This window comes from Candidatus Tectomicrobia bacterium, from assembly GCA_016192135.1.
Classification (GTDB): Bacteria; UBA8248; UBA8248; order UBA8248; family UBA8248; genus 2-12-FULL-69-37.
The window spans coordinates 108,799-161,371 of record JACPUR010000019.1 but is presented as its reverse complement, the minus strand read 5'-3'; the positions used below and the strand labels follow the sequence as shown (position 1 = coordinate 161,371).

Genomic DNA, 52,573 nt, shown 5'->3' with positions numbered 1-52,573 from the left:
GGCCACCGAGGTGGGGAACCTCCACCCCATGCACAAGGCGGTGCCGGAGAAGACCCTCATCCCCGCCAGCCGCGAGGCGCTCTGCGCCTACATGAAGCAGAACACCCTCGAGAACCTCTACATCTCGCTCCGCGACATGGTCCACGAGATCACCGTCGATCCCGAGCTGGCCCGGCGGGCGCGCCTCCCCATCGAGCGGATGCTCCGGATCGTCTAGCCCGCGCGCGAGGGGAGGCGGCCGCATGGATCTCCGCGCCCAAATCCGCGCCTGGCTCGCCGAGGACCTGGGCCCGGGGCCCTTCCACTTCGAGGCCGCCCGTGACCCCTGGTGCGAGGCCCACGTCAAGGCGAAGTCGGCGGCCCTCCTCTGCGGGGCGCCCTACGTCCTGGCCATCCTCGAGGAGACCCAGAGCCTCCTCGCCCTGGGCCCCGCCAAGCCCCCCGAGGCCGGGTGGGAATATGAAGAGGGCGCCCGCGTCCCGGCCGGGGCCGTCGTCTGCCGGGCGAGGGGCCACGCCCAGACCCTCTTGAAGGCCGAGCGCACCCTGCTCAATTTCCTCTCCCACCTCTCCGAGATCGCCACCCACACCGCGAATGTCCTCAAGGAGATCGGGGACCTCCCCGCCGGCTTCGGGGGCGTCATCGACACCCGCAAGAACACCCCCGGGCTCCGCCACTTCGAGAAGTACGCCGTGCGCACGGGGGGCGCCCGCAACCACCGCCTGGGGTTCTTCGACGGGGACCTGATCAAGGACAACGACATCGCCGTGGCGGGCGGCGTGCGACCCGCCATCGACCGGGTCTGGGGCCTCCGCTACATGACGGAGATCCAGATCGAGGTGCAGGATTTAGCCCAGCTCGACGAGGTGCTCTCGGACGGGCGCGTGCACATGATCCTGCTCGACAACATGGACCTCGCCACCCTGCGGGAGGCCGTCTCCCGCGCCCGCCAGAAGGGGACCGCCTCCCGGACCGGCAAGCCCTACTCCCTCGAGGCCTCGGGGGTCGGGGGCGCCGGCTTCCGCGCCCTCGCCGAGGCGGGCGTGGACTTCATCTCCACCTCCCGCCTCGTCCGCGCCGCCCCGCCCCTGGACTTCAACATGAAGATCGTGAAGGTGGGATAGGGGGCCCCTCAGTCTTTACAGCCCCCGGGGGCTGTGCCAATCTTTTCCGTCTCCGACATCCCGCGCGGTCGGCCCCGCGGGGTAGGGCTTCCGCGGCCAGGGAGGATCCCGCCATGGCGCTCGAGGTGCAAAGCAAGGGGGTGGACTACTACAAGGCCGACGACGGGCGCATCGTGGCGATGCACGTCAAGGCCAACTTCCAGGACTACGACCTCTTCCCGCCCTACCTCGACACCGAGGAGGCGAAGAACCACATCCGCACGGCCTACGCCGGGCAGGACCCCGACGTCGAGCGCCGCACCAAGGCCCACATGACGGCGGACGAGCTGCCGCTCCAGGTCATCCTCCTGAACCGCCCCAAGGGGGCGACGACGAAGGCGCACTACCACGTCGTGGAGGAGCGCCCCTCCGCCAACACCACGCGCCACCAAATCATGATCTGCTTCAAGGGCTCGGCCCGCATCGGCGTTTACACCAAGGAGGGCCAGCACCTGGGCGAGGCCGTCGTGCGGGCGGGCGAGTTCATCCTGATGTGCGAGGGCCACGAGGTCGAGTTCCTCGAGGACGGCACCAAGTTCCTCGAGATCAAGGAGGGGCCCTTCCCCGAGACCGACGAACGCGACAAAGTGGAGTTCTAGCTCCCTCCCCCGCGCGCGAGGCATCCCCATGAAGCTCTGCACCTTCGAGATCAGGACGCCGGTCGGCCCCTTCGAGCGCCTCGGGGCCGTGGCCACGCAGGGGGGCGAGGTGGTGTACGCGGACCTCAACTTCGCCGCTGCCGCCCGCCTCAAGGAGCGGGGCTCGGCCCGTCCCCAGGCCATGGCCGACGCTATCCTGCCCTCCGATATGCTCGCCCTAGCCGCCGCCGGGGCCGCCGGCCTCGACGCCGCCCGGGAGGCGCTGGCTTTCGCCCTCGCCAAGGACGGCCTGCGGGGACCGCGCGGAGAGCAGCTCCTCTACCGGCCCGGCGAGGCCCGCCTGCTCGCCCCCATCCAGCGCCCCCCGCTCATCCGCGGCTTCGCCGGCTTCGAGCGCCACCTCAAGAAGACCTTCGGCATGATGGGCCTCGAGATCCCCCAGACCTGGTACGAGCGGCCCCTCGCCTTCAAGTCGAGCTGCGCCCACATGGCCGGGCCCGGCGAGGAGGTCCCCTGGCCGAGCTACACCGAGAAGATGGACTTCGAGCTCGAGTTCTGCTGCGTCGTGGGCAAGCCGGGGCGCGACATCCCCGAGGAGAGGGCCACCGAGCACATCCTTGGCTACGCCATCCTCAACGACTGGAGCGCCCGCGACGCCCAGACGGGCGAGATGGCCATGGGAACGGGCCCCTACAAGGGCAAGGACTGGTGCTGGAGCCTCGGGCCCTGGATCGCCACGGCGGACGAGGTGGGCGAGGTGAAGAACATCCCCATGGCGGCGCGCGTCAACGGCGAGACCTGGATCGAGACCACTCCCGGCGAGATGTACTGGACCTTCGAGCAGATCGTCTCCTACACCTCCCGCGACGAGAACCTGCTACCGGGCGACCTCCTCGGCTCGGGCACCGTCCCTGGCGGCTGCGGCATGGAGATCGACCGCTGGATCCGACCCGGCGACCTCGTGGAGATCGACATGGGACCCCTCGGCGTCCTGCGCAACACGATCAGCCCCCGGCCTCCGAAGCGCCCCTTCACCTACCGCTAGCCCGACCGCCGGATTTCGACCTCAAGATTGTGCCGGCGAGGTGATTGCAAAGGCCCCGCTTGAGGTAACAATTTGTGACCTCAAAAAGCCGCTGATGTTCGGCTATGATAGGAACGACCGTATGGGAGGACATGCAAAGTGAATCTTTGGATTCTGGTTCACGAGGCCGAAGAAGGCGGCTGCTGGGCCTATGTCCCGGCCATCCCGGGCTGCGCGACCCAGGGTGATGCCTTCGAGGAGCTTCTCCAGAACCTCTACGAGGCGGTGAAGGGTTGCCTCTTGTCACTTGATGCGTAGAAACCTCTCCCTTGCGTTTTTGCTCTTCGCTCTTATCCCCTCCTCCGCCTTTGCCGCTTCCGCCGCCGCGCCGCCCGCGAAGGAATCCGCCACCTGGACCGAGTACCACCGCGCCTACGCCGAGACGCGCGCCTACCGGGTGCTCCGGACGGAGCCGGGCGGGGCGAAGGAGGTCGTGCTCCGGACGGCCTGCCTGAGGGACCTGGAGGAGACCTGGAGCTGCGAGGCGGTGCTGGAGATCTACCGCAAGCTCTCGGTGCTGGCCATGCCGCGCCAGGTGACCTTCAACCTGAAGCCCCCCGGGGGCGGGGAGCGCCCCGCCCCCGCCGAGCGGCTGGGGGGCTACGCGGTGGACTGCGCCGGGGGGCGCTACGCGCCGCTCTCCATCGAGTGGCGGGCGGCGGACGGGAGCCGCATCACCCGCATCGAGTACCCCGAGCGCGGCTGGCGCCCCCTCGAGCGGCTCGAGAAGCTGCCCGCCCAGGTGTGCAGATAGGGAAACGCCCGATTGCCCCGCCGCGCGGATGGGGCAGAATCCCGGGGTGCCGCCCGAATCCTCCGGACGACCATGCCGGCCGAACCCCTCCAGGCCTATGACGCGGTCCTCGTGCTGGGCGCGGCCCTGCGCCGGGACGGCTCGCCGAGCCCGGCCCTCAGGCGGCGGGCCCTGCACGGGGCCTCGCTCGTGAGGGAGGGCCATGCCCCGGTGCTCCTCCTCTCGGGCGGGAGGAGGCGCCCCCCAAGGACCGAGGCCGAGGCGATGCGCGCCCTGGCCCTGGCGGAGGGGGTGCCGCCCGGGCGCATCGTGCTGGAGGACCGCTCGGTCTCGACGCTGGAGAACGCGGTCTTCTCCCACCGGATCCTGGCGCGCGAGGGCTGGAGGCGCGTGCTGGTGGTCTCGGACCCCTATCACCTCTACCGGGGGGTCTGGCTGCTCCGGCGGCTGGGCCTGGAGGCCCACGGCAGCCCCGCCCCCGGAGGCCGGGAGGCCAACCCGGCCTGGCGGTGGGCGTACTACCACCTGCGCGAGGCCGCCGCGCTGCCCTGGCACGCGGCCCAGCTCTACCTGATGAAGCGCAACGGGCGGATGTGACCGCCCGGCCTTCCCCTGCGCCAAACGCTATACTCCCCGCACGACCGTATTTTCCGGGAGCCGGGGGAGCATCCAATGCGGCGGGCCGCGCGGGGATGGGGGCTCGGGCTTGCGGCGGTCTTCTTCGCCTCGGCTCTCGCCTCAAGCGCCCCGGCCCAGGCGCCTGTGGAGTGGCGGGAGTTCCGGCGCGGCGCCGTCCGGACGTGGGAGTACCGGATCCACGCCCGCAAGCCCGGGGGCCGGGTGGAGGTCCTCACCCGCGTCCACTGCCGGCCCAACCTGACGGACACCCCGGGCTGCCTCGAGGCGGTGGGCGTGGCCCGGCTGCGCGACCTCAAGCTCTTGTCCCCTTCCATCACCGTCAACAAGGCTCTGCCGGAAGGCCGGGCGGTCTTCTGGGAGATCGAGGGCCACATCCTCGACTGCGCGGCACGCACCCACCGCCGCGTCTTCCGGGAGTACTACGACGGCGGCGATGAGCTCGTGACGCGGGCCGACTTCAAGGACGAGGGGTGGAAGGCCTGGGAGGGGAACCTGGCGGAGCTGGGCGCGCGGGCGTGCGAGTGAGGCTCACTCCCCGCCGTACACGCTGCTGACCCTGAGCCCGGTGCGCTCGCGGATGACGCGCTCCGCCTCCTCGGCCTCTTCGCGGGAGATGACGCGCAGGGGGCTCACCTTGACGGGGGCCTGGGCGCGGTCGTAGCGGCCCCTCGTCTCGAGGAACCACGCCGAGGGGTAGGCGCGCGTGGGGGTGTTGAGCTGCACCTCGTCGGGGCGGATGCGATTCAGGAGGTCGCAGAGCGCCCCGGCCATGCCCCGGTTGGCGGGCATGAACATGACCTGGGCGTCCAGGTGGCCGCGGTACTCGGCGCGGAAGCGCAGCGCCCCTTCCACCACCCCGGCCAGGGTGACGCCGGGGGCGGGGCGGTTGATCTTCCGGAAGGTTTCTTCGTCCGGAGCGTCGAGCTTGACCGAGACGCGGTCGGCCTCCATGAGATCGCGGCGCACGGCGGGGTCGTTGAGGAGGGTCCCGTTGGTGAGGACGTGGGTGGGGATGCCGGTATAAGCCTTCACCCCGCGCAGGGCCTCGCCGAGGTTCAGGGCCAGGGTGGGCTCCCCGCTCCCGCTGAAGGTGACGAGGCCGGAGCCCCGCCAGTCCGAGGCGCGGAGGTCCTCCAGCACGCGCTCCGCCGTCACGAAGAGCCGCCGCTCCGCCGTCACCACCTGGATGCTCCCGAGCTGACAGTAGACGCAGTTGAAGGAGCAGGTGCTCGCCCGGAGGATGAGGTCCACCCCCAGGGAGCGGCCGAAGCGCCAGGAGTCCACGGGGCCGTACACCGTGGAGGCGCGCGCGGGAGCCTTCTTCGTTTCCATCGCGCCTCCTCGCCCGGCCGGGAGCGGCCGCGCGGGATTATACCCGCATCGCCCGTCACCTTCCCCCGGCGCCCGCGCGGGAGGCGCCTTCACCCGGGGCGCGCGGCGCGCTAGAATGATGGGGCCGTCTCGGAACGCCCCCCGGGGGGCGGAAAGAGAGCCAGCCATGCGGGCCATCCTCCGTCGCATCCGAAGCCGCCTTCCGGCGGGCGCGCGCGCGGCCGCCCTCCTCCTCGCCGCCTTCCTCCTCGGGGCCTGCGCCGCGGCCACGGCGGAGGGGCCGGCCCGGCCTCCCCTGGCTCCGAAGGACCGGGAGCTCATGGCCGGCGCCACCCAGGAGGCGCTCGAGAAGAACCCGGTCGGCCAGGGCGTCAACTGGACCAATCCCGAGACGGGCCGCCGGGGCACCACCACCCCAATCCGCACCTTCCGGACGCAGACCGACGAGCCCTGCCGCGACTACCAGATGACGATGACGCGCGAGAACCAGACGGAGTTCGCCTACTACTCGGCCTGCCGGAACAAGGAGGGCCAGTGGGTCAACCGCGGGCGGCTCGGCCTGGCGGGCAACTACTTCGAGCCGGCGCCGCCCGGCTACGTCTACGGGAGGCCCGACCTCCCGCCGCCGCCCTGGTACGGCCACCCGTACTACTACGATCCGTGGTATGACCCGTGGTACCCGCACCGCTACTACGGCCCGGGGTTCCACGGGCGCTTCCTCTACCGCCGGCGGCTGCTGCACCGGAGGTAGCGCCTTCCCGACGGCGGGCCCTCCGCCCTCGGCCGGAATTCCGTTCGCCCTCTTTCGGCCTTCTTTTCCTTTCGGCGTCTATAGGCCGCCAAACGGCGCAAGGCGCCTTTCGCGAACGAAATATTTCCCTCTTTTTTCATGGAAAATTGCGGTTCTCTCCCGCTATGGAAGCGCCCGCCGGATCGCTACACTTATAAGTAGTGCCGCTTCCGTTTCCCGCTGCAGAGGCGGAGACATCATGGAAGCCCCCTTCACACGTAATTCATGGATAAAAACGTGGTTCCTCGCGCTGGCGGCGGGGTCGCTGCTCAGCGCATGCGCCTCCCCCGCCGCCCTGGACCCGATCTCGCCCGACGTCCTCACGGAGCGGGACCGGCGGCTCATGGAGCGCGCAGCGCAGCGGGCGCTCGAGCGCAACAACACCGGCGAGACCACCAACTGGAGCAACCCCGCCTCCGGCCACAACGGCACCGTAACGCCGACGCGCACCTACCAGACGGAGCTGGGGCGGCCGTGCCGCGACTACCGGATGACGGTCACGACCAACGGCCCCACGAGCGCCGGTCACTCCACCGCGTGCCGCATGCCGGACGGGAGCTGGATGGACCGCCGGCACGCGGGCCCGGCCGGGGCCTTCTTCGAGGGGCCGGCGTACAGCCGCCGCCCGTACGACCCGGACAGGGACCCCTACTACGGCTCCCCGCCCGGCTACCCGCGCCGTCCGCCGGTGTGGCCGTAGGCTCCGGCCGCAGCGGGCCCTCCCGGAACGGCATCCGACCGACCGCCGCCGCAAGCGCCGCCCGGACAGACCGACCATGCGAAAACCAGCCATCCTCCAGATAGCAGGAAGAACGGCCGCCCTCGCCATCGCCGGCGCTTTCCTGGCGTCGTGCGCCGCCGGCGGGCCATACGCCGACCGGCTGACGAGCCGCGACCGGCGGATCATGGAGCGCACGACGCAGGACGCCCTCGACCGGAACCAGGTCGGCCAGAGCGCCAACTGGCAAAACCCCCAGACCGGCCACCTGGGGTCGGTGACCCCGCTGCGCAACCTTCAGGCCGGCATCGGCCAGTCCTGCCGCGAGTACCAGATGACGGTCACCCTCTCTGCCAACCAGACGGAGACCGCCCTCTACTCCGCCTGCAGGCGGCTGAACGGCGCCTGGGTGAACCGCGAATCCTCGCGCGTGGCGGGGAGCCACTTCGAGGGGCTGCCTTCGGCGGCCGGGCCTGCGTTCGCGCGGACCGCCGCGCCTCTCTCGGCCGAGGAGCAGCGCTTGGCGACGCGCGCCGCGCAGATCGCCCTCGAGAACAACCGCTCCGGCCAGGCCGAGATCTGGCGCGACCCGGTGACGGGACGCCAGGGCGCGGTGACGCCCCTCGATTCCCAGCAAGCGGGCATCGGGCAGCCCTGCCGGAACTACGAGATGTCGATCGCGACGGGGGGAACCACCGAGGTCGCCCGCTACGCGGCGTGCCGCCGGTCCGACGGCGCCTGGGTGAACCGCGCCGACTCCACCCTGGCGGGCTCGCGCTTCGACGGCGGCACCTTCGCGCAGCCGGGCCCTCCCTACGCGGAGCCGCCCTACTACGGCTCGCCTCCGGGCATCCCGCCCCGGCCGGTGTGGCCGTGACGAGCCGCTTCAAGAGCGGCGATTCCCAAGCCGGCCGGGGGATTCGGTCTTCTTGAGGCTGCGTCGCCCGCCCCTTGTTCGGTATTTTGGCCGGTTCTCCCGAACGGCGGAGGCACCGGCCATCCGGAAGTGCCGCCTCTGCAGCGCGATACCGCCTCTCCCCATCGTCCATCCCTGAGGCGGAAGGAGGCAAGTCATGCATATCTCATGTTCGAGGGCGTCAAGAGGAAGGGCCGCTTTCCTCGCCCTGGCCGCCGGGATGGTGATGCTCGCCGCGACTTCCGCCGGGGCGCTCACCATCGTGCCGACGGCGCAGGACCAGCGGCTCATGGAGCGCGCGGCGCAGGTCGCGCTCGAGGGCAACCGCATCGGGCAGAGCGAAAGCTGGCGCAATCCGGCGACCGGCCACATGGGCGCCGTGACGCCCCTGCGGAACTACCGGCTGGGCGCGGGCCAGCCCTGCCGCGATTACGAGATGACGCTCACGGCCGCGGGCCGGACGGAAGCCGCCCGCTATTCCGCCTGCCGCCAGCCGGGCGGCAATTGGGTGGACCGCGATACCGCCGTCCTGGCCGGGAGCCAGTTCGCGGGGCGGCCCATCGTGAGCGGGCCGGTCATCGGCGCCGGGGCAACCACTGTGGCCCTGACGGCCCATGATCTGCGGCTCATGGAGCGGGCCGCGCAGAACGCGCTCGAGAACCACCCCGTCGGCCGCTCCGCCGCCTGGAGCAACCCCGAGACCGGCCGCACGGGCGCGGTCACGCCCCTGCGCAACCACCGGGCGGGCCTGGACCCGCCCTGCCGCGACTACGAGATGACGGTCACCTCCATGGGCAGGACCGAAATCGCCCGGCACACGGCCTGCCGCCAGCCGGACGGCGCCTGGGTGAACCGCGAGGACGGGACCCTGGCGGGGAGCCGTTTCGTCGTCGCGCAGCCGGTTGCCCTCGGCCCCGCTCCGGACGAGATTCCCCCCGTTCCGCTGTCAAAGCGGGACAAGGAGATCATGGAGCGCACCACGCAGGAGGCGCTCGAGAGCAACCAGATCGGCCAGACCGCCAACTGGAGCAATTCCGAGACGGGCCACCTGGGCGGGGTGACGCCCACGCGCTCCTATCCGGCGGAGGCGGGCCGCACCTGCCGCGACTTCCGGATGACGGTCACCACGAACGGCCCGACCTGGGTCGATCACTCCACCGCCTGCCGGCAGCTGGATGGAAGCTGGCTGGACAGCCGGCACCTCGGGCCGGCCGGGGCCTTCTTTGAAGGCAAGGCGATGGATCAGGCGGAACTGACCGGGCCCGTTTCTTTCGGTTCTCCCCCGGGCATTCCGCGCCGGCCGGCGGTATGGGAATTCCCGGACGAGCGGTGAGGAAGGCTACTCGACCGGGGACTGGAGCGCGGCGGGCTGGGTCCGGAGGCCCTCCCGCGCGCTCCACCAAAAGAACCACCCGAAGAGGGCGGCCCCGGCGAGGATCTGCCCGCCCGTGATGGACCACCACACCCCGGCGGCCCCGAGCCCAAGCACCACGGCGGCCAGGTAGCCGATCGGGATCTCGACGCCCCACCGCACGAGGCCCTCCACGATCATGGGGGGCTTCGTGTTGGCGGCGCCGTGGAAGGCGCCCGCCAGGACGCGCCGGGCCGACTCGAAGAGCAGGCCCACCGTCAGGATCCGCAGGCACAGCGCGCCCACCTCGGCGCCCTCCCCCGTGAGACCGAAGAAGAGCACCACCTGGGGGGCGAAGTGAAAGAGGCCCAGGGCGGTCGTCCCCATGAAGAACGCGGTGACCCACATGGAGAGCCGCACCGCCTGCACGGCGCGGGCGGGCTGGCCCGCCCCCAGGTTCTGCCCCACCAGGGTGCGCAGGGCGGCCTGCACCCCGAAGGCGGGCATGCGGGAGACGTTGGTGATGCGGTTCGTCACCCCGAAGGCGGCGACGGGCACCGGCCCGAAGAGCGAGAGGATGCGCACCAGGATGAGGTTCGAGCCGCGCTCGAGCAGGTTCTGGGCGGCGGCCGGCCAGCCCAGCACCAGGATGCGCCGGGAGAGCGGCCGGTCGAGCCGCAGGTCGCCCAGGCTCAGCTTGAGCCGGGAGCGGCCGGTGAAGAGGAAACTCATCACGATGGCGGTGCCCACGATGCGCCCGATGCCGACCGCGAAGGGGGCCCCGGCGATGCCCATCCCGGGCACCTGGCCCCAGCCGAAGACGCAGAAGGGCATGATGATCGTGGCGACGCCGGCCGAGGCGACCATCCCCACGAGGGAGTAGCCCGGCTCGCCCGCGCCGCGCAGCACGTGGGCGAGGGTGGCGATGCCGTCGTAGAATACGAAGAAGACGAACGACATGCGGAAGTAGGCCGTCCCCAGCTCGCGCACGAGCGGATCCGTCGTCATCAGGGCTATCATCCAGGGGGAGAGGAGATAACCCAGGACGGCGAAGACTCCCGTGTAGGCGAGGGTGAGCAGGATGGACTGGCCCGCCGCGAGGGCGGCCCCCCGGTCGTCGCCCGCGCCTATCCGCTGCGCGACGAGTGCGCCCCCCGCGATGCGGAAGCCGAGGGGGATGGCCCGCAGGAAGAAGCTCACCATGAAGCACAAGGCGACCGCCGCCAGGTACTCCGGCCCGAGACGCCCCACCCAGTAGAGCTCCACCACGGCGTCGAGGTTCCAGGCGATCTGCTCCCCGCAGGAGGGCAGCGCCAGGCGCGCGAGGCCCCAGCCGAGCGAGCCCCTCGTGTAGTCGAAGCGGACATGGGCCCTCCGGCGGCGCGGGAAAAGGTTCACGGGCGCGAGCTCCCTCCCTCGGCGGGCCGCGCGGCCATGGCCCGGACCCTCCGCTGCCAGGCCGTCACGAACCAGGCGAAGAGCGCGGCCCCGCCCACCGCCTGGCTCCCCGCCACCGCCCACCAGACGCCCGCCTCCCGGGCCCCGAGCGGCGTCGAGAGGAGCCACGCCCCCGGCAGGAGCACCCCCCAGCGCACGACCGCCTCAACCACCATCGGGGGGGCCGGCATGGCGGCCCCCTCGAAGACGCCGGAGAGGGTGCGGCGCGCCGCCTCGAAGGCCATCCCGAGGCTGAGCACCCGCATGCAGAGGACGCCGGCGGGGACCCCCTCCCCCTGCATCCCGAAGAAGCGCACCATCGGCTCCGCCCAGAGGAACACCCCCGCGGCCACAACGGCCATCACCGCAGCCGAGGCCCCGAGGGAGGCCCAGGCCGCGCGCCGCGCCCGCTCGGGCAGGCGGGCCCCGATGTTCTGCCCCACCAGGGTGCGCCCCGAGCCCTGGAAGGAGTAGCCCGGCGTCAGCCCCATGTTGTTCACCCGGTTGCCCACCCCCCAGGCGGCCAGTGCCAGCGGGCCGAAGCGCGAGAGCATGCCCACCAGCACGATGTTGGCGCTGCGCTCGAAGAGCACCTGGGTCCCGGCGGGCCAGGCGAGACGCAGGACCCGCCGCATGAGCTCGGGCGAGGGGAGCAGATGCGCGGGCCACAGCCTCACGCGCGAGAGGCCGCCGAGCAGGGCCGCGGCCATCACCGCGCAGCCGAGGAGCCGCCCCGCGCCCAGCCCCCAGCTGGCCCCCGCCAAGCCGAAGGCGGGAAGGGGGCCCGCCCCCAGGATGAACAGCGGCATGGCGGCGAAGGTCACGACCGAGCTGGCCGCCATGGGCCAGACGGAGATGAGGGACTCCCCCGCCGCCCGGAAGATGGAGGCGAAGGCGAAGATGCCGTCCGTCAGGAGGAGCACCCAGAAGCTCGCGCGCAGGTAGGCCCCTCCGATGCGGACGATCTCGGGGTCCTGGGTGAAGGCGCGCATGATCTCCTCCGAGAGCAGCGCGCCCAGGAGGGAGAGCGGAAGGAAGTAGAGGGCGTGCAGGAGGAGCATCTGCCCCGCGAGCGAGGCCGCGCCCTCCGGGTCCCCGGCGCCGATGCGCTGGGCCACGAGCGCCTGGCCGGCGACGCGGATGCCGAGCCCGCCCGAGCGGACGAACATGGTGACCATGAAGCCCAGGGACATGGCGGCGATGGCCGACTCGCCCAGGCGGCCCACCCAGTAGATCTCGACGATGGTGTCCACGTTCCAGGCGATCTGTTCCATGAAGACGGGGACGGCGAGATAGAGCAGCCCCCGGCCGATGGGTCCCTGAGTGTAGTCGTACCGGAGCCGCCTCACGCCGGGGGCCGCGCCGGGCGGGCGCATATCCCGGGGCGCGCGGATGGGGCGCGCCCGGCGGCGGGCTGTGGGACGGGGGACGCCGGCATCCTTTCCTCCGCGGGCTCCCGGCGGCGGGCCCCGCACAGCGGGGGAGTATCGCGCCGGGGCTCCGGCCAGGCAAGGAGAGGGGGCTGGCGCGGGCCGGGCGCATCGGGTAGGGTCTGGAATCTCTCAGGCCCACGGTCCGTGACATAGAATCCGGGGAGGGGCGCGGTGCTGGCCTTCATCGAGGAGACCCTGCGCGAGGCGGGCGCCCTGGCCCTCTCGCTGGCGGCGGGCGCCAGCGCGGAGCGCAAGGAGGACCGCAGCCTCGTGAGCGAGGCCGACCGCGAGGTGGAGCGCCTCATCCTCGCGCGCCTCGCCCGGCGCTTCCCGGGCGACCCGGTCCTGGCCGAGGAGTCGGGCGGGCTCGCCCCCGGGGCCGCCCTCTCCCCCGCGGGCCGCCTCTGGGCCGTGGACCCCATCGACGGCACCAACCCCTACCTCCACGGGCTGCCCACCTGGGGGGTCGCGGTGGGGGTGATGCGGGAGGGCGCGCCCCTGGCCGGGGGCTTCTTCATGCCGGCGGCGGGGGAGATGTTCCTCGCCGAGCGGGGCCGGGGCGCCACACGAAACGGGCGGCCCCTCGCGCCCCTCGGCCCCCGCGAGGTGGACAACCAGACCCTCTTCTTCGGGCCCGCCTCGCGCAAGCGCTTCTACAAGCTCGACTTCCCGGGCAAGACGGTGGCCTACGGCTGCGCGGCGGCCCACGTGGCCTACGCGGCGGCGGGCGCCGCCTTCTGCTCGGTGGTGGACCGCCCCCGCCTGTGGGACATCCTGGGGCCCATGGCCGTCCTCGCCGAGACGGGCGGCTGGGCCTACCACCCGGACGGGCGGCCCCTCGGCCTCGAGGGGCTGGCCCGGGGCGAGAAGGCGGACGGCCCGGTCTTCTTCGGCCTGCGCGAGAACGCCGAGCGGGTGTTCCCCATGCTGGAGCGCTTCGAGAAGCCCCGCTTCTGAAACAGGCGGCGCCGAAGGTCCGAAATCAGGTCTTTTCCCCCTATCCTGCCGAATTTCCGACTCTTGTGCGGCGCCCCCCCTTGTGCTAGCGTTTTTCCATTCCCCGCAGCAACAGGCTCGCGGGAAAGGCAAACGGGCCGCGCCTCATCGCCCATCAGGGGGCCAGGCAACGCCCAGGTTTCAGGAGAAGCTGCAGTGACGGACGGAACGGTAAAGTGGTTCAACGACGCCAAGGGGTATGGGTTCATCACGCGGGAGGACGGGGAAGACGTCTTCGTCCATTTCTCCGCCATCCAGGGGGACGGATTTAAGTCGCTCCAGGAAGGAGACCGCGTCACCTTCGAGGTCGTCCAGGGGAAGAAGGGTCCCCAGGCCGCGAACGTGAAAAAGGCGGGAGGGCACTAGAACCGCTTCACCGGGCAGGCCGGACACAAACGCGGTTCAAAAAGAGCGGCGGCCGGAATGGCCGCCGCTTCTTTTTGGGGGCACCGCAGAGAATCTCGTAGGGGCGGCCCCCCGTGGCCGCCCCTCTGGGGGCCGGGGCAGGCACAGGGGCCTGCCCCTACGGAGACGGACAAGCACATCCGCAGGGGCGGGTTTCAAACCCGCCCCTACCCACCCATCGCCGTCTGCGGGGGAAAAATCCGGACGCCGAGATTCCTCACCGCCCGGCGGCGGCGATGGGCTGCGACCCCGCGAACTTGTAGCCCTTCGCCCCCATGCACTTCGAAAAATTGTCCTTCAGCACGTCGGAGTCGATGATGTAGCCCGTCTCCAGCTTCCCGTCGGCCGGGGTATTGGGGTTGATCATGTTCTCGGAGGAGGGGTAGACCATGTTCGCCTTGTTGGCGCAGTCCTCGAGGTCCTTCTCCCCCTGCGCCGCCGTGACCCCGGGCTTGGACCACACGATCTGCTGGGTGGCGGCGCAGCCGGACAGGAATGCGAGAATGACGAGGGATGAAACGAGCGTGGCGACCTTCACGGCGCAGCCCTCCACAGGGATGGGGGATCACGGCGGCGTACGCAACGCTTCCGATTATACTCCAGCGCCGCGAAACGAAAAGCCTTCAAAAACTCCAAAAAGCCTGGGGGAAATACCGGAGGGGAAAGGGCGAAAGGGGGAGGACGGCGGCGCCGGGAAAGATGCAGGGGCGACCGGCCGGTCGCCCCTACGGAGCGTGGCTGTCGGGAGCCGTCATTCTGAACGGAGCGAAGCGAAGTGAAGAATCTGCTTCAAAGACAGAAGCAGATCCTTCGCTGCGCTCAGGATGACAGGGGCACATCCACGGCCTCGGCCAGGATGCGCGGGCGCAGGCGCGGCTTGAGCGCGTCGGCCAGGACGAGGTCCACCTTCCGGCCGAAGAGGTCCTCCAGGAAGAACTTCACGTCCATGTAGGCATCGAAGGACTTGGGGTCGAGCTCGACCAGGAAATCCAGGTCGCTCTTCTCTTCTGCGTCTCCCCGGACGGATGAGCCGAAGAGAGCGAGCCGCTTCACCCCCAGGCGGCGCAGCTCCGCCCGGCGGGGTTCGAGGGCTTTCAGGACCGCTTGGCCGTTGCCGGGCACGAAACATCCCTCAATGAGGTTATCTTAAGCGATTCCATGGAGGGAATATGCGATGGGGTTAGAAGCGGTTTCGGCAGTGTCATTCCGAGCGAAGCGGCCTTCAGTTCGCTCTCTGAGGCTTGTCGAATACATAAACATCGGAATTAAAGCTTCCGCCCACAATTAAATATTTATTCGCACGTACTTCTAAGAACAAATTAACGAGATCAAACAAACTATAAACTTCCTCAGCCAACTCGATCAAAGCAGAATCGCCCACAATCCAATCGTCACCCAAATGGCGTTTTGCTTCTTCGATGTCAATAACAAATCCATGATCCTTATATTCATATACAAGCTCATTTGAAATCTTACTGGCAGCATCCTTGAGATTTGGCTTTGTTAAGAGAAGCCGCTCCGCATACTGGGCCGCGGATTCGCTCACGCGCTCGCAGTAGCCAATTTGAGCAATTGTAAGCGTGTTGCGGAGGTACTCCGCAAACATCTCTGAGCATCCCGGATATTGATTAGACAGCTTGGCAATTGCTTCGAGTGCCTGAGTCACTCCCAATGCAGGAATTGGAGGATGGCCCAATTGAGGATCAATGGGCCCTAGCTGTCCTAGTAGACCCATGTGTATCTCATCGGCTCCAATTGCGATCAGTGTCCCCGCAGACTTGGCCTGCCTTGGCACACAGACAATGAATTTCTGTTTCGAGAACGTCTTGCATAGTTTGCTGATTTGATAAGCGGACTCGATTTTTCCGCCTCGACTCAACAAGAAGAGAATCACGTTTTTTTGCTTTGAAGGGTTTTGCGTCTTGAGGGCGTTGTATATTCTATCCAATTCATAATCGTCGATACTTCTTTCCAAATCCATTAGAGCCACAACGCAGGCATCGGCCAATTTAGCTGCATATCTCACGAAAATTTGATTCACTTCTGCAGAAAAGCGATTCTGTATTTCATAATCGGAGGCGTTCTGCACAAACTCATGCCAGGGAATTTGCGTACCTTTTCCCGGGGATGGTTGAGGATCGGCCTTCCCTCCGGGCTCACTTTCTTTGCCAGGGTTACCATTCGGATCGGCTGGCTCGCTAATTGGCGGAGGCAAAACATTTGAAATTTTGTCATCGTTCATAACAATACCTCCTAAAATTAAATTTATTCTACCATAAATAACCTACATTTTCATAGCTACCCCCTCACCCCCACCACCTCCATCACCCGCTTCCGCCCATCCGCCTTGCAGCTGATCATCCTTGGCGCCTCCAGGAAGGCGAGCCTGAAGCCGAGCTTGCGGTAGAGCCTGACGATCCTCTCCGTGGCCTGGTTGGACGCCACCACCGGCCCCTTGTGCCGGGCCAGCCACCCGGCGAGGCGCACCTGGTCGTCCCAGCCGAAGCCCTCCTTGGCGTACTTGGTGAACTCCACGTCGTAGGGGGGGTCGGCGTAGACGAAGTCGCCGCGCTCCAGGGGGATGCGCTCGAAGTCCCCGCTCGTGAAGCGCCAGCCGCGCAGGGCGGCGCGGTAGGGGGTGAAGTCGCGGGCGTAGTTGATCTTGGCGTAGCGGCCGAAGGGCACGTTGAATCCGCCCGAGTTGTTGAAGCGGCAGAGTCCGTTGTAGCCGGTGCGGTTGAGGTAGTAGAAGAGCGCGGCGGCCTCGGCGCCCGTCTCCTTCCCTTCCTTGAGCAGCTCGTTGAAGCGTGCGCGGTGGGCGTAGTAGAGGCCCGAATCGTTCGCCATCTCCAGGTCTTCGGGGATGACGAGGCCCCGCTTGAGCCAGCGGTAGAAGTTGCCGACGTGGGGGTTGATGTCGTTCAAGAGCGCGCGCCGGGGCCTGATCTCCAGCGCCACGGCCAGGCCCCCGCACAGGGGCTCGACGAGGCGGGGCGCATGGCCATGCGCCCCTACATACCCCTCCCAGATGTGCCGAAGGTAGGGGACGAGCCAGCGCTTGCCCCCGGCCCACTTGAGGGGGGGCCTGAGGGCGGGGCGTTCTGCCTGCGGGGCGCGGGTGGGCATCTCGGGTCCGTAGGGGCGGGTTTGAAACCCGCCCCTACATACGGGGTCATCTCGTCCCGGGCGAACGATTGCATCCTGCCACACGCCCCCTCCCCCCGCCAGGGGCGCCCGCCCCGGCGGGGAAAACCCGGAGACCGCCCGGGGAAATGACCGGAGCCGCCTCGAAACGGTGGCCCGGCCGCCCGGCGGCGCGCACATTGGGAATCGAAGACCGCCGCTTGAAGCGAACGAGAGGGATGCCGCGCCATGATGAAGGTGAAAGAGGGCCAGTGCGGGCTGTGCATGCACTTCGCCGAGGGCCACATCAACAGCGAGGTGAAGGAAATCCGGAAGAAGAAGGAGGCGCCCGAGGCGCTCGTGGAGACGTGCGGCCACCCGCAGCTCAGCCCGCTCCGCCTGATGGTCACGCCGGTGAGCGGCTGCAGCGGGTTCGAGCGGGCGGCGTAGCGGAACCGGGCGCCCCGGCACGGACCGCAAGCCGGGGACGGGAGATGCGCTCTTCCGGGCGCGCGGCGGGGGGCCGCGCGCCTTTTTTTCAGGGCCGGGCGATGTGGTGGTCGCGCCAGCGGTCGACGGAGGCGCGCACCTCGGCCACGGCCTCCGAGGCGTCCGCCCAGCCGATGGCCTCGACCGTGACGCCCTCGAGCTGCTTGTAGGTGAGGAAGAAGTGCTCCACCTCGCGGAGGAAGTGCGGGGGCACGCCGCCGAGGCCGTTGATCTCGCTGAAGAGGGGGTCGGTGTGGGGGACGCCGAGCACCTTCCAGTCGTTCTGGCCGCGGTCCCGCATGCGGAAGAGGCCCACGATGCGCGCCTCGATGAGGCAGCCGGTGAAGGTGGGCTCGTTCACCATGACGAGGACGTCGAGGGGGTCGCCGTCCTCGGCCAGGGTCTGGGGGATGAAGCCGTAGTCGCCCGGGTAGTGGCTCGAGGAGTAGAGGTAACGGTCGAGGCGGAAGAGCCCCGTCTCCTTGTCCACCTCGAACTTGTTCCGGCGGCCCTTGGGGATCTCGATGATGGCGTTGGCAACGCGGGGGATTCCGGTGCCGGGGGAGATGTCCATGTAGGAGGCGTGGAAGGGCATGGGGCTCGCGTGGCTCCGGTGAAGGGGGCGGCGGCGCCGGGGCGCTCAGTCCCAGGCGAGCCGGGGAATATACCCCACTTCGGGCACCTCGGCACGGGGCGGCAGGCCCTCGGCGCGCTTGTGGGCCTGGATGGTCCTGAGGTGGACGAAGGCCTCCCAGAGGATGTGGCGGAAGGCGCAGCCGAGGGTCTGGTGGAAGAGCTCGGGGTCCGAGGGGTCGCGCCGGATGCCGTCCGGATTGGCGGGGAGGACGAGGTTCTCCCAGTAGTCCGCCACGCGCTCGCCGTTGGCCCAGCGGCGCTCCCGGGGGACGCGGCGCGGGATCTCGCGCCGGAGGGAGGCGGGGGTCTCGCGGGCGAGGACCTCCCGCGCGAGGGCGCAGCCGTCCGCGAGGGCGGCGATGAGGCCGGGCATGGCGTGGAAGCGGGCGGGGTCGAGCCGGCGGTCGGCGCCCCCGGTGTCCGCGAGGGATTTGTCACGGGTGAGTTTCCCGTCCGGCCAGAGGGCGGGGACGAGGAGGTCCAGGAAAAAAAGGTAGGGGATGTAGGCCGTGTGGCTCACCTGCACCCGGATGCTCCAGGCGCCCCAGCTCTTCTCCGGGCGGACGCGATCGAGAATTTCATCGGGCAATCCTTCCACCTCCCGGGCGAACATGCCCGGCAGGCGCCCATATTCGGGAAAGAGCGCCAGGGCGGATGATTTTCGGGCCTGGGGCACCGGCCGGCTCCCAAAAAAGACTCACGCGGCGACCGGCAATACGATACCCAATCCTCCAAAATGTCAAAAACTCGTATTTGCATAAGGCCCGCCCGCCCAGTAACATTGCGGTATCATTGGGATGGAGAGGGGTCCCCGGCCGGGATGGCCCATCCGGTCTATCTCTCCATTTTCACTAGGAGCGTTTCGATGCCCGAAGGAACGGTGAAGTGGTTCAACGATTCGAAGGGGTACGGGTTCATCTCGCAGGAGGGGGGGCAGGACATCTTCGTCCACTTCTCGGCCATCCAGGGCGAGGGGTTCAAGAGCCTCAAGGAGGGCGAGAAGGTCAGCTTCGAGGTCGTGCAGGGGCCAAAGGGGCTCCAGGCGGGCAACGTCCGCCGGCTGGCGGGGTAGCCGGAGGGCCGGAATTTTCAGTTGCGCCGGGGGTAACCTTATAGTAGCCTTTTTTTACGCCCGATCTTTCATCGGTTGATGCTGTTGAGGAAAGCGGTTGGGTTTGCGAGCGGGGAACGACGGAAAAATGCCCTCTCCCTCACGCCTGAACCAAATCCCCCGAAAAAGGTCGGCCTCCACAATGCCGTTGTTTCGGTCGCGGCAAGCCGCGTCCGCGGGGTGTACCGCGTCGCGCGCCGCATCTGCATCACGTGGGAGATAGGAAGGTGCCAGAAGGAACCGTCAAGTGGTTCAACGACGCCAAGGGCTATGGATTCATCTCTCAGTCCGGAGGGGACGACGTGTTCGTCCACTTCTCCGCCATCCAGGGAGAGGGCTTCAAGACGCTTCAGGAGGGTGAGCGGGTCACATTCGAGATTGTCCAGGGCCCCAAAGGGCTGCAGGCGGCCAACGTGAGAAAGGGCGTGCCCGTCTAGCCCCTCCACACGGCCATACACCCAACGGCGGCCGCTCCGGCGGCCGCCGTTCTTTTTCGCCCTCAGGGCGCCTCGCGCCACTCGCTCCGGCCCGTCCGGGGATCGTGGAGGGAGCGGCCGGCCGGGCCGCTCCGCCCGGCGGAGTCCTTGCGCCAGCGCCGCACCTCCACCTCGACCGCCACCCCCTCCGCCCCCGCCCGCCGGAGCATCCCCGAGGCGAGGCGGCCCAGGGCCTCGGCCCGGCGGCGGCGGTGGCTCGCGCTGACCTCGCTCCAGGGCAGGAAGACCGTGAAGGCCAGGCGCCGCGCCGAGGCCTCCCGGACCTCCACCTCGGCCCGGCTCACGTGGCGGGAGGTGTCGAGATACTCCTTGGCCATCCGCCCCACCCCGGCCGCCGCCCGCTCCGGGGGCTGCCCCCGGAGGGCCTCGGCCCGCCGGAGGAGCTCCGCCTCCGCCCCCGAGCGTTCCAGGAAGAGCGGCTTCGCCAGGAAGAGCGCCCCCGCCGGGACGGCCACGATGGCGAGGAACCCCAGCCAGAAGAGGAGCTGCCGCCGGCCGGGCCCGCTCATGCGGGGGGGCCGTCCAGCACGGAGAGGAGGTCCTCCCCGCGCCGGAAGTCGGCGAAGAGGTGGTCCGGCGCGGCCTCCGCCAGCCCGTGCAGGGTGTCCCCCCCGGTGGCCACCGCGATGACGCGCGCCCCGCAGGCCCGGCCCGCCCGCACGTCGCGCCAGGTGTCCCCCACCACCCAGCGGACCACCTCCGTCCCCGGCCGGGCGCGCTCCTCCCCGCGCCGGAAGCCCGCCTCGAGCAGACGGCCCCGGTCGGAGGAGTCGCAGCCGAACCCCCCGAAGCGGAAGTAGGGGTTCAGCCCGCCGCGCTCGAGCTTGATGCGCGCCCCCCGCTCGAAGTTCCCCGTCCCGAGGCCCAGGAGCACGTCCTCCCGCGCCGCGAGGGCGTCCAGCACTTGAGGGAAGCCGGGCATGATGTGGTAATTCCGCGAGCCGGCCACCCGCGCCGGGAGCATCTCGAGGTAGGCCTCCATCAGTCGGGCCAGCTCTTCTTCGGCGCCCTCGCGCCCGAAGTGGGTCTGGAACATCTCCTGGCAGATGGCGGGGTCCGTCTTCCCGTGCGGGTGCACGCGCGACATCGCGTTCGGCACCCCGTGGAGGGCGAGGAAGGCGTCGTTCAGGGCGAGCGCCCCCGCCCCCCCGCTCAGGAGCAGGGTGCCGTCCACGTCGAAGAGCATGAGGTGAACCCGGCGGGGCATCGGCAATCTCCCGTCCGCGCGCCCCTTCGGCGGCGGCCAGGGGGTTGGTATATCATGGCGCGGCATCCCGGCTCATCCGGAAGGAGACCCCCGTGCCGCCGAAGCCCAAGGTCGCCGCCGTGACGGGCGGGAACAAGGGAGTGGGCCTGGCCCTCTGCCGCCGGCTGGCGCGGGAGGGCTGCGCGGTCGTCCTGGCCGCGCGCGACGGGAAAAAAGGCGGGGCCGCCTGCGCCCGCTTGGAGAAGGAGGGGCTTTCCGTTCGTTTTCACCCGCTGGACGTGAGGGACATCGACTCGGCCCGGGCGCTCGCCGCCTTCATCGAGCGCGAGTTCGGCCGGCTGGACATCCTGGTGAACAACGCGGCCATCCTGATCGACCGCTCGAAGCGCGCGCTGACCATCGATCTCCCCTCCCTCCGCGAGACGCTGGAGACGAACCTCTACGGCCCGCTCCGCCTGGCCCAGGCCCTCGCCCCCCTCATGCGGAAAAGCGGGGGCGGGCGCGTCGTGAACGTGTCGAGCTGGTTCGGGAGCATGGCCGAGATGCAGGGCGGGGGCTATGCGGGCTACCGCGTCTCCAAGGCCTGCCTGAACGCGCTGACGCGCATCCTGGCGGATGAGCTAAAGGGCGCGGGCATCCTGGTCAACGCGGCCTGCCCGGGCTGGGTGCGGACCGACATGGGCGGCGCGGGCGCCCCGCTCTCGCCGGACGAGGGGGCGGACACCCCGGCCTGGCTCGCGCTCCTTCCGGACGGGGGCCCCACGGGAGGCTTCTTCCAGAACCGCAGGGCCTACGCATGGTGAGGGAGCCGGACAGCTTCCAGGAGTTCGTCGAGGACCAGCTCGCCGGGCTCGGGCGGGTGGAGGTCCGCCGCATGTTCGGGGGGGCGGGCGTCTACAAGGACGGCGTCTTCTTCGGCGCCTTGCACAAGGAGCGGCTCTACTTCAAGACGGACGAGGCGAGCCGCGCCGAGTACCTCTCGCGCGGCATGGGGCCCTTCCGGCCCACCCCGAAGCAGATCATCAAGACCTACTACGAGGTGCCGGTCGAGATCGTCGAGGACGCCGACGCCCTCGTCGAGTGGGCCAAGCGGGCGCTCGCCTGCCGGGAGGCTGAGCAGAAGCCCCGGCCACGCAAGACCCCCGCCAAGGGCAAAGAAAAACCCAAGACCAGACCCAAAGCGAAGGGAAGCCGCGCCCGTGGCCGGTGAGCGGGTCGCCGCCGTGACGGGCGGGAACCGGGGCATCGGCCTCGCCATCTGCCGGGGGCTCGCGGCGAGGGGCGTGGGCGTCCTCCTCACCGCCCGCGACGCAGGGAAGGGAGAGGCCGCGGCGGCCGCGCTCCGGAAGGAGGACCTCCCGGTGCGCTTCCATCCCCTGGACGCGAGCGACGAAAAGAGCATCGAGGCGCTGGCGGCCTTCATCGAAAAGGAATATGGAAGGCTGGACATCCTGGTGAACAACGCCGCCATCCGCAACGACTGGGATCACCGCGCGCTGGACGTGCCCGTGGAGGTGCTCCGGGCGGCGATGGAGACGAACGCGCTGGGGCCCCTGCTCCTCTGCCAGCGGCTGGCGCCCTTGCTCCGGAAGAGCCGCGCCGGGCGCGTGGTGAACGTCTCGAGCGGCATGGGCTCCCTCGCCCAGATGGGGGGCGGCTCCCCCGCCTACCGCCTGAGCAAGGTGGCCCTCAACGCCATCACCCGCCAGCTCGCGGACGAGCTCAAGGGGAGCGGGGTGCTCGTGAACGCGTGCCACCCGGGCTGGGTGCGGACGGAGATGGGCGGGGAGGGCGCCTCCCGCACTCCCGAGGAGGGGGCCGACACCGCCGTCTGGCTCGCCCTGCTCCCGGAGGGCGGCCCCACGGGCGGCTTCTTCCGCGACCACCAGCCCATGCCCTGGTGAGGAAAATTTGCTCTCCCCGGTAGGGACGCACGGCCGTGCGCCCCTACGATTCAGCCACAAGGAAGCGTTCCATTGGCCTCATCCGCCCTTGGCCATTCGATGACGAGGCGCTACGGGCCGAAGACCGCCCTCGGCCTCGTCCTCACCGTGCTCTTCCTGTGGCTGGCCTTCCGGAAGACCCCTTGGGGGGAGTTCGCGCGGACGATGGGAGGGGTGGAGCTCCTCCCGGTGGCGGGGGCGGTGGCCTGCCAGATCCTCTCGAACGTGCTGCGGGCCGGGCGCTGGAAGCTCTTCCTCCTGGGCTCCCGCCCCGATCTCCGGACCCATGACGCCTTCGCCGCCCTGATGGTGGGCTACGGGGTGAACGTGGCCCTGCCCCGGGGCGGGGAGGTGGCGCGCGCGGTCTTCCTGCAGCGGGTGGCGGGGGTGCCCCTCGGGGCCGGGCTGAGCACGGTGATCACGGAGCGGCTTCTCGACCTCGTGACCCTGGCGGCGCTCTTCCCGCCCCTCCTGCTGATCTACCGGGGACGGCTCGAACGGGTCTTCCCGGGGATCGGGAACGCGATGCTCCTCACCGCGATCCTCTCCGCCGCGGCCCTCGGGGCCGCTTGGTGGCTCGCCCGAAATCCCGAAGCGTCGGTCCGGCGGATGGGCGGGCTCTCCCGGCGGCTCGCGCCTTCCCTCGCGGAGCGGATCGGCGCCGCGAGCGGCCACTTCCTGAAGGGGCTGGGGGGGATCTTCGAGCGGCAGGCCGCGACGGGAATCGCCCTGCTGACCGGGGCCATCTGGTTCTTCTACGCCGTGGGCTTCTGGCTCCTCTTCCAGGCCTTCGGCTTCGCCCGGACCGCCTCGCCCGGCCTGGGGGACGCCCTGGGCGTGACGCTGGTCATGGCGGTGGCCTACGCCCTGCCCTCCCCGGGCGGGACGGGCACCACTCACTTCTTCGCGAGCCGGTTCCTCACCGGGATGCTCGCGGTGGGCTCCGCCGAGGCCCTCGCCTACGCCACCCTGGCTCACGCCCTGGGGGTCCTGCCCGGCATCCTCATGGGCGGGGTCTACGCCCTCCTGGCCCGCAGCCCGCGGAAATAGCCTAAATACAAGCCCTTCCGGGCCATACCCCGAAGGGCCAAATTTTCCCTTGCAAAACTGACTGTTTTGGTCATATATCTATTTGTATATGGTTCGCGCGAATCCGTACTTTCCGCCGGCATGTCACGCATCAAGCAAGGAGGTCACCGCCCATGGCTACCACCAACTACGCCCATCCGGAGGTCCTCGCCTCCACCGACTGGGTCGCCCAGCACGGCAAGGATCCCAACGTCCGCCTGGTCGAGGTGGACGTCGACACCTCGTCCTACGAGAAGGGCCACATCGAGGGCGCCGTAGGGGTGAGCTGGGACAGCCAGCTCACCGACCAGGTGCGCCGCGATCTCCTCTCGAACCAGGACTGGGAGAAGCTGCTGAGCGACCTCGGCATCTCGAACAACACCACCATCGTGGCCTACGGCGACAACAACAACTGGTTCGCCGCCTGGTTCGTCTGGCAGCTCAAGTACTACGGCCACGGGGACGCCCGCCTCATGGACGGGGGGCGCGTGAAGTGGCTCAAGGAGAACCGCCCCCTCACCACCGGGGCCCCCAAGCATCCCGCCGGGAGCTATAAGGTGGACCCCGCCCGGATGAACAAGAGCTTCCGCGCCTACCGCCGGGACGTGGAGGAGCTGCTCTCCAACGGGAAGTCCTTCGCCCTTGTGGACGTACGCTCCCCGGACGAGTACACCGGGAAGATCCTCGCCCCTCCGGGGCTGAACGAGACCTGCCAGCGGGGCGGCCACATTCCCGGGGCGGCCAACATCCCCTGGGGCCAGGCCGTGAAGGAGGATGGCTCCTTCAAGCCGCGCGAGGAGCTCGAGGCCCTCTACAAGGGCAAGGGCGTCACCCCCGACAAGCCCGTCGTCGCCTACTGCCGCATCGGGGAGCGATCGAGCCACAGCTGGTTCGTGCTCAAGTTCCTCCTCGGCTACGACAACGTCCGCAACTACGACGGCTCCTGGACCGAGTGGGGCAACCTCGTCGGCGCCCCCGTCGCCAAGGGGCCCGAGCCCGGGAAGCCCTGAGAAAAATCCCGAGGGAAACGTTCGGCCCTCCCCGTGAAAGGGGAGGGCCATTTTGCTTGGGCCCAAGGGGAGGGGCTCTCCACCGCTTCCTCCCGCTCCAGCCCGGCCAGGATCGCCCGGGCGCGGGCGAGGGCCTCGTCGATGTTGGCGCAGAAATTCTCCCGGCCGACCTCCTGCATCAGCCCGGAACGCTGGAAGGCGGCGAGGGGCTGTGGATTCACCCCCGAGAAGACGAGGGCCGTCCCCTCCCGGCCGCACCGGTGCCTCAGTTCCCGCAGCGTGTGGATGCCGGTCGCGTCCATCGCCTGGACGTTCCGGATGCGGATGATGAGCACCGGCGTGGGGCACTTCACGTTCCGGACGGCGTTCTTGAAGGTGTCGATCATCCCGAAGAAGAAGGGGCCGTTGACCTCGAACACCTCCACGCCGTGGGGAACTTCCCGCAGGGAGATGGCGCGCAGGTCCTCCCGCCGGTCGCCATCCCCCGCCGCCGGGCTGGTGACCATGCTGACGTTGGTGATCTTCGACATCTGCCGGATGAACAGGAGGGCCGCGAGCGCGATGCCCACCTCCACCGCCAGGGTGAGGTCGAACACCACGGTGAGCACGAAGGTGAGCGCCAGCACGAAGGCGTCGCTCTTCGGCCCCTTCAGGATGGAGCGGAAGTGGTGGAGCTCGCTCATGTTGTAGCTCACCACCACGAGGATGCCGGCCAGCGCGGCGAGCGGGATTTGCTTGGCCAGGGGCGCGAAGAGGAGGAGGAGCGCCATCAGGACGAGGGCGTGGATTATGCCCGCCACCGGCGTCCGGGCGCCGCTCCTCGCGTTAGTCGCCGTGCGGGCGATGGCGCCCGTGGCGGGAATCCCTCCGAAGATGACGCTGCCGATGTTGGCGGCACCCTGGGCGATCAGCTCCGCGTTCGGGCGGTGGTGGCCGCCGATCATCCCGTCTGCCACCGAGGCCGAGAGCAGGGACTCGACCGCGGCCAGGAGCGCGACCGTCATCGCGGGCTTGAGGAGCCCCCCGATGTCCTCCCAGCGGACCTCGGGCAGCGAGGGCGCGGGGAGGACGCGGGGCAGGTCGCCGAACCTGGCGCCTATCGTCTCCACGTCCAGCCCCAGCCATGAAGAGGCGGCGGCGGCGGCGGCCATGCCGATGAGCAGCGCGGGCCACCGGGGGAAGAGCCTGCGGACGAGCAGGATGAGCCCGATGGTGCCTGCGCCGAGCGCGGCCGCCGAGAAGTTCAGGCTGTCCAGATGCGCCAGGTAGGCCTGCCACTGGGGAAGGAACTCGGACGGGACGGCCTCCATGCGCAGGCCGAGCAGCGGCTTGATCTGGGTGGAAAAGATGACCACGGCGATCCCGGTCGTGAAGCCCGTGGTGACCGGGAACGGGATGAACCGGATCAGTCCCCCCAGCCGGAACAGCCCGAAGAGGATGAGGAGCACCCCGGCCATCAGGGTGCACAGCGCCAGCCCGGCGTAGCCGTACTGTCCCACGATGCCGGAGACGATGACCACGAAGGCCCCGGTCGGCCCGCCGATCTGGACCTTGCTCCCACCCAGGGCGGAGATCATGAGCCCCGCCACGATCGCCGTGAACAGGCCGCGCTCGGGCGGGAGGCCGCTGGCGATCGCGAAGGCCATGGCCAGCGGCAGGGCCACCACGCCCACCGTGATCCCCGCGAACAAATCGGAAACCAGTTTCCCTCTGTCGTACCCCTTCAATTCCGTGACAAGCTTTGGCGTATACACGCTCGGCCACGTCCGAACGGCGGCGAAAAAAGTCTCCGGAGCGCACATGAAATTTTTTAGATGGCGGGTTGCGGACCCTATCTAAATCCGTCCCCCCTCATCAACGGACAAAAAAAGACCGTGTGGAGATGCGGCCCCACACGGCCCTTCCTGCGCCCTGGGGCTCGGTGTGTCGCCGGCCCCCTATTCAGTTGCCGGGGATGCCACGGCGCGATCGCCCCCGGAAATGTCATCTGGCCTAGGAACGCTCCGGGTGACGGCTTATTCCTGGCAAAGAGGGGCCGGCTCAGCCCTAAGTCACTCATAGGAGCGTAGCGTCTCGACCCGCGCCACACCCGGAACCCGGGCGCGTCGTATCCCCCACGAAAGCGGATGATTAAATCCTGAATCTGCCGTGTGGCTGCGGAAAGAGATGCCCCGGCCATCATCGCCCGTCATGTACGGGCCATCCCGCTCTTTTCGGAGGTGCGTCATGAAACGGACCGCAATCCTGGCCGCCGCGCTCGCCCTCTCCCTCGCCGCGCCCCTGGGGGCAAGCGCGGGCGGGCCGGAGCCCCTTCTCCTCGCCGCCCGGGGCGGGGGCGGAATGGGGGGCGGAGGCCGGATGGGAGGGGGAGGCGGCGGAGGCTTCGGTGGAGGAACCGGGGGCGGCCAGATGAGGGGACCCGGCGAGAGCCGGTCCCTGCCCCCCGGCGAGGTCCAGGGGGTTCAGGAGCAGCAAAGAACGAGGGAGCGTCCGCCGGGGAGCATGGCGCCCGCCCAGCCCCAGCCCCCCGCGGGCGAGCCGCAGCAACAGCAGTAGCCCTCTCGGTGCAGTGGGATTGAGATCGGCAGGGGCGAACCTTGTGTTCGCCCCTATTTCTTATCCGGCCATCTCCCCTACGGAAAACATGGTTCTGCCGCCCGTGATTTATCGGCGGGGATCACAATCGGAGGAATTTCGTTTCAACCTCGCAAAAAACTTCCGCAAGACCTTATCATCTTTAAGGACAATCATTCGGCCGTTCGCCAAGTCCTGCGCTCCTTTGTCCAACTCCTCCAACAAACGGTCCATCGAAAAGCCCTCGGCGATGCCGCTCGCCTCGCCTCGGGCAAGTTCCTCGTGCAACGCTTCGAGCTTCGGCCGCCGCATTTCGTCGTCCTTGTCCATTGCCCCCCTCACGCCGCCTGCCTTCCGTGCCCGTTCCTTCCGTTCTTCTTGGCCTCCATCGCGGCGCGGGCGACGCGCTCGGGGGTGACGGGGAGGTCGAGGAGCCTCGTCCCGATCGCGTCCCCCACCGCCAGCGCCACCGCCGCCGGGGCGTTGTTGCAGGGAGGCTCCCCCACCCCGCGCGCCCCCCAGGGGCCGTCCCCCTCCCCGCACTCGAGGATGATGGACTGGAACTCCCCGATGTCGGAGGAGGTGGGGATCAGGTACTCGTGGAAGCTCTGGGAGCGGCAGACGCCCTTCTGCATGGTGATCTCCTCGTGCAGGGCGTAGCCGATGCCCATGACGGCCCCTCCCTCGAACTGGCCCTCGACGCTGATGGGGTTCAAGGCCCGGCCCACGTCGTGGCAGGCCACGTGGCGGAGCACCTGCACCTCGCCCGTCTCGGCGTCCACCTCGACGTCGGTGGCGTGGACCCCGAAGGTGTAGTCCGCCCAGCCGCCCAGGCCCCCCATGTAGCGCTGGGGGTTCTCGTAGACGTGGGGGGGGAGGTTGAGGTTCTGGGTGCAGTGGAGCTGCTGCTTGAGCTCCTTCGCCTTGGCCACGACGAGGTTCATCTTCACCCGGCGCTCGGGGGCGGAGGCCACCCAGGCCTCGCCGCCCGCCATGCGCACGTCCTCGGCCGCGGCCTCCAAGAGCGCGCCCGCGCCCTTCAAGAGCCCGTTCTTGATGGTCTCTGCCGCCGCGCGGACCGAGTTGCCCGCCATCAGGGTCTGCCGGCTCCCGGCCGTGATGCCCGAGAGCGGCGTGGTGGCCGAGTCGGAGAGGTGGATGCTCACCTGGCCGAGCCCCAGGCCCAGCTCCTCGGCGGCGATGGAGAGTAGCGTCGCCCCCTGGCCCGCGCCGATGTCGGGGGCGCTCACCCGCACCACGGCGCTCCCGTCGTTCTCCATGTGGACGGCGGCCTCGGCCGCGTCGAAGGGGCGCCCGTAGCCGGTGATGTTGGCGGCGACGCCCCGGCCGATGCGCTTGCCGGGCCGGGCCTGGGGCCGGGGCCCGAGCGCCTTGAGCACCGCGCCGAGGCAGCCCTCCAGGTTGGGCGAGTTGACGATGGGCTGGCCGGTCGGGAGCTTGCCCCCCTTCTGGATGAAGTTGCGGCGCCGGAGCTCCATCGCATCCATGCCGAGGGCCTGGGCGGCCAGCTCGAGCTGGCTCTCGTAGGCGAAGCAGACCTGGTTCGAGCCCACCCCGCGCATGGCGTTGGTGATGGGGTTGTTGGTGAGATAGCCGTGGGCGCGCACCCGGACGTTCTCGATCTCGTAGGGCCCGGCGGCGATGCACATGGCGCCCAGCAGGAAGAGGTTGGTCTTGTGCGGGTAGGCCCCCGCGTCCCCGACGATGTCGGCGTCCACGGCGAGAATCTTCCCGTCGCGGCTCACGCCCGTGCGGTAGCGCATCTCGAAGGGGTGCTTCTTCATGGTGGAGCGGATGCCGTGCTCGCGGCCGATCACCATGACGGCCGGGCGCTTGGTCTTCCAGGTCAGGAGGGCGAGGTAGGGCTCCACCGTCATCACCCCCTTGGCCCCGAAGCCTCCGCCCACGAAGGTGCCCAGCACCCGCACCTTGCTGTGGGGGAGCCCCAGCACCGCCGCCACCGCCCGGTAGTTCTCGATGAGCTGGGTGCCCACCCGGATGGTGACGACGCCGTCCGCGTCGATCCAGGAGGTGCCGGAGGCCGGCTCGAGGAAGGCGTGCTCGGCGAGCTGGGTGCGGTAGGTGCGCTCGATCACCACGTCGGCCCTCGAGAGCGCTTCCTCGGCGTTCCCGCGGCGGACCTCGAAGTCGCACACCTTGCGCGCCTCGGCGCCGGGCTCGGTGTGGCGGGTGGTCCAGACGCCCTCGGCCGCCTCGATCTCGACCTTGATGGCGGCGATGGCGGCCTCCACCGCATCGCGCGTCTCGGCCCCCACGAGGGCCAGCACGTCCCCGGTGTAGCGGATATCCTCCTTCGCGAAGATGGGCTGGGAGGGGTGGGGCGGGTAGCCCGAGCCGTAGTGCTCGTTCTTGCCCGGCACGTCCTTGGCCGTGAGGACGGCCGCGACGCCGGGGACGCGCTCGGCGGCCGAGGTGTCGAGCCTCTTGAGCTTGCCGCAGGGCACCGGACTGTAGAGGAGGCCGCAGTGCAGGGCGTTGGCGGGGATCTGGTCCTCGCCGTAGGGAAGCGACCCGTCGGCCTTGGGCAGGGCGTCGAAGCGCGGGTTGGGCTTGCCGACGATGGCGAACTCGCTCATGCGGAACCTCCGAAGCGGATTGGCGCGGGGAGCGGCGAGCCGCGGGGCTCGCGCGGGCCGGTGAATTAGCGGACCTTTTGGACCGAAATCAGCGGGTCCGGTTTTGCCCATATTCATACAATTTCCGGCCCGCCCCGGGAAGTGCCCCTATGGACACGCCTCCGGAGCGGGGGCTAAGATGGCGCCCCAAAACGGCTTACGAAAGGAGCCCTCCATGGCAGGAAACCTCGGCTTCGTGGACCCCACGGCGGGGGGGAGCAAGAAGAGCGTCCCCAAGGCGCCCCGCCCCGCGGCCCTCTCCGGCAAGGTGGTCGGGCTCCTCGACAACACCAAGGAGCAGGCCGACATCATCCTCCAGACCCTGGGCGACCTCCTGCGCGAGCGCTACGACGTGTCGAAGGTCGTGATGCGCCGCAAGGAGCACTACTCGAAGCCGGCTCCCGACGATCTGATCGAGGACATGGCCAAGGAGGTGGACGTCGCCATCGCGGCGCTGGGGGGGTGAGGGTCCTGCACGTTGTGCAGTGTGCACGACACGGTCGAGTTCGAGAAACGGGGCGTCCCCGCCACCACCATCATCACCGAGGCCTTCAAGAACGCGGCGGACTTCCAGTTCAAGGGCAAGGGCATGGCCGGGCATCCCTACGTCCAGCTTCCCCACCCGGTGAGCAACCTCCAGCCCCACGAGATGCGCGCCGTCGCCGCGCGCTACCTCGACGAGGTGGTGAGCCACCTGAAGGCGTGAGGGGGGGGCGATGATTTCCGTAGGGGCAGGCCCCCGTGCCTGCCCCGGCCGGGGCGGCCACGGGGGGCCGCCCCTACAGGTGGACATGGCGGTTTGTCGTAGGGGCGTTCAATTGAACGCCCCTACGAATTTGGGCGGAGCAAATTGATTCCAGGAGGAGGCCCCGTGCGCGCGTTCAAGGAGATCCGCTACGAGGAGGCGGACGGCCTCGCCACCGTCACCCTGGACCGCCCCGAGCGCCTGAACGCCCTGGGCATGAACATGGCCGGGGAGCTGCGCGCCCTCTCCCTCGCGCTGGCGGAGGAAAAGGGCGTGCGCGCCGTCATCCTGACCGGAGGGGGCCGCGCCTTCTCCACCGGACGGGACCTGAAGGAGAGCGCCGCGCACACCAAGGAGGAGGCCGACCGCTTCCAGCTCACCGGCATGGAGGCCGTCACCCTGTGGGAGCGCCTCCCCATGCCCACCCTGGCCGCCATCAACGGCCCCTGCTTCGGCTTCGGGATGGAGATCGCGCTGGCCTGCGACATGCGCCTCGCCGCCGAGGACGCGGTGCTCTGCTTCCCCGAGTGCGCGCTGGGCATCTTCCCCGGCGCCGGGGGCACGGTGCGCCTCCCCCGCCTCCTCGCCCCCGGGCTCGCGGCCGAGCTCATCTACACCGCCAAGCGCTTCGACGGCAGGGAAGCCGAGCGCATCGGCTTCGTGAACCGCGCCCACCCCAAGGAGCGCCTCATGGAGGAGGCCCGCGCCCTCGCCGGCCAGATCCGCGACAACGGCCCCCTCGGGGTGCGCGCCGCCAAGAAGGTCATCCAGAACGCGGCCGAGATGGCGCTGCCCCAGGCCATCGAGTTCTCGAACGCGCTCAGGCTCCCCCTCAACTACACCCGGGACTTCGCCGAGGCTCTCGCCGCCTTCCGCGAGAAGCGCAAGCCGGTGTTTAGGGGCGAGTAGGGCGGGAGGAGGCTTCCCCAGAAAGGGTTGCTTCTTCCACATATTTCAAATATACTTGAAATATGGAAATGAGAGCCGCTTCTGATTCCGTCGAACGCCTGGCCGCCCTGGCCCACGGGGCGCGGCTGGCCCTCTTCCGCCTGCTGGTCCAGGCGGGGCCGGAGGGGCTGCCCGCAGGCGAGATCGGCCGCCAGCTCGGGAGGCCCCCGAACTCCGTCTCCTTCCACCTCGCGCGCCTGCGCCACGCGGGCCTCATCACATCCGAGCGGAAGGGGCGGAGCATCGTGTACGCGGCGAGCTACGAGACGATCCGGGGGCTGGTGGACTACCTGACCGAGAACTGCTGCGGGCGGAGCGCCGAGGGGTGCCCGCCCGCCTGCAGGCCGGAGGACTCCAACGATAACCGCCGTTCATGAGAGCCGAAAAAAGGATCGCCATTGCCGCCGGCCGGACGAAGATGAGGAGGCGCAAGAATGAGAATCCATCGACTCGAGGGAAGGGAAATCGGGAAGGCGCTGGCCGTGGGGGTTCTCGTCTCGCTGATCCTATCGGCCGTGATGGTCCCGGCCTTCGCGCTGGGTCTCGCGCCCATGCCCAAGCAGCCGAGCCTGGCCTTCGCCGAAACCCTCCTGGGCCGCCCGCTGCCCCTCCCGGTGGGGCTTCTCTTCCACGTGGCCTACCTGACCTTCTGGACCCTGGCCTTCGTGGTGTTGTTCCGAGACAACCTGAGCTTCTGGAATGCCCTCGCGCTCAGCCTTTTCCTGTGGGTGGTGATCCTGGTGGTTTTCTTCCCGTTCATGGGGTGGGGGTTCCTGGGCCTGGGCGTGAGCCCAAAGCTGATCCCGGCTTCCCTCGTGCCCCACGTCCTGTATGCCGTCGTCCTCTGGGGGTTGTGCCGGTGGGCCTTCGCAAGGTGACGGCGGCAGCGTCGAAAGAGCTTCCATGAAGCTCCGCGAGACCTTCCTCCAGGCCGTGGTCCTGGTCCAGGCCGAGGACGACGCGCGCGAGGCCTGGCTCGCCATGAACCGCAAGAACGCGCCCTGGGTGGCGGTCTTCGAGGGTGTCCGCCCGGAGGGCGGCCGGCTGGTGGGGCTGCTCGACGGGAGGGACCTGGAGGGGGCCCTGGCGCCCGAGGTGTTCGTGACGGCGGGCGACCTCGCCGCCGGGGAGCGGCCCAGCCGGCGGGCCATCCGCCTCTCGCCCGACGGCGAACTCGAGGAGGCGCTGGCCCAGCTCGGGCTGGCGGGGGCGGACGCGGGCTTCGTCGAGGGGCGGGGCCGGCCGCCGGGGGTGCTGGTCCGGTGAAGGGGCGGGTTGGAAGCCCGCCGCTGGGAAGAGGTCGGCCATGCTGCGGGTGAATGACTCGAAAATACCCCCTCCCGCCGGGCCTTCGCCCGCCGAAGCGGGCTTCGCGAAGGCGGCTAGAGGGGCTTCGGCCCGCATAGGCGGGAGGGGGCAGGGGGAGGGAAAGCCGCAAATGGGCGCTCCCCCACCCCAACCCTCCCCCGGAGGGGGAGGGGGGAAGTCCAATTCATGAACGCCTCTAATATTCTCTAAAGACGACGCCAGAGAAATGGGGTGGGAGAAAAACGGCGCCCCCTACTCGATCCCCGCCGAGGCCCCCGCGGGCTTCTCGCCGTAGTAGGCGCTGTAGCCCATGTCGCGCGCGATGAGGCGGATGAGGTCCTCCTCCGTCGCCTGCTTCTCCACCCGCCGGGCCAGGTGCTCCATCGCCCGGGTGCGCTGCCAGGGCGCCCCCTCGGACTCGGAGGCCCCGGGCCGGTTCCGGAGGACGCGCCAGACCCGCACCTGCGCGCGGTAGGCCGCCGCCTCCTCCACGAGCATGAGCTGGAGGCGGGCCTCGGGGGAGGGCCGGAAGAGGTAGCCGATCTGGGTCTGGACGCTGCGCTCGGCGTGGGTCGCCTCGTGGGCGATGAGGGCGGCGAGGAAGTCGAGGGGCGCCTCATCGAGGTCCCGCGAGACGGTGATGGCCCGGGAGCGGTGGTCGAAGCAGGCCGAGGCCTGGGTGCTCTCGATGGCGATCCGGCACGTCCCGAAATGGAGGCGGACGCCGCCCCGCCGGATGAAGGCGGCGAGCGGCCCGCCCTCGGGCACGGATTCGAGCAGCCGCAGGGCGCTCTCGAGCCGGGGCGGGATCTCGGGCTCGGTGCCGGCCTCCCGGGGAACCAGGGAGAGGAAGAAGAGGGCGGCGGCCAGTGCAAGGAACCGGGGCTTCGAGCGGGGCATGCTGGCCCCCCGGCGGCGGCCGGGCCGCGCAACGCGCGCGGATGAATCTCCTGCCCCTGTGTGTACCGCCCGCGCGGGCCCCTCACAATGCGGGAATGCCCGCAACGTAACGGGGAATTAACCTTCGCCGGCGGAGGAAAATCCCCGGGAAAAGGACTCGGGGGCCGGGGGCAGGATGTGCTAGAGTCGGCCCGCGCCGGGCGGGGGTGCGGCCCGCCCCCCGGCCGAGAAGCCGGCCCCCCGCGCTTCGCCCCTTCGCGCCGCGCCGGAGGAAGCGCGCCCCCCATGCTCACCGTCCTGCTGCTCGTCGCCTCGAACGTCTTCATGACCCTGGCCTGGTACGGCCACCTCAAGTTCAAGCAGACCGACCTCTGGAAGGTGGTGCTCCTGAGCTGGCTGCTCGCGTTCTTCGAGTACTGCCTCCAGGTGCCCGCCAACCGGTGGGGGCACGGCCTCTTCACCGCCTCCCAGCTCAAGATCCTCCAGGAGGCCATCACCCTCACCGTCTTCGTCGCCTTCGCCAAGCTCTACCTGAACGAGCTGCCCCGCTGGAACGAGGCCGTGGCCATCGGGCTCGTGTTCCTGGCCGTGGCGGTGGCCACCCTGCCGGGGGGAGAAGCGGCGCGGTAAAGGTAAGAGAAGGAGGGGTTTTCCCTCTCCCCCTGGGAGAGGGTAGGGTGAGGGCGGTCGGAGGGAGGGGGAGGAAGGCGCCGACAGCCGGGGGTGCCCTTGACCCTCCCCGTTTTCCCCCGCCTTGCCCGCCCGCGCGGGCATCCACTATCATGAACGGATCGCTGCCTGGGCCTTGAGGGCGCCGCTCCCCCCCATCCCGAGGAGAGCCATCATGGATTGGGTGAAAAAGCTGGGCTTCATCGTCCCCTCCTGGAACACCGTCATGGAATACGAGTGCGCCCGCATGGCCCCCGAGGGCGTCTCGGTCCACTTCACCCGCATCCACCACACGAACGACGAGGAGGAGACCCTCCTCCGCATGATCCACGAGGTGCCCCACCTGGCCGAATTGCTGGGCCACGCCAGGCTCGACGCCATCTGCTTCGGCTGCACGGGCGGGAGCTTCGTGCGCCCGGGCATGGACCTTGAGATCACCCAGGTCATCCAGGAGAAGACCGGCATCCCCGCCACCACCACCGCGACCGCCCTGGTCGAGGCCATGCGGGAGATGGGCATCGCGAAGGTGGCCGTCGCCTCGCCTTATCCCCAGTGGCTGAACGACCGCCTGGGCGGCTTCCTCAAGGACCACGGCATCGCGGTGGTGCGGGAGAAGGGCCAGAACGTCGAGTGCCCCGCCTTTCTCCCCCCCGGGAACGCCGAGGCCCTGGCCCGCGAGGTGGATGCCCCCGAGGCCGAGGGCATCTTCATCAGCTGCACCAACTTCCGCTCGCTGGAGGTCATCGACCGGCTCGAGCGCGATCTCGGCAAGCCCGTCCTCACCAGCAACACCACCGCCCTGTGGCACACCCTCCGGACGGCCGGCTACGAGGGCCGGGGCCGGCTCGGCGGGGCGCTGCTGCGCGAGCGCCTGAGCGCGGCGAGGAAGTAGGGCAAGAACAACCGCCAAAGGACGTCATTCTGAACGGAGCGAAGCGGAGTGAAGAATCTCGGTTCAAGGCCACACCGAGATTCTTCGCTTCGCTCAGAATGACAGCGCGAGCAGATCCTTAGAACGGGAAGATCGATGAATCCTCATCCGGAATTATTCACGGCCGATGACACCCCCTGGCTCGCCCGCGTGAAGGACGAGTTCACCGTGCGCGCCTCGGCGCGGGGCGTCTGCGGGATCGGGATGCTCCGCGAGGACGAGGCGGAGGGCGGGGAGGACGGCTCCCCCCTGGCGAAGAAGGCCCGGCGGGAGATCGCCGAGTACCTGGCCGGCAGGCGCCGCGCCTTCACCGTGCGGGCCGACCTCTCGGCCTGCACCCCCTTCGTCCGGGCCGTGCTGCGCGAGGCCGCCCGCATCCCCTACGGCGGGACGCGCTCCTACGGCTGGATCGCCCAGAAGATCGGCAGGCCCGGCGCCGCCCGCGCCGTGGGCCAGGCCATGGGCCGCAACCCCGTGCCCCTCGTCGTGCCCTGACACCGCGTCGTCGCGGGCTCGGGCGGGCTCGGGGGATTCGCGAGAGGGAAGAGGCTCACGGGGCTCAAGGCCGCGCTGCTGGAGTTGGAAGAAAGTGAGGGGCGGCGCTAGGGCTCATACCTCCTATGCACCGACCGGCTCCCGCCGCTCCAGCCGTGCATGAGGGCGCTGTGGGGGCCGGGGACGCCGCCCGCGACGATCACGTGGAGGTCGGAGGGGTCGCGCAGGGCGGGGACGAAGGCGCCGTCGTCGTCCAGGTCGATCGGAAGGCCCACCATCCGCTCCGGCCGGTAGTGGCCGGACTTCTTCAAATCCCCCAGTGGCCGCCCCGCGCGCTCCATCAGCCTCCTGTGGACATCCGCCTTGCTCCAGCCCGCCCGGGCGCAGATGGCCGCCTGCTGGGGGCTCAGCGCCACCACGAGGTCGGTCCGCGTCCACAGGTTCCAGGAGCCGAGGTGCGCCATGGCGTCCGCGATGGCCGCGCAGAGGGACTCGGGGCCGCGGCTCCCGTCGTCCACCACGAGCTGGGGGTTCTCGCAGGCCACGACGGTGACGGCGTCCGCCCCGGGGGGCGAGCCCTTGGTGACGGAGAGGGGCTCCCAGGGGCTCTCGGCCTCGTTCTCGGCGATGCAGTAGGTGTAGCGCGAGGGCTGGCCGAAGGTGCTCATGGAGGCCACCATCGGGATGCCCCCGCCCAGGTTCAGCAGCATGAGCCGGATGGCGCGGCCGATGGTGGCGTTGGCCCTAAAGCCCGGGCCGAAGCAGCCGCTCCCCCCGTGCAGGCCGATCTTCCGGGTGTAGGGGCCGTTCACGATCAGGAGCGGCGCCACGCTGTTGAGCGTCCCCTGGATGCCGTTCAGGTTGAAGGAATCCTCCAGCATCGCCTCGAGCCCGGCCAGCACCACCGGCAGGTACTCGGGCTTGCAGCCCGCCATGACGGCGTGGACCGCGACGGAGCGCACCGTCGCCTCCTCCATGAGGGGCGGGACGGGGCCGAGGGACTCCTCCGGGCCGCGCCGGGTGCCAGAGAGCATGCGCGCGATGCGATCTTCCGTGGGGATGACGACGGGCAGGCCGTCCGACCAGGGCTTCTCGAAGAAGAACTCGAATTCGTCGGGGGGCTGGGTCATGCTGGATTTCTCCCGCCCGCAAATAAATCGCGGCGCCATAGGGACAGACGCGATGGAACTGTGGTCACCCCTCTCCCTCTGGGAGAGGGGAAGGGGGTGAGGGAACATGACGCCGGGCACCAACCCTCCCTCACCCCGGCCCTCTCCCATAGGGAGAGGGAGAAAAGCAAGAACCTCCGACAAATCGCCGGATCGAAGGGCAGCCACAAGGACCGCCCTGGCAGCCAGCTGTAGCACCCGCGGTTCTCCCTCCCCCGCCGGGGGAGGATAGGGTGGTGGAAATTCCCTGACGGCTTTCCCTCCCCCCAGCCCCCTCCCGGAGGGAGGGGGAAAAGGCAACGGCTCGCGCCGGCGCGGATCTACACCCCATACCTCCCGTGCACCGCCCGGCTCCCCCCGCTCCAGCCGTGGAAGACGCCGGTGCAGGAGCCCCAGCCCCCGGCCACGATGAGCTGGAGGTCGGAGGGGTCCTTGATGGCGGGGACGAAGAAGCCGTCGTCATCCGGGTCCACCTTGATCGGGAGCTCCCGCGCCCGGCTCTCCCGCCAGTTGCCGCCCCTCTTCAAGTCCCCCACCGTCCGGCCCGCCAGCTCGCGGAGCCTCCGGTGCACGTCCTGCCGCGAGAGGCCGCCCTTGGCGCAGATGCCGGCGTGCTGGGGCCCCATGGCCACCACCATGTCGGAGCGGGCGTGCATATTCCAGGACCCCAGGCCGGTCATGGCGTCGGCGATCCCCGCGAGCAGGCGCCCGGGCCCGGCGCTCGTGTCGTCGAAGTGGAGGCGCGGGCCCTCCACCATGGCGCAGGTGATGACGTTTTCGTCCGGCCCGTAGCCCTTGGAGGCGGCCAGGCTCTCCCAGGGGCTCTGCTCGATATTCTCGGTCACGCAGGCGGTGTAGCGCAGCGGGCTCCCCAGGACGGTCATGGAGGAGACGCCCGGGATGCCGCCCCCCAGGTTGGTCAGGATGAGGCGGATGGCGCGGCCGATGGTCGCGTTGGCGCGGAAGCCCGGGCCGAAGCAGCCGTTCCCGCCGTGTAAGCCGATCCGCCTGGCGTGGGGGCCGTTCACCATCATGAGGGGGGCCACCCCGTGCATGGTGCCCTGCACCCCGTTCAGGTTGAACTCCTCGCGGAGGATGAGGGCGAGGCCCCCCAGCACCACCGGGAGGTACCCGGGCTTGCACCCCGCCATGACGGCGTGGGCGGCCACGGCGCGAACGGTGGCCTCCTCGTTGGCGGGCGGGACAACCCCAATCAGCTCCTCGGGATCGCGCCTGGTTCCCGCGAGCATGCGCCCGATGCGCTCCTCCGTCGGGGTGACGACCGGGAGGCCGTCCGACCAGGGCTTCTCCAGAAAGAACTCGAACTCGTCCATGGGATCATCTTCCGGGAATCAAGGGCTGTTGTAGGGGCGGGGTTTGTCCCCGCCCTGATTCGTCTCGCCGGATCGAAGGGCGGCCACGAGGGCCGCCCCTACATTCCGCGCGCCTCCTACCCCTCGAACGCCCGGCTCACGATGCGGCTGGTGCCGTTCCAGCCGTGCATCACGGCCGTCATGGGGCCGGGCACCCCGCCCGCCACGATGACGAGGAGCCGCTCGGGCTCCTTCACGGTCGGGACCCAGAGATCGTCGTCCTCGAGGTCGACCGGGAAAGGGAAGTCCGCGATCCGGCTCGGGCGGAACTGCCCGCCGCGCTTGAGCTCGCGCACGGTGCGGCCCGCCAGCCCGCAGAGCCGCCGGTGGACGTCCGCCTTGCCCAGGCCGGCCTTGGTGCAGATGGCGGCCTGCTGAGGGGTGAGGGCCACCACCTGATCCGTGCTGGCCCAGACGTTCCAGCAGCCGAGATGGGACATCACCTCCGCGACCGGGGGAAGCAGGCGGTCCGGCGAGGCGCTGGCGTCGTCCCAGACCATGACCGGGCCCTCGGCCGCCACGGCGGTCGCCACGTTCTCCCCGGGGCCGAAGCCCCGCGTGACGGAGAGGGCTTCCCAGGGGCTCTCGGCCTCGTTCTCGGCGATGCAGTAGGTGAAACGCGCGGGGTGAGAAAACGAGCTCATGGCGGTGATGCCGGGAAGGCCCGCGCCCAGGTTCATCAGGATGAGGCGGAGCGCCCGGCCTATCGTCGCGTTCGCCCGGAAGCCCGGGCCGAAGCAGCCGAGCCCCCCGTGCAGGCCGATCTTCCTCGCATAGGGGCCGTTCACGATGAGGAGGGGCGCGGCCGGGGCGAGGGTGGCCTGCACGCCCGCGATGTTGAAGGCCGGGTCGAGCACGGCCTCCACCCCGGCGAGGAGCACGGGCAGGTACTCAGGCTTGCAGCCGGCCATCACGGCGTGGACCGCCACCGAGCGGACCGTGGCCTCCGCCAGCCCGGGCGGGACCTGGCCGAGCGCCTCCTCCGGATCGCGCCGTGCGCCCTTTAACATGGCGGCGATGCGCGCCTCGGTCGGGGGGACGACCGGGAGGCCGTCCGACCATTCCTTCCCGAAGAAGAACTCGAACTCGTCCATGGGGGGACCGCTCATTCGCAGACTGGGCCCGGTCGTGGTGTAGGGGCGGCCCCCTGTGGCCGCCCAGGGCAGGCACGGGGGCCTGCCCCTACAGCATACTGCTGCTAGGCCGGGCGGGCTCTCAGTTCTTCTGCCCCGCCCCCGCGATGGCCCGCGCCAGGTCCTCGGCCAGGGGCGAGCCCAGGTGCACGAGGCGCGCGTGGTCGTGCCGGGCGAGGCCGAGGTTTCCGAGCGCGGCGTGGGCGATGCCCCGGTACTCCAGGGCCTCGGCGTAGACGGGGTTGATCCGGAGCGCCTGGTCGTAGGCGGCGAGGGCCTCCCGGTGGCGGCCCTGCTGGCGCAGGCTGTAGCCCAGCAGGGTCCAGGCGCGGTGGTCCATGCGGTTCTCGTCCACGGCCCGGCGGAAGAGGACGGCCGCCCGCTCCCACTCCCCGGCCTGGAGCATGAGGCGGCCCTGGTCGTAGGAGGCGCCCTGCGGGTTCGGCGCGGGATGGCGGGCGGGGTCGTAGGCCTGGGCGGGGATGGCCAAGGCCAGGGAGAGCAGGAGCGAAAGTGCGAGCGCTGCGAGCCTCATCCGGACATCCTCCGGGAGAAAGGGTCCGGCCCGCGGCATGCGCCGTCGCGCGTGGGGGCCGATCTCGGTTTGGGCGTTTGTGCTCGGCGAGCCGGCTGAACTATAACGCGAGTCCCGAGGGAATGCATCCGACCGGCGCGCCACCGGCTTTCGAGGAGAGACGCCATGCACATCCATCCCGACCTGCCCCATCTCAAGGAAGGCGCCGCCGCCGCGCACACCCCCGCCTCCGCCGCCTGGGTGGACGGCCGCAACGCGAGCATCGGCTACCTCCGCATGGCCGCCGGCACTTTCTCGAACCCCCACTTCCACGACGAGGAGCAGTTCCTCTACATCACGAAGGGGAGGGCGCGCGTCGCGGTGGAGGGGGAGGTGGCGGAGGCGGGCCCTGGGGCCCTCCTCCATTTCCCGCCCCGGGCGGTGCACGAGGTGATGGCGCTCGGGGAGCCGCTGGAGTTCGTCCTCTCCCTCAACCCGGCCCGCGCGGGCGGCAAGGTGAGCGCTTACGAGGCCACGGGGGAGAAGGCCAGGAGCCTGCTGCGGGGGTAACTTTTAGCAATCCTTCGGTCATGCCTGAGAAGGCCGCGCCGAACGAATGGGATCGGTGCCTTCTCGCAAGATCTCCAAGTAGGGTTGATATACAAAAGAGCGATTACGCTTTCGACCCGGCAATTCCCGCAGCAATCCTGATTCGGCGAACCGCCTGCACAGTTCTATCGCCGTTTGATGAGAGACTTTAAGCATGTTAGCAACCAGAGGAGCCGTAACGATCGGCCTCTCGAACAAGAACTGAAGAAGCGGCAAAGAATGCTTGCTCTTGAGCCGGGGCAAGGAAAGCATTTTTTCATGGTCTTGCCTCATGCGGACGATTGCCCTGGCTGTCATGGCCGCTTGCTCTGCGGTTTCCACAACACCATCAAGGAAGAAACGTACCCATCCCTCCCAGTCGCCCTGCTCTCTTGTGACCATAAGCATCCGGTAATACTCATCCCGTTTCCGTTTAAAATAATAACTTAGGTACAAGAGAGGCCGTTCCAGGACATTTTGTTGACACAGCATGAACGCGATTAAGAGACGACCCATGCGACCGTTCCCATCGATAAATGGATGGATCGTCTCAAACTGGGCATGTGCAAGGGCGCAACGAATGAGGGGTGGATCGGATTGATTTTCACGGATGTATCCCTCGAAATCATGAAGAGCCTCTTTCATCTCATGAACTGGGGGGGGCACATATGCTGCTTCTGCGAGTGTGCATCCTTCTGGTCCAATCCAATTCTGGCTCCGCCGGAATTCGCCTCGACCGCTGCCCGAACCCCGGACTCCCTCCAAAAGGAGGCCATGAATCTCGCATATCAGCCTAAGCGATAGCGGAAGGGTTTTCACCCTCTCCAATCCATAACGGAGAGCCCGTGTGTAATTGACCACCTCCATTACGTCCATTCTTCGTTCGCGGGTTGGCTCTACGACTTCCGCTTCCAGCACATCTGTCAAGGAAGCTTGGGTCCCCTCAATCTGAGAACTTAGCAGCGCTTCCTTCAAGCCATATGCTGAGATGAACCGCTCCGGGTCTGGCAGAATCGAGCCCACGCCATCCAACCTTGCCAGTGCCCGGTCAGCCTTAGACAATAAAAGTTGCAGTTCATTTTCTAGGCGAAGCGGCGGCGTCGGAGGAAGAGGAGAAGGAATAAATGCGCTATATCCGGCGGGTTGCCGGATATAACGTCCCCCCCGAAATCCCACGCCTGTGTTGGGCCGCTTCAATTGCTTTCCTTTCCCACCCGCCAAAGATGTAAATTTCCCTCGATAATTTAGCCCAAATCCGTGACAATGTAAATAAAACAGAGAAAACTTACATAAGAAATTGGCTATGTAAGCAAGTCGAGCCAACCCGGGAAGGATCTTCATTTTATGTAAATTAAATCAATATGTTACATGAGCACATTGTCTTGGGGGGCAAGTTCCAAATAAGCACAAAATCTTGAGGCGAATACCTTGCCTCACCTTTTCGGCAGCCGCACCTCGGAGAGTCGCCAGGACACCAGCCCGTCCCGCCGCAAGACCAGGACAATCTCCCGGCCGGGCCGCGCCCTCTCCCGGACGCGCACGGCGAAGCGGTCCGGGCTCTCGTGGCGCCTGGAGGCCTCCACCTCCTCGGTCCGCTCGGGCGTCCAGTGGCGCAGCCAGAGTTCCAGGCCCTCGGGGGTGACCAGGGCGTCCACCGTGAGGCCCGTCAGGCGCGCCGCCAGCGACAACAGGAAGGGGGCGATGAAGTCGTCCCGTCCCTTCTCTTCGGCCTGGCCCAGGACTGCCCCGGCCTGGGACTTCAGGTTCTCGCGCAGCGCGGGGAAGTTCACGTAGCGGGAGAGCGCGGCCGCGTCCTTCTCCCGGACGGCGCGCTCCATCCGGGTGACGGCGGCGTAGGGCGAGAGATAGACGAGCGCGGCGGCGGTGAAGATGATTCCGGCGATGAGGAGCGGGACCGTCCTGCGGAGGGACATGGAGGCGCCTTTCCCCGGCGGCGCGGCCGGAGACATTATAGCGTAGCCTCGGGCCCGTGTTTCTCTCGTCCTTTTTCGGCTTTACTTGACAAGCGACGCTTGTCGCGCCTGAATCAGGCTGTATGTTGCTATTCGCCGAAGGGGGGCCGACCATGCCCATGTACGATCCGCCTCATCCCGGTGGATTTGTCCGGCATGAGTGTTTGGAGCCCCTCGGCCTCACCGTCACCGAGGGGGCGAAGGTCCTCGGGGTGACCCGCCAGGCCCTGAACAACCTGGTCAACGGCAAGTCCGGCATCTCGCCCGAGATGGCCATCCGGCTCTCCAAGGCCTTCGGCAGCACCCCGGAAGTCTGGCTGGGCATGCAGATGGATTACGACCTCTGGCACGCCAAGCAGCGCGCCCGCAAGATCAAGGTCAAGCGGGTGGCGTAGGCCCGGCCGGAAATCCCCCCCTTCAATTCACGATCGGCTGGGCGATGATCCAGAGGCTCACCATGGTGTAGCCCACCATGAGGGCCAGCATGGGGTACTGGCTCCGGAGCGCGCGGCGGTGGTCCGGGTAGGCCTCGAGCGCCACCATGTGGGCGAGGTACACCGCGAAGATGTGCCCGAGCACGATGGCGGCGAGGGAGACGTTCCAGGCGATCCGCGCGTCCACGATGCCGATGTCCACCTGGTAGGAAGCCCACCCGAGGAGGTCCCAGCCCCAGCCGAAGGGGTCCGAGGCCAGGGGGAGGATGCGCTGCCCCTGGATGACGAGGTAGGAGAAGTAGTGGGCGAGGTGGTAGCCGACGGCGATGGGGACGAGGGAGTAGGCGAAACGGCGGATGAGCCCACCGGTCGAGATTCCGCTCCCCGCCGCGAGGCGCATGAGCCCGGCGAAGGCCGCGTACACCGCGAAGAAGATGACGGGGGTGGCGAAGAGCGCGAAGGCGTCCGTGGCCTGGAAGGCGGCCCGCGCCTCCATCCAGCCGAAGAGGTCGTAGAGCCGGGTGCGGAGGAGCTCCCACTGGACCGTCTCGCCGAAGCCGTCGAAGGTGACGGTCGAGAGGAGCGCGAGCACCAGCGCCACCTCGGAGGGATGGGGCGCTTCCTTCTGGAGCAGGCCCGCGGCGGGCGGGCGGAGGTTCCACTCCCGGCCGCCCGGCCCCGTCCGGCCCTCGGTGATCCCGAAGCGCCCGATGAGCCCGAACACCGCCGAGAAGGCCTCCCCCCGCCGCAGCCACTCCTCCCGGCCGAAGAGGGCCATCCCCAACCAGGTGATGAGGGAATAGACGGAGGCCGCGAAGGCGAGGCTCGCCGGGATGTGGTTGTCCCGCCAGGCGAGCTCCCCCCAGGCGAACCAGAGGAAGAGCGCCGCGGCGGGCCACGCCCCCACCCAGCCGGGCAGGGGGATGCCGAGGGAGAGGTTCTTTCCCGTGGCGCGGCGCCAGAGGCCCTCGGCCCCGGCGAACAGGGTGTCCCAGGGATTCAGGAGGGCCCAGGCGTTACCGAAGAGGGCGCACGCGTAGGCGAGCCCCACCCACCAGACGATCCATGCGAGGGTGACGATGAGGTTGCGAAGCGGGTTCTGCTCCCCCAGGAAGCCCGCGGCGATCGCGAGGAGGAACACCCCCGCCGCGAAGGCGCGCACCGCGAGGAGCGCCCAGGGATGGGCGAGGAGGCGGACCGGCCCCAGCCTGAGGAGGTTGTAGCGCGGAAAGGCGGCCCGCCCGCCGCCGCTCCGGACGAAGAGCCCCATCACCGCGAACGAGAGCGCCACCGCCAGCCCGGCTCCCAGCAGGAACATGTCGAGCGGCATGGGCAGGTCGTAGCGCCGCTCGAACGCGTGGGCGAGAGCGGGCGCGGGACGCACGAGCACGAGGGCCGCCCCGCCCGCCGCCGCCCGCCATCCCCGCAAGATTCGCACCGCCCCCCCCTCCATGCGCCTCAGCGCGGATGCACCTCGAGATGGAACAGCGTGGCGGCGGCGCCGTGGCCGTGGCCGCCGCCATCGCTCCCGGCGTGCGCCTCGGCCGGGAAGCGCCCCGCCGCCCGGGCGCGGAACACCATCTCCGCCGGGGCGCCCGGCCCGGCCTTGCGCTCGACGTTGTAGCCGTGCAGGTGGATTTGCGTCTCCTTATCCGCGTGGAAGCGCAGGCGCACGGCGTCGCCCTGCTTCACCCGCAGGACCTTGGGCCCCGAGGCCAGCTTGCCGCCCCTCACCTGGAATTCCGTGAAGGGCCCCTTCGCCGCCCCGTCCGGCGCGGCCGGAGGCGCGGCGGCCTGCACCTGCCCGCCGCCCTGCGAATGGCCGCCGCCGTGCCCGCCCCCGGAGGGGTGCCCGCCGCCCGTCAGGCTCATGAGATAGGCCGTGAGGTTCACGGCGTCCTCGAGGGTGAGCGCCAGGTTGTAGCTCGGCATGATGGAGAGGCCGTCCTTCGCGGTGAAGCCCGGGTCGCTCACGATGACCCGGTTGGGATGGAGGATGGACTCGAAGAGGTACTCCGCCGGGTGGTTCGCCCCCATCCCGGTGAGGTCGGGGCCCTTCTCGGCGGGCTTGGGATCGCGCCGGGGGAACTTCTCCCCCTGCACGTTGTGGCAGGCATAGCACTCGAAATTCTCGAAGGCCTCGCGCCCCGCCTTGGCGTCCCCGGGCGGGACCTGGAACTTCCAGCCGGAGGGCACCCCCCCGCTCTTGTGGAGCTCCTCCATGGTCCTGCGGATGGGAGGCTCCTCCGGGGCGGGGGCCTTGGGCAGCGGGCTCGAACCATGCGGGGCGTGCTGGCCGGCGGTGGGAGCCGCCGCGAGAGCCGCGCCCAGGACGAACCCTCCCCAGAGGAAGGCGGTGCGGATGAACTTTCGCATGAAGACGTTCCTCCTACTCGTTCACGCGCCAGATGTCCGTCATCTTGCAGCCGGAGGCCTTGAACAGGTTATAGACGGGGCAGCGGCGGAAGTAATCCTTCTTGAGCGCCTCCACCTGGGCCGGGGTGGCCTGGATGCGGAGCCACACCTCGCTCGCCGCCTCGGTGGGCTGGGCGGGGTAGCCCTCCTCCCCGGCGATGCCGCGCGGGCTGTAGACGATGGTGGACTTCACGCGGAGCGACTCGACCTCGAGCTTGGCGTCCTTGGCGCAGCGCTCCAGGATGACCGCCGTGCAGCCGGCCAGGGAGACGGCGAGGTAGCCCGTCGGGGAGGGCCCCTCGTCCGTGCCGCCGAGCCGCTTCGGCTCGTCCACGACGAGGGTGTGGCCGCTCTTGACCGTCACGACGCTCTTGGCGTGGCCCTTGAAGTCGGCCTCGGCCCAGTTGTCCGTCTTTTCGGGAAGCTCCTTCGGTCGGATCGACATGCTGCACTCCTCCGGAAAAAAGAAAGCGGAATTCGCGGCTCACCCCCGCTAACCGGCCAGGGGCCGGACGCATTCCCTCCCCGCCCCCCGGATGCCCAGGAAGGCGAATGCGCGTGAACCTAAAGGGCTGAGGGCGGGCCGATGTCCCGGCCGGGACCCAGCGCCTGCTCTCCATCTTTCGCAACGGAGGATTCTATACCGGCCCGCAAGCCGCCGCACGCCAGGAATGCCCGAAAAAAGAGCGGGGCCCTGGGCGGGAAGAACCGCCGGGCCCTGACCGTGAAACCCATGATCAATGGGATCCGAACGCCATCACCAAGAACAAAAACTACGGCGCGAGGGGGCTCCCGGCGGGGACGCAGGCGCCGAAGGCGAGGGCGGCGCCGGTCTTCTCGCCCCAGGCCTCGACATACTCGCTCCCGTCGTTCACGGCCCGGAGGAAGCCCCCGCCCTCCTTCGGCTCGATCAGGGTGTAGATGCCGCTCACGCGGTGGGTCATGGCGAGGGTTTCGCACCCCTTGCGGTCGCAGCGGCGGTAGGCGCCCCGGGGGAAGTCGAGGGACACCCAGGTCCGGTCCTTCCCCTCCGCGCAGCCCTCCTTTTCGCAGACGACCTTGCGCGCGGGCTCGCAGCGCCAGAGGGGCGCCCGGGCGCCCAGCCCCTTGCCGTAGAGGAGGAGGACGTCCCCATAGGAGGGCTCGGGCTCGAGGTCGATGCCGTCGGCCCACAGGGGGGAGGGCAAGAGGAGGGCGGCCAGGATTGCGGCGGAGGCGAGCCGCGCCGCAGGAAGAAGACGGCCTGGAAGGCGCATGGCCAGTCCTCCCGGCGGCATGGATGTCAGAGGGCCTCGAGCACCGCCTGGCAGTGGCCCTCGACCTTCACGTTCTCGAAGACCTTCGCGATGCGGCCCTTTTCATCGATGACGTAGGTGGTGCGGTAGACGCCCATGAAGGTGCGCCCGTAGAGGGTCTTCTCGCCGTAGGCGCCGTACTTCGCGGCCACCTTGCCCTCGGGGTCCGAGAGCAGGGGGAAACCGAGGGAGAGCTTTTCGCAGAACCTGCGGTGACTGGCCGCGTCGTCCGGGCTGACGCCCAGCACGACGGCCTGCTTCCGCTCGATCTCCTTGAGGCAGGCGTTGAACCCCCGCGCCTCGACGGTGCAGCCGGGGGTGTCGTCCTTGGGGTAGAAGTAGAGGATCACCTTGCGGCCGCGGTACTGGGAAAGGCGATGCAGGCGCTCCGTGCCGTCCTTCAGCTTGAAGTCTGGTGCGGAGCTTCCTTCCTTGAGGGCCATTCCAATCCTTCCTCCGCGCAGGGGGACCGCCGGACGATTCCTGGATAGGCCGTGTTTCATATCGTGCCATAGGGGAGCGATTTTCCTCAAGCCCCCGGCAGTGGGCCAGTTCGCCTGGGAGCGGGGGGAGCGGGATGATAAGAGCCTCCCGCTGCGGTTCCAGCCCCTCCCCCGCCCTGCCTCCCCCCGATGGGGGGAGGGCCGGGGAGGGGGAGAGGCCGGTTTCCACACGAGCGCTGCCAGAAAGGTTCCAAAGTGACCGCCATCCGCCCCCGGAAATTCCGCGGAGGCCGCGGCTTTCCTACACCCCCCAGTCGCGGGCGTAGCGGAAGTCGCGGTCGATGGTGCGGTGGCTGATCTTGGCGATGAGCGGGAGCCGGCGCTTGTACTGGCTGCGCTGCACGAGGCGCCGGATGCCGTCCACCAGGTTCTCGGGGAAGCCGGCCGCGAGCAGCTCGGAGCGGCCCCAGCGGCAGTCGACCATGCGGTAGAGGACGGCGTCGGCCTCTTCGTAGGTGTAGCCGAGCTCCTGCTCGTCGGTCTGGCCGACCCAGAGGTCCGCGCTGGGCGCCTTGTCCACCACCGCGGCCGGCACGCCGATCCAGCGGGCGAGCTGGCGCACCTGGGTCTTGAAAAGGTCGCCGATGGGATTCACGGCGCTGGCCATGTCGCCGTGGAGGGTGCCGTAGCCGAGCATGAGTTCGGTCTTGTTGGAGGTGCCCACCACGAGCGCCCCGAGCAGGGCGGAGTGGTCGTAGAGGATGGTCATGCGCTCGCGGGCCATCTTGTTGCCCCGGCGCAGGCGGTCGGCGTCCGGGAAGCGCTCGAAGTAAGCGTCCACCTGGGGGCTGATGTCCACGATCTTGAGCTGGATGCCGCTGGCCTCGGCGACGGCGCGGGCGTCCCTTTCGCTCTGGGGGCTGGAGGTCCGGTAGGGCATGACCACGCCCGTGACGTTCCCGGGACCCATCGCACGGGCCGCGAGGAAGGCCGAGAGGGCGCTGTCGATCCCCCCCGAGAGGCCGAGCACGAGCTTGCGCACCCCGACCTTGATCACCTCGTCGCGCAGGAAGCCCGCGAGGAGGTCCACCGTGAGGCGCTCCTCGAGCTCGAGCTCGGCCAGTACCTCCCGCGCCGGGTCCCCGATTCGCTTTTTCCCGTCCCGGCTCACGTGGTACCCTCCATCCATTCTCATCATGCAGGGCCGGGCTCCTCCTGGCAACGGCGCCGGGAGCCGGCCCCCGGGCGGCGGCGGGCCCCAGGGGACCCGGCCGCGGCGCGGCAGCTTTTTCGGTCTCGGGAGGGAGAGGCATGGCGGTTGTCGGCGCGTTTCATCACGTCCACATGATCAGCCGGGACCCAGACGCGGTGGCCCAGTGGTTCGAGCGCTGGTTCGGGGGCCAGGTGGTGGCCGAGCAGCACCCGGGCGGGGCGCGCAACCTCGTCATGCGCATCGGGGACGCCACCCTGAGCGTGCGCACCCCCCGGCCCCCGGACGGCCTCACCGAGGCGGACGGCCCCCGGCCCAAGGGCTACGGCATCCATCACTTCTGCTTCGTGGTGGAGGACCTCAAGGGCCTGCTCGCGGAGATGCGCAAGGGCGGGGTGAACGTGCTCCAGGAGATGCCCCAGCACGTGAGCGGCAAGTTCGCCGCCTTCATCGAGGGGCCGGACAAGATGCCCATCGAGCTCATCACGGCCTGAGGGGGGGCGGGGATTTCGTGCTAGAATGGCGGCATCCCAAATAGAGGAGTGCGAGGCCTCGGGGAAGGCCGCGTTTCTCATGGAGGAAGGAAGATGGCCATGCGGTTTCTTTCAGCGATTTTGTGCGCATTCATGCTCGCGTGGGGGGCGCAGGCCCAGGCGGCCCCGCTGGAGAAAGTCACCATCGTCCTGCCCAGCGAGACGCCCACCATGCACCCCCTGACGGAGTCGAACTTCATCGGGACCATCGTCTGGCGGTGGGCCTACGACACCCTCGTCTCCGCCGAGACGGGCACCGGGAAGATCGGCCCCTGGCTCGCGGAGAAGTGGGAGAAGCTCGGCCCCACGCAGACGAAGTTCTGGCTCCGCAAGGACGCCAAGTTCGCCGACGGGACGCCGGTCACCGCCGCGGCGGTGAAATATTCCATCGACACCATCGTGGCCCCCGAGACCAAGAGCCGGCAGGCCGCCTATTTCAGGGAGTACAAGGGCATCGAGGTCCTCGACGACCACACCTTCATCTGGCACAGCAAGGGGGTCGACAACGGGCTGCTGGACCGGCTCGCCACGTGGGGGCTCATCGTCAACCCCAACACGAAGGGGAAGCCGCTCGCCGTCTTCGCGCAGACCAGCCACGGCTCGGGCCCCTACATCCTCAAGTCGTGGGAGAAGGCCCAGCGGATGGTCTTCGAGGCCAACCCCAACTGGTGGGGCAGGGCGAAATACCCCGACCTGCCGAAGACCGTGATCCTCCGCCGCATCGTCGAGCCGACCACCCGCGTCAAGGCCCTGCTCGCGGATGAGGTGGACGTCATGTCGGGCGTCCCGCCCCACCTGATCGAGCAGGTCCGGGCCAACCCGAAGAAGGCGGTGGCCGCCGTCCCCGGTGTCCGCCTCATGTACCTCAACTACAGCCACGGCATCGGCCCCTTGGCCGACCGGAACGTGCTCCTGGCCATCAACCACGCCGTCGACTTCGAGAAGATCCGCAAGACCATCCTGGGCGGGCTGGCCGAGCCCATGGGCCAGATCTACCACCCCTGGACCTACGCGGGCTACGATCCGAAGAGACAGTGGTACCCCTACGACCCGGAAAAGGCCAAGGCCCTGATGAAGGCCTCCAAGTACCCCAACGGCTTCAAGATCACCATCCACACGGCCATCGGGCGCTACCCGGGCGACAAGGAGACCTGCGAGGCCCTGCCCGGGATGCTCAAGGCGATCGGCATCGACGCCACCTGCAAACCCATGAACTACCCCCTGTACACCAGGCTCCGCCGGGCTTACATCGACAAGGTAGGCAAGAAGGATTACGAAAAGATGGAGCCCGTCCTCCTCTACCAGGGCTTCGGCAACTCCGCGAACGACCCGGCCGGCATCATGCGGGCCTTCGCGGGCTGCAAGGGCGCCTGGAGCTACTACTGCGACAAGGAGCTAGACGCGGCGATCGACAAGGCGGCCCGCCACCCCGACCTCGAGGACCAGAACGCGGCCTTCGGCAAGATCATCGACATCTTCAAGGAGCGGGCGCTCGTCACCCCCTTCTTCCGGATCCACGACGTCTACGCCTACGACAAGCGCCTGAACTTCGCCGCGCGCCACGACGAGAAGATCTACCCCTGGGAGATCACCGCGAAGTAGCCCGCCCCGCCGGAGGCCCCCCGCAGGGGGCCTCCGGCGGGCGAGGGGGCGCCTTCGTCAGGCGGCCCGATAACGCCCTCTTCGCGCCCATCCAGGCGGAACAAGGGGGGAGAGTCCCATGCGCATCGTCGGCGGCTACCACCACATCCACCTCGCCAGCCCGGACCCGGCCGGGGCGGCGGCCTGGTACGTGAAGCACCTGGGCGCCCGCATCACCGCCGACGCCGACCTGCGCGGCGCCCGCAACGTCCGCCTCATGGTGGGGGAGGCCCTCCTCAACATCCGCGCCTCCCGCGCGGGCGAGCGCCACGCCCCCGCCCCGGCCAACGCCCACTACGGCTTCAACCACATCTGCCTGGCGGTGGACGACCTGGACGAGGCGCTGCGGGACGCGGAGGCGAAGGGAGCCCTCTTCGCCGAGCCTCTCTTCCACCTGCCCTCGGGCCGGGGGTTCTTCCTCGAGGCGCCGGACGGCGTCCTCGTCGAGATATTCGAGCCGAAGAAGGGCTGAGCTAGGCGGCGCCGCCGAGCCGCTTCCTGAGCAGCACCGCGTCGGGCGGCCCCCAGCCGAGCTTCCCATAGAAAGAAGCCGCGTCGCGCCAGACGTCGGCGATGAGGGTGGGGCAGCCGCGGGAGGCCAGCCCTTCCTGAATCCGCTCGACGAGTGCTCTTCCGATCCCCCGGCCCCTCGCGCTCCTCCCCACGATGAGTTCGCTCAGGTAGCCCCGAAATCCCAAGTCGTGGCCGCAGGCGAAGCCGAGGATATTCTCTTCTTCCTCCCAGACGAAGGCGAGCCCCCGCGCCGCCTCGATGCCCCGGGCGAGGGTATCGTCCGACCAGTCCTCCCGCCAAAAACCGGGCTCTCCCTCCATCAATCTCCGGATCGCCTGGATGTCGTTATGATTTCCTTGCCGGATCATGCTCCCTTTCCCACCCCTCCCGCACAAACACCCCTCCGTCGCTCCGCTGAACCGGAGGCTATTCTTGCCTGGGCTACGACAGAAACCAAGGGCGGGGGGTGAGGCTCCTGCGCAGACAATCCGCCCGCTAGCCCCCCAGCTTCCGCTTCACGATCTCGAAGAGCTGGCTCAGGTCCACGGGCTTGAACAGCACCTCGCAGGCGCCCAGGCTCTTGGCGTGGGCGATCGTCTCCGGGTTGCGGCGGGCGGTCAGGACGATGATGGGGGCGCGGGCCTTCCGGTCCCGCAGCTTCCGCAGGGCGTCCACCCCGTCCATGCCGGGCATCCTGAGGTCGAGGAGAATCAGGTCCGGCGGCAGGTGCTCGAGTTCGGCCAGCGCCTCGGGAGCGGTGGAGGCGGCCACCATCTCATGGCCGAGCCGGGCGAGCTCCTCCGCGAGGAACTCCCGGAGGAAGGCTTCGTCGTCCACCACCAGGATGCGCACCTAACCCTCCGCCAGCGGGAACCGGACCACGAAGACCGCTCCCATCCCCGGCGGGCTCTCGGCCCACAGCCTGCCGCCGTGGGCCTCGGCGATCTGGCGGGAGACGGGAAGCCCCAGGCCCGTCCCCTGGTCCTCGGGCTTGGTGGTGAAGAAGGGCTCGAAGATCTTCAGCATGACCTCGGCCGGAATGCCGGCGCCGGTGTCCAGGAAGCGGCCCTCCCACCAGCGCCGCCCCTCCTCCTCCACGACGGAGGTCCGGACGGTCAGGGTGCCGCTCCCCGGCATGGCGTCCACGGCGTTCGAGATGAGGTTGAGGAAGATCTGCATGAAGCGGTTCCGGTCCCCCAGGACCCTCGCCTCCCCGTCCTCGAACTCCCGCTCCACCCGCACGCTGGCCAGCCGGAGCTTGTGCGCCAGGAGCTGGAGGCAGTCGTCCGCGACCTGGCTGGGGGCGATCGGCTCGGATTTCGGCGCGTCGTCGCGGGAGAAGCGCCGAAGCCCGCCGCAGATGTCGGTGATCCGCTGGACGCTCGCCCACATGACCTCGCCGGACTTGTGC

At 69.2% G+C, this 52,573-nt stretch carries 67 protein-coding genes (2 of these 67 running past the window's edge); 37 read left to right on the top strand and 30 right to left on the bottom strand.

The features are described from left to right. From nadA to HYZ11_09480, 8 genes are all read left to right on the top strand, one after another. Window positions 1–217, top strand: partial view of a quinolinate synthase NadA gene (gene nadA, locus HYZ11_09515; GenBank protein ID MBI3127829.1) — the 3' portion only. It extends 839 nt beyond the left edge of the window; the window shows 217 of its 1,056 coding nt (coding positions 840–1,056); its start codon lies beyond the left edge, outside the window; the stop codon is at window positions 215–217. 25 nt (window positions 218–242) lie between these two features. Then, a complete protein-coding gene (nadC, locus tag HYZ11_09510; protein ID MBI3127828.1) occupies window positions 243–1,124 on the top strand; it encodes a carboxylating nicotinate-nucleotide diphosphorylase in 882 nt (293 codons plus the stop codon). A gap of 113 nt (window positions 1,125–1,237) precedes the next feature. Beyond that, complete coding sequence (locus tag HYZ11_09505; GenBank protein MBI3127827.1) at window positions 1,238–1,762, top strand: hypothetical protein; 525 nt, start codon at window positions 1,238–1,240, stop codon at window positions 1,760–1,762. Window positions 1,763–1,790: 28 nt separating this feature from the next. Next, window positions 1,791–2,807: a fumarylacetoacetate hydrolase family protein gene (locus tag HYZ11_09500; protein ID MBI3127826.1), complete on the top strand. Its 1,017-nt coding sequence runs from the start codon at window positions 1,791–1,793 to the stop codon at window positions 2,805–2,807. Window positions 2,808–2,945: 138 nt separating this feature from the next. Then, window positions 2,946–3,104: a type II toxin-antitoxin system HicB family antitoxin gene (locus tag HYZ11_09495; GenBank protein ID MBI3127825.1), complete on the top strand. Its 159-nt coding sequence runs from the start codon at window positions 2,946–2,948 to the stop codon at window positions 3,102–3,104. Then, a complete protein-coding gene (locus HYZ11_09490) occupies window positions 3,097–3,600 on the top strand; it encodes a hypothetical protein (protein ID MBI3127824.1) in 504 nt (167 codons plus the stop codon). The genes HYZ11_09495 and HYZ11_09490 overlap by 8 nt, the downstream gene beginning before the upstream one ends. 72 nt (window positions 3,601–3,672) lie before the next feature. Continuing rightward, window positions 3,673–4,197 carry a YdcF family protein gene (locus HYZ11_09485; protein ID MBI3127823.1) on the top strand — a complete coding sequence of 175 codons (525 nt, stop codon included), beginning with the start codon at window positions 3,673–3,675 and terminating at the stop codon, window positions 4,195–4,197. 75 nt (window positions 4,198–4,272) lie between these two features. Further along, the gene (locus tag HYZ11_09480) at window positions 4,273–4,764 is read left to right on the top strand and encodes a hypothetical protein (protein ID MBI3127822.1); all 492 of its coding nucleotides are present in this window, start codon (window positions 4,273–4,275) and stop codon (window positions 4,762–4,764) included. A gap of 3 nt (window positions 4,765–4,767) precedes the next feature. Here HYZ11_09480 and HYZ11_09475 read toward each other — a convergent pair whose 3' ends face one another. Continuing rightward, a complete protein-coding gene (locus HYZ11_09475; GenBank protein ID MBI3127821.1) occupies window positions 4,768–5,571 on the bottom strand; it encodes a radical SAM protein in 804 nt (267 codons plus the stop codon). Between the two features lie 166 nt (window positions 5,572–5,737). Between HYZ11_09475 and HYZ11_09470 the strand changes: the two genes are divergently transcribed. The 4 genes from HYZ11_09470 to HYZ11_09455 all read left to right on the top strand — a co-directional run bounded on the left by HYZ11_09470 (window position 5,738) and on the right by HYZ11_09455 (window position 9,328). Then, a complete protein-coding gene (locus HYZ11_09470; protein ID MBI3127820.1) occupies window positions 5,738–6,322 on the top strand; it encodes a hypothetical protein in 585 nt (194 codons plus the stop codon). Window positions 6,323–6,560: 238 nt separating this feature from the next. Continuing rightward, window positions 6,561–7,061 (top strand): hypothetical protein, encoded by a 501-nt coding sequence (locus HYZ11_09465; protein MBI3127819.1) that lies wholly within the window; start codon window positions 6,561–6,563, stop codon window positions 7,059–7,061. Between the two features lie 76 nt (window positions 7,062–7,137). After that, entirely contained in the window at window positions 7,138–7,956 is an 819-nt protein-coding gene (locus tag HYZ11_09460; protein ID MBI3127818.1) for a hypothetical protein, read from the top strand. Window positions 7,957–8,152: 196 nt separating this feature from the next. Further along, window positions 8,153–9,328, top strand: coding sequence for a hypothetical protein (locus tag HYZ11_09455; GenBank protein MBI3127817.1), 1,176 nt, complete (start codon window positions 8,153–8,155; stop codon window positions 9,326–9,328). Window positions 9,329–9,334: 6 nt separating this feature from the next. Here the strand turns inward: HYZ11_09455 and HYZ11_09450 are convergent, their stop codons facing one another. Beyond that, window positions 9,335–10,744 (bottom strand): MATE family efflux transporter, encoded by a 1,410-nt coding sequence (locus HYZ11_09450; protein MBI3127816.1) that lies wholly within the window; start codon window positions 10,742–10,744, stop codon window positions 9,335–9,337. Further along, a complete protein-coding gene (locus HYZ11_09445) occupies window positions 10,741–12,132 on the bottom strand; it encodes an MATE family efflux transporter (protein ID MBI3127815.1) in 1,392 nt (463 codons plus the stop codon). Before HYZ11_09445 ends, HYZ11_09450 begins: the two co-directional genes overlap by 4 nt. Before the next feature lie 255 nt (window positions 12,133–12,387). On the opposite strand from HYZ11_09445, the gene HYZ11_09440 reads away from it, so the two are divergent. Both HYZ11_09440 and HYZ11_09435 read left to right on the top strand, forming a co-directional pair. Beyond that, window positions 12,388–13,173, top strand: coding sequence for a hypothetical protein (locus HYZ11_09440; protein MBI3127814.1), 786 nt, complete (start codon window positions 12,388–12,390; stop codon window positions 13,171–13,173). A 195-nt stretch (window positions 13,174–13,368) separates the two neighbouring features. Continuing rightward, the gene (locus HYZ11_09435; protein ID MBI3127813.1) at window positions 13,369–13,578 is read left to right on the top strand and encodes a cold-shock protein; all 210 of its coding nucleotides are present in this window, start codon (window positions 13,369–13,371) and stop codon (window positions 13,576–13,578) included. 256 nt (window positions 13,579–13,834) lie between these two features. Here the strand turns inward: HYZ11_09435 and HYZ11_09430 are convergent, their stop codons facing one another. The 4 genes from HYZ11_09430 to HYZ11_09415 form a co-directional block, all read right to left on the bottom strand. Beyond that, complete coding sequence (locus HYZ11_09430) at window positions 13,835–14,155, bottom strand: hypothetical protein (GenBank protein ID MBI3127812.1); 321 nt, start codon at window positions 14,153–14,155, stop codon at window positions 13,835–13,837. Window positions 14,156–14,436: 281 nt separating this feature from the next. Then, window positions 14,437–14,715 (bottom strand): nucleotidyltransferase family protein, encoded by a 279-nt coding sequence (locus HYZ11_09425; GenBank protein MBI3127811.1) that lies wholly within the window; start codon window positions 14,713–14,715, stop codon window positions 14,437–14,439. A gap of 124 nt (window positions 14,716–14,839) precedes the next feature. Next, window positions 14,840–15,859, bottom strand: a complete 1,020-nt coding sequence (locus tag HYZ11_09420; GenBank protein ID MBI3127810.1) for an ATP-dependent Clp protease proteolytic subunit — start codon at window positions 15,857–15,859, stop codon at window positions 14,840–14,842. A gap of 56 nt (window positions 15,860–15,915) precedes the next feature. Continuing rightward, complete coding sequence (locus HYZ11_09415) at window positions 15,916–16,743, bottom strand: Dam family site-specific DNA-(adenine-N6)-methyltransferase (protein MBI3127809.1); 828 nt, start codon at window positions 16,741–16,743, stop codon at window positions 15,916–15,918. 246 nt (window positions 16,744–16,989) lie between these two features. On the opposite strand from HYZ11_09415, the gene HYZ11_09410 reads away from it, so the two are divergent. After that, complete coding sequence (locus tag HYZ11_09410; GenBank protein ID MBI3127808.1) at window positions 16,990–17,190, top strand: hypothetical protein; 201 nt, start codon at window positions 16,990–16,992, stop codon at window positions 17,188–17,190. An 88-nt stretch (window positions 17,191–17,278) separates the two neighbouring features. On the opposite strand, the gene HYZ11_09405 is transcribed toward HYZ11_09410, so the two are convergent. Next, window positions 17,279–17,803 (bottom strand): inorganic diphosphatase, encoded by a 525-nt coding sequence (locus HYZ11_09405; GenBank protein ID MBI3127807.1) that lies wholly within the window; start codon window positions 17,801–17,803, stop codon window positions 17,279–17,281. Window positions 17,804–17,869: 66 nt separating this feature from the next. Further along, the gene (locus HYZ11_09400) at window positions 17,870–18,541 is read right to left on the bottom strand and encodes a hypothetical protein (protein ID MBI3127806.1); all 672 of its coding nucleotides are present in this window, start codon (window positions 18,539–18,541) and stop codon (window positions 17,870–17,872) included. 189 nt (window positions 18,542–18,730) lie between these two features. On the opposite strand from HYZ11_09400, the gene HYZ11_09395 reads away from it, so the two are divergent. Further along, window positions 18,731–18,937, top strand: coding sequence for a cold-shock protein (locus tag HYZ11_09395; GenBank protein MBI3127805.1), 207 nt, complete (start codon window positions 18,731–18,733; stop codon window positions 18,935–18,937). Window positions 18,938–19,203: 266 nt separating this feature from the next. Next, the gene (locus tag HYZ11_09390; protein ID MBI3127804.1) at window positions 19,204–19,413 is read left to right on the top strand and encodes a cold-shock protein; all 210 of its coding nucleotides are present in this window, start codon (window positions 19,204–19,206) and stop codon (window positions 19,411–19,413) included. A gap of 62 nt (window positions 19,414–19,475) precedes the next feature. On the opposite strand, the gene HYZ11_09385 is transcribed toward HYZ11_09390, so the two are convergent. Then, complete coding sequence (locus HYZ11_09385) at window positions 19,476–19,982, bottom strand: hypothetical protein (GenBank protein ID MBI3127803.1); 507 nt, start codon at window positions 19,980–19,982, stop codon at window positions 19,476–19,478. Beyond that, complete coding sequence (locus tag HYZ11_09380; GenBank protein MBI3127802.1) at window positions 19,979–20,680, bottom strand: haloacid dehalogenase-like hydrolase; 702 nt, start codon at window positions 20,678–20,680, stop codon at window positions 19,979–19,981. Before HYZ11_09380 ends, HYZ11_09385 begins: the two co-directional genes overlap by 4 nt. Window positions 20,681–20,772: 92 nt before the next feature. Here HYZ11_09380 and HYZ11_09375 point away from each other — a divergent pair, with 92 nt between their 5' ends. The 5 genes from HYZ11_09375 to HYZ11_09355 all read left to right on the top strand — a co-directional run bounded on the left by HYZ11_09375 (window position 20,773) and on the right by HYZ11_09355 (window position 24,701). Then, the gene (locus HYZ11_09375) at window positions 20,773–21,483 is read left to right on the top strand and encodes an SDR family oxidoreductase (GenBank protein MBI3127801.1); all 711 of its coding nucleotides are present in this window, start codon (window positions 20,773–20,775) and stop codon (window positions 21,481–21,483) included. Continuing rightward, window positions 21,477–21,890, top strand: coding sequence for a TfoX/Sxy family protein (locus tag HYZ11_09370; protein ID MBI3127800.1), 414 nt, complete (start codon window positions 21,477–21,479; stop codon window positions 21,888–21,890). The genes HYZ11_09375 and HYZ11_09370 overlap by 7 nt, the downstream gene beginning before the upstream one ends. Beyond that, complete coding sequence (locus HYZ11_09365; protein ID MBI3127799.1) at window positions 21,880–22,584, top strand: SDR family oxidoreductase; 705 nt, start codon at window positions 21,880–21,882, stop codon at window positions 22,582–22,584. Before HYZ11_09370 ends, HYZ11_09365 begins: the two co-directional genes overlap by 11 nt. Before the next feature lie 72 nt (window positions 22,585–22,656). Continuing rightward, entirely contained in the window at window positions 22,657–23,673 is a 1,017-nt protein-coding gene (locus tag HYZ11_09360; GenBank protein MBI3127798.1) for a flippase-like domain-containing protein, read from the top strand. A 152-nt stretch (window positions 23,674–23,825) separates the two neighbouring features. Continuing rightward, window positions 23,826–24,701 carry a sulfurtransferase gene (locus HYZ11_09355; protein MBI3127797.1) on the top strand — a complete coding sequence of 292 codons (876 nt, stop codon included), beginning with the start codon at window positions 23,826–23,828 and terminating at the stop codon, window positions 24,699–24,701. On the opposite strand, the gene HYZ11_09350 is transcribed toward HYZ11_09355, so the two are convergent. Further along, entirely contained in the window at window positions 24,623–26,503 is a 1,881-nt protein-coding gene (locus tag HYZ11_09350) for an STAS domain-containing protein (protein ID MBI3127796.1), read from the bottom strand. The two genes, HYZ11_09355 and HYZ11_09350, sit on opposite strands and share 79 nt — an antisense overlap. Window positions 26,504–26,927: 424 nt before the next feature. On the opposite strand from HYZ11_09350, the gene HYZ11_09345 reads away from it, so the two are divergent. After that, window positions 26,928–27,257: a hypothetical protein gene (locus HYZ11_09345; GenBank protein ID MBI3127795.1), complete on the top strand. Its 330-nt coding sequence runs from the start codon at window positions 26,928–26,930 to the stop codon at window positions 27,255–27,257. A gap of 108 nt (window positions 27,258–27,365) precedes the next feature. Here the strand turns inward: HYZ11_09345 and HYZ11_09340 are convergent, their stop codons facing one another. Next, window positions 27,366–27,605, bottom strand: a complete 240-nt coding sequence (locus HYZ11_09340; protein ID MBI3127794.1) for a hypothetical protein — start codon at window positions 27,603–27,605, stop codon at window positions 27,366–27,368. Between the two features lie 8 nt (window positions 27,606–27,613). Beyond that, window positions 27,614–29,893 carry a xanthine dehydrogenase family protein gene (locus HYZ11_09335; protein ID MBI3127793.1) on the bottom strand — a complete coding sequence of 760 codons (2,280 nt, stop codon included), beginning with the start codon at window positions 29,891–29,893 and terminating at the stop codon, window positions 27,614–27,616. Window positions 29,894–30,107: 214 nt separating this feature from the next. On the opposite strand from HYZ11_09335, the gene HYZ11_09330 reads away from it, so the two are divergent. From HYZ11_09330 to HYZ11_09305, 6 genes are all read left to right on the top strand, one after another. Beyond that, the gene (locus HYZ11_09330) at window positions 30,108–30,398 is read left to right on the top strand and encodes a hypothetical protein (protein ID MBI3127792.1); all 291 of its coding nucleotides are present in this window, start codon (window positions 30,108–30,110) and stop codon (window positions 30,396–30,398) included. Window positions 30,399–30,410: 12 nt separating this feature from the next. Beyond that, on the top strand, window positions 30,411–30,638 hold the full coding sequence (locus tag HYZ11_09325; protein ID MBI3127791.1) for a hypothetical protein: 228 nt from the start codon (window positions 30,411–30,413) through the stop codon (window positions 30,636–30,638). Between the two features lie 165 nt (window positions 30,639–30,803). Then, window positions 30,804–31,586 (top strand): enoyl-CoA hydratase/isomerase family protein, encoded by a 783-nt coding sequence (locus HYZ11_09320; GenBank protein ID MBI3127790.1) that lies wholly within the window; start codon window positions 30,804–30,806, stop codon window positions 31,584–31,586. A 62-nt stretch (window positions 31,587–31,648) separates the two neighbouring features. Next, a complete protein-coding gene (locus HYZ11_09315; protein MBI3127789.1) occupies window positions 31,649–32,002 on the top strand; it encodes a helix-turn-helix transcriptional regulator in 354 nt (117 codons plus the stop codon). A gap of 57 nt (window positions 32,003–32,059) precedes the next feature. Beyond that, window positions 32,060–32,503 (top strand): hypothetical protein, encoded by a 444-nt coding sequence (locus HYZ11_09310; GenBank protein ID MBI3127788.1) that lies wholly within the window; start codon window positions 32,060–32,062, stop codon window positions 32,501–32,503. Window positions 32,504–32,528: 25 nt separating this feature from the next. After that, window positions 32,529–32,891, top strand: a complete 363-nt coding sequence (locus HYZ11_09305; protein MBI3127787.1) for a hypothetical protein — start codon at window positions 32,529–32,531, stop codon at window positions 32,889–32,891. A gap of 294 nt (window positions 32,892–33,185) precedes the next feature. On the opposite strand, the gene HYZ11_09300 is transcribed toward HYZ11_09305, so the two are convergent. Then, entirely contained in the window at window positions 33,186–33,833 is a 648-nt protein-coding gene (locus HYZ11_09300; GenBank protein MBI3127786.1) for a hypothetical protein, read from the bottom strand. A 285-nt stretch (window positions 33,834–34,118) separates the two neighbouring features. On the opposite strand from HYZ11_09300, the gene HYZ11_09295 reads away from it, so the two are divergent. The 3 genes from HYZ11_09295 to HYZ11_09285 all read left to right on the top strand — a co-directional run bounded on the left by HYZ11_09295 (window position 34,119) and on the right by HYZ11_09285 (window position 36,039). Next, the gene (locus HYZ11_09295; GenBank protein MBI3127785.1) at window positions 34,119–34,463 is read left to right on the top strand and encodes a DMT family protein; all 345 of its coding nucleotides are present in this window, start codon (window positions 34,119–34,121) and stop codon (window positions 34,461–34,463) included. Between the two features lie 214 nt (window positions 34,464–34,677). Then, window positions 34,678–35,394, top strand: coding sequence for a maleate cis-trans isomerase (locus HYZ11_09290; protein MBI3127784.1), 717 nt, complete (start codon window positions 34,678–34,680; stop codon window positions 35,392–35,394). 243 nt (window positions 35,395–35,637) lie between these two features. Next, window positions 35,638–36,039: a methylated-DNA--[protein]-cysteine S-methyltransferase gene (locus HYZ11_09285; protein MBI3127783.1), complete on the top strand. Its 402-nt coding sequence runs from the start codon at window positions 35,638–35,640 to the stop codon at window positions 36,037–36,039. Here the strand turns inward: HYZ11_09285 and HYZ11_09280 are convergent. The 4 genes from HYZ11_09280 to HYZ11_09265 all read right to left on the bottom strand — a co-directional run bounded on the left by HYZ11_09280 (window position 36,036) and on the right by HYZ11_09265 (window position 40,138). Then, window positions 36,036–37,058 carry a hypothetical protein gene (locus tag HYZ11_09280; protein MBI3127782.1) on the bottom strand — a complete coding sequence of 341 codons (1,023 nt, stop codon included), beginning with the start codon at window positions 37,056–37,058 and terminating at the stop codon, window positions 36,036–36,038. The genes HYZ11_09285 and HYZ11_09280 overlap by 4 nt on opposite strands. Before the next feature lie 359 nt (window positions 37,059–37,417). Beyond that, entirely contained in the window at window positions 37,418–38,431 is a 1,014-nt protein-coding gene (locus tag HYZ11_09275) for a hypothetical protein (GenBank protein ID MBI3127781.1), read from the bottom strand. Window positions 38,432–38,547: 116 nt separating this feature from the next. After that, on the bottom strand, window positions 38,548–39,564 hold the full coding sequence (locus HYZ11_09270; protein ID MBI3127780.1) for a hypothetical protein: 1,017 nt from the start codon (window positions 39,562–39,564) through the stop codon (window positions 38,548–38,550). Between the two features lie 121 nt (window positions 39,565–39,685). After that, window positions 39,686–40,138, bottom strand: a complete 453-nt coding sequence (locus tag HYZ11_09265; GenBank protein MBI3127779.1) for a tetratricopeptide repeat protein — start codon at window positions 40,136–40,138, stop codon at window positions 39,686–39,688. 165 nt (window positions 40,139–40,303) lie between these two features. On the opposite strand from HYZ11_09265, the gene HYZ11_09260 reads away from it, so the two are divergent. Continuing rightward, the gene (locus HYZ11_09260) at window positions 40,304–40,687 is read left to right on the top strand and encodes a cupin domain-containing protein (GenBank protein MBI3127778.1); all 384 of its coding nucleotides are present in this window, start codon (window positions 40,304–40,306) and stop codon (window positions 40,685–40,687) included. An 18-nt stretch (window positions 40,688–40,705) separates the two neighbouring features. Here HYZ11_09260 and HYZ11_09255 read toward each other — a convergent pair whose 3' ends face one another. Both HYZ11_09255 and HYZ11_09250 read right to left on the bottom strand, forming a co-directional pair. Next, window positions 40,706–42,046 carry a Fic family protein gene (locus HYZ11_09255; GenBank protein MBI3127777.1) on the bottom strand — a complete coding sequence of 447 codons (1,341 nt, stop codon included), beginning with the start codon at window positions 42,044–42,046 and terminating at the stop codon, window positions 40,706–40,708. 92 nt (window positions 42,047–42,138) lie between these two features. Beyond that, window positions 42,139–42,639 carry a DUF2939 domain-containing protein gene (locus tag HYZ11_09250; protein MBI3127776.1) on the bottom strand — a complete coding sequence of 167 codons (501 nt, stop codon included), beginning with the start codon at window positions 42,637–42,639 and terminating at the stop codon, window positions 42,139–42,141. 152 nt (window positions 42,640–42,791) lie between these two features. Between HYZ11_09250 and HYZ11_09245 the strand changes: the two genes are divergently transcribed. Further along, window positions 42,792–43,073: a HigA family addiction module antidote protein gene (locus tag HYZ11_09245; protein MBI3127775.1), complete on the top strand. Its 282-nt coding sequence runs from the start codon at window positions 42,792–42,794 to the stop codon at window positions 43,071–43,073. 22 nt (window positions 43,074–43,095) lie between these two features. Here HYZ11_09245 and HYZ11_09240 read toward each other — a convergent pair whose 3' ends face one another. The 6 genes from HYZ11_09240 to HYZ11_09215 all read right to left on the bottom strand — a co-directional run bounded on the left by HYZ11_09240 (window position 43,096) and on the right by HYZ11_09215 (window position 48,454). After that, window positions 43,096–44,550, bottom strand: coding sequence for a hypothetical protein (locus HYZ11_09240; protein ID MBI3127774.1), 1,455 nt, complete (start codon window positions 44,548–44,550; stop codon window positions 43,096–43,098). Between the two features lie 20 nt (window positions 44,551–44,570). Beyond that, entirely contained in the window at window positions 44,571–45,488 is a 918-nt protein-coding gene (locus HYZ11_09235) for a c-type cytochrome (protein MBI3127773.1), read from the bottom strand. Between the two features lie 13 nt (window positions 45,489–45,501). Beyond that, the gene (locus HYZ11_09230; GenBank protein MBI3127772.1) at window positions 45,502–45,972 is read right to left on the bottom strand and encodes an OsmC family protein; all 471 of its coding nucleotides are present in this window, start codon (window positions 45,970–45,972) and stop codon (window positions 45,502–45,504) included. A gap of 328 nt (window positions 45,973–46,300) precedes the next feature. After that, window positions 46,301–46,783 (bottom strand): hypothetical protein, encoded by a 483-nt coding sequence (locus HYZ11_09225; GenBank protein ID MBI3127771.1) that lies wholly within the window; start codon window positions 46,781–46,783, stop codon window positions 46,301–46,303. Between the two features lie 26 nt (window positions 46,784–46,809). Continuing rightward, a complete protein-coding gene (gene bcp / locus HYZ11_09220; GenBank protein MBI3127770.1) occupies window positions 46,810–47,265 on the bottom strand; it encodes a thioredoxin-dependent thiol peroxidase in 456 nt (151 codons plus the stop codon). Window positions 47,266–47,566: 301 nt separating this feature from the next. After that, on the bottom strand, window positions 47,567–48,454 hold the full coding sequence (locus HYZ11_09215) for an NAD+ synthase (GenBank protein ID MBI3127769.1): 888 nt from the start codon (window positions 48,452–48,454) through the stop codon (window positions 47,567–47,569). A 122-nt stretch (window positions 48,455–48,576) separates the two neighbouring features. Here HYZ11_09215 and HYZ11_09210 point away from each other — a divergent pair, with 122 nt between their 5' ends. The 3 genes from HYZ11_09210 (at window position 48,577) to HYZ11_09200 (ending at window position 51,121) form a co-directional block, all read left to right on the top strand. Continuing rightward, entirely contained in the window at window positions 48,577–48,969 is a 393-nt protein-coding gene (locus HYZ11_09210; GenBank protein MBI3127768.1) for a VOC family protein, read from the top strand. Window positions 48,970–49,068: 99 nt separating this feature from the next. Further along, window positions 49,069–50,610 carry a hypothetical protein gene (locus HYZ11_09205; protein MBI3127767.1) on the top strand — a complete coding sequence of 514 codons (1,542 nt, stop codon included), beginning with the start codon at window positions 49,069–49,071 and terminating at the stop codon, window positions 50,608–50,610. 118 nt (window positions 50,611–50,728) lie between these two features. Further along, window positions 50,729–51,121, top strand: coding sequence for a VOC family protein (locus HYZ11_09200; protein MBI3127766.1), 393 nt, complete (start codon window positions 50,729–50,731; stop codon window positions 51,119–51,121). A 1-nt stretch (window position 51,122) separates the two neighbouring features. On the opposite strand, the gene HYZ11_09195 is transcribed toward HYZ11_09200, so the two are convergent. From HYZ11_09195 to HYZ11_09185, 3 genes are all read right to left on the bottom strand, one after another. Continuing rightward, window positions 51,123–51,530 carry a GNAT family N-acetyltransferase gene (locus HYZ11_09195; GenBank protein ID MBI3127765.1) on the bottom strand — a complete coding sequence of 136 codons (408 nt, stop codon included), beginning with the start codon at window positions 51,528–51,530 and terminating at the stop codon, window positions 51,123–51,125. Window positions 51,531–51,657: 127 nt separating this feature from the next. Continuing rightward, a complete protein-coding gene (locus HYZ11_09190) occupies window positions 51,658–52,014 on the bottom strand; it encodes a response regulator (GenBank protein MBI3127764.1) in 357 nt (118 codons plus the stop codon). Next, window positions 52,015–52,573, bottom strand: partial view of a HAMP domain-containing protein gene (locus HYZ11_09185; protein MBI3127763.1) — the 3' end only. The gene runs 1,253 nt beyond the window's last position; only the last 559 of its 1,812 coding nucleotides appear in the window; its start codon lies off the right edge, out of view — the gene reads right to left on this strand; its stop codon occupies window positions 52,015–52,017.

What these genes read in the sequence shown, in the direction of transcription:
- HYZ11_09315 (MBI3127789.1), top strand. Translation starts at nt 31,649, where the DNA reads ATGGAAATGAGAGCCGCTTCTGATTCCGTCGAACGCCTGGCCGCCCTG.
- HYZ11_09380 (MBI3127802.1), bottom strand. Translation starts at nt 20,680, where the DNA reads ATGCCCCGCCGGGTTCACCTCATGCTCTTCGACGTGGACGGCACCCTG.
- HYZ11_09205 (MBI3127767.1), top strand. Translation starts at nt 49,069, where the DNA reads ATGCGGTTTCTTTCAGCGATTTTGTGCGCATTCATGCTCGCGTGGGGG.
- HYZ11_09215 (MBI3127769.1), bottom strand. Translation starts at nt 48,454, where the DNA reads ATGGATGGAGGGTACCACGTGAGCCGGGACGGGAAAAAGCGAATCGGG.
- HYZ11_09355 (MBI3127797.1), top strand. Translation starts at nt 23,826, where the DNA reads ATGGCTACCACCAACTACGCCCATCCGGAGGTCCTCGCCTCCACCGAC.
- HYZ11_09230 (MBI3127772.1), bottom strand. Translation starts at nt 45,972, where the DNA reads ATGTCGATCCGACCGAAGGAGCTTCCCGAAAAGACGGACAACTGGGCC.
- HYZ11_09480 (MBI3127822.1), top strand. Translation starts at nt 4,273, where the DNA reads ATGCGGCGGGCCGCGCGGGGATGGGGGCTCGGGCTTGCGGCGGTCTTC.
- HYZ11_09415 (MBI3127809.1), bottom strand. Translation starts at nt 16,743, where the DNA reads ATGCCCACCCGCGCCCCGCAGGCAGAACGCCCCGCCCTCAGGCCCCCC.
- HYZ11_09370 (MBI3127800.1), top strand. Translation starts at nt 21,477, where the DNA reads ATGGTGAGGGAGCCGGACAGCTTCCAGGAGTTCGTCGAGGACCAGCTC.
- HYZ11_09255 (MBI3127777.1), bottom strand. Translation starts at nt 42,046, where the DNA reads ATGAAGATCCTTCCCGGGTTGGCTCGACTTGCTTACATAGCCAATTTC.
- HYZ11_09340 (MBI3127794.1), bottom strand. Translation starts at nt 27,605, where the DNA reads ATGGACAAGGACGACGAAATGCGGCGGCCGAAGCTCGAAGCGTTGCAC.
- HYZ11_09405 (MBI3127807.1), bottom strand. Translation starts at nt 17,803, where the DNA reads ATGGACATCTCCCCCGGCACCGGAATCCCCCGCGTTGCCAACGCCATC.
- HYZ11_09490 (MBI3127824.1), top strand. Translation starts at nt 3,097, where the DNA reads ATGCGTAGAAACCTCTCCCTTGCGTTTTTGCTCTTCGCTCTTATCCCC.
- HYZ11_09350 (MBI3127796.1), bottom strand. Translation starts at nt 26,503, where the DNA reads ATGTGCGCTCCGGAGACTTTTTTCGCCGCCGTTCGGACGTGGCCGAGC.
- HYZ11_09290 (MBI3127784.1), top strand. Translation starts at nt 34,678, where the DNA reads ATGGATTGGGTGAAAAAGCTGGGCTTCATCGTCCCCTCCTGGAACACC.
- HYZ11_09470 (MBI3127820.1), top strand. Translation starts at nt 5,738, where the DNA reads ATGCGGGCCATCCTCCGTCGCATCCGAAGCCGCCTTCCGGCGGGCGCG.
- HYZ11_09270 (MBI3127780.1), bottom strand. Translation starts at nt 39,564, where the DNA reads ATGGACGAGTTCGAGTTCTTCTTCGGGAAGGAATGGTCGGACGGCCTC.
- HYZ11_09310 (MBI3127788.1), top strand. Translation starts at nt 32,060, where the DNA reads ATGAGAATCCATCGACTCGAGGGAAGGGAAATCGGGAAGGCGCTGGCC.
- HYZ11_09465 (MBI3127819.1), top strand. Translation starts at nt 6,561, where the DNA reads ATGGAAGCCCCCTTCACACGTAATTCATGGATAAAAACGTGGTTCCTC.
- HYZ11_09235 (MBI3127773.1), bottom strand. Translation starts at nt 45,488, where the DNA reads ATGCGAAAGTTCATCCGCACCGCCTTCCTCTGGGGAGGGTTCGTCCTG.
- HYZ11_09460 (MBI3127818.1), top strand. Translation starts at nt 7,138, where the DNA reads ATGCGAAAACCAGCCATCCTCCAGATAGCAGGAAGAACGGCCGCCCTC.
- HYZ11_09330 (MBI3127792.1), top strand. Translation starts at nt 30,108, where the DNA reads ATGGCAGGAAACCTCGGCTTCGTGGACCCCACGGCGGGGGGGAGCAAG.
- HYZ11_09410 (MBI3127808.1), top strand. Translation starts at nt 16,990, where the DNA reads ATGATGAAGGTGAAAGAGGGCCAGTGCGGGCTGTGCATGCACTTCGCC.
- HYZ11_09505 (MBI3127827.1), top strand. Translation starts at nt 1,238, where the DNA reads ATGGCGCTCGAGGTGCAAAGCAAGGGGGTGGACTACTACAAGGCCGAC.
- HYZ11_09335 (MBI3127793.1), bottom strand. Translation starts at nt 29,893, where the DNA reads ATGAGCGAGTTCGCCATCGTCGGCAAGCCCAACCCGCGCTTCGACGCC.
- HYZ11_09280 (MBI3127782.1), bottom strand. Translation starts at nt 37,058, where the DNA reads ATGACCCAGCCCCCCGACGAATTCGAGTTCTTCTTCGAGAAGCCCTGG.
- HYZ11_09485 (MBI3127823.1), top strand. Translation starts at nt 3,673, where the DNA reads ATGCCGGCCGAACCCCTCCAGGCCTATGACGCGGTCCTCGTGCTGGGC.
- HYZ11_09420 (MBI3127810.1), bottom strand. Translation starts at nt 15,859, where the DNA reads ATGAACGATGACAAAATTTCAAATGTTTTGCCTCCGCCAATTAGCGAG.
- HYZ11_09245 (MBI3127775.1), top strand. Translation starts at nt 42,792, where the DNA reads ATGCCCATGTACGATCCGCCTCATCCCGGTGGATTTGTCCGGCATGAG.
- HYZ11_09265 (MBI3127779.1), bottom strand. Translation starts at nt 40,138, where the DNA reads ATGAGGCTCGCAGCGCTCGCACTTTCGCTCCTGCTCTCCCTGGCCTTG.
- HYZ11_09275 (MBI3127781.1), bottom strand. Translation starts at nt 38,431, where the DNA reads ATGGACGAGTTCGAGTTCTTTCTGGAGAAGCCCTGGTCGGACGGCCTC.
- HYZ11_09210 (MBI3127768.1), top strand. Translation starts at nt 48,577, where the DNA reads ATGGCGGTTGTCGGCGCGTTTCATCACGTCCACATGATCAGCCGGGAC.
- HYZ11_09195 (MBI3127765.1), bottom strand. Translation starts at nt 51,530, where the DNA reads ATGATCCGGCAAGGAAATCATAACGACATCCAGGCGATCCGGAGATTG.
- HYZ11_09250 (MBI3127776.1), bottom strand. Translation starts at nt 42,639, where the DNA reads ATGTCCCTCCGCAGGACGGTCCCGCTCCTCATCGCCGGAATCATCTTC.
- HYZ11_09455 (MBI3127817.1), top strand. Translation starts at nt 8,153, where the DNA reads ATGCATATCTCATGTTCGAGGGCGTCAAGAGGAAGGGCCGCTTTCCTC.
- HYZ11_09260 (MBI3127778.1), top strand. Translation starts at nt 40,304, where the DNA reads ATGCACATCCATCCCGACCTGCCCCATCTCAAGGAAGGCGCCGCCGCC.
- nadC (MBI3127828.1), top strand. Translation starts at nt 243, where the DNA reads ATGGATCTCCGCGCCCAAATCCGCGCCTGGCTCGCCGAGGACCTGGGC.
- HYZ11_09200 (MBI3127766.1), top strand. Translation starts at nt 50,729, where the DNA reads ATGCGCATCGTCGGCGGCTACCACCACATCCACCTCGCCAGCCCGGAC.
- HYZ11_09295 (MBI3127785.1), top strand. Translation starts at nt 34,119, where the DNA reads ATGCTCACCGTCCTGCTGCTCGTCGCCTCGAACGTCTTCATGACCCTG.
- HYZ11_09395 (MBI3127805.1), top strand. Translation starts at nt 18,731, where the DNA reads ATGCCCGAAGGAACGGTGAAGTGGTTCAACGATTCGAAGGGGTACGGG.
- HYZ11_09305 (MBI3127787.1), top strand. Translation starts at nt 32,529, where the DNA reads ATGAAGCTCCGCGAGACCTTCCTCCAGGCCGTGGTCCTGGTCCAGGCC.
- HYZ11_09300 (MBI3127786.1), bottom strand. Translation starts at nt 33,833, where the DNA reads ATGCCCCGCTCGAAGCCCCGGTTCCTTGCACTGGCCGCCGCCCTCTTC.
- HYZ11_09475 (MBI3127821.1), bottom strand. Translation starts at nt 5,571, where the DNA reads ATGGAAACGAAGAAGGCTCCCGCGCGCGCCTCCACGGTGTACGGCCCC.
- HYZ11_09385 (MBI3127803.1), bottom strand. Translation starts at nt 19,982, where the DNA reads ATGAGCGGGCCCGGCCGGCGGCAGCTCCTCTTCTGGCTGGGGTTCCTC.
- HYZ11_09500 (MBI3127826.1), top strand. Translation starts at nt 1,791, where the DNA reads ATGAAGCTCTGCACCTTCGAGATCAGGACGCCGGTCGGCCCCTTCGAG.
- bcp (MBI3127770.1), bottom strand. Translation starts at nt 47,265, where the DNA reads ATGGCCCTCAAGGAAGGAAGCTCCGCACCAGACTTCAAGCTGAAGGAC.
- HYZ11_09345 (MBI3127795.1), top strand. Translation starts at nt 26,928, where the DNA reads ATGAAACGGACCGCAATCCTGGCCGCCGCGCTCGCCCTCTCCCTCGCC.
- HYZ11_09225 (MBI3127771.1), bottom strand. Translation starts at nt 46,783, where the DNA reads ATGCGCCTTCCAGGCCGTCTTCTTCCTGCGGCGCGGCTCGCCTCCGCC.